General features: G+C 63.5%; 56 protein-coding genes and 1 tRNA gene (1 of these 57 only partly in view). 30 read left to right on the top strand and 27 right to left on the bottom strand.

What is annotated here, in order from left to right; genetic code table 11:
• On the top strand, positions 1–336 hold a 336-nt coding region (locus J2Z17_RS09720; protein ID WP_209944294.1), incomplete at its 5' end, for an ATP-binding protein.
• A gap of 406 nt (positions 337–742) precedes the next feature.
• Here J2Z17_RS09720 and J2Z17_RS09715 read toward each other — a convergent pair.
• Positions 743–816: transfer RNA gene (locus tag J2Z17_RS09715), tRNA-Gln, on the bottom strand.
• Positions 817–1,198: 382 nt separating this feature from the next.
• Between J2Z17_RS09715 and J2Z17_RS09710 the strand changes: the two genes are divergently transcribed.
• Both J2Z17_RS09710 and J2Z17_RS09705 read left to right on the top strand, forming a co-directional pair.
• Positions 1,199–2,776 carry a Ppx/GppA phosphatase family protein gene (locus J2Z17_RS09710; RefSeq protein WP_209944292.1) on the top strand — a complete coding sequence of 526 codons (1,578 nt, stop codon included), beginning with the start codon at positions 1,199–1,201 and terminating at the stop codon, positions 2,774–2,776.
• A gap of 10 nt (positions 2,777–2,786) precedes the next feature.
• Positions 2,787–3,524, top strand: a complete 738-nt coding sequence (locus tag J2Z17_RS09705) for an RlmE family RNA methyltransferase (protein ID WP_209944290.1) — start codon at positions 2,787–2,789, stop codon at positions 3,522–3,524.
• A 9-nt stretch (positions 3,525–3,533) separates the two neighbouring features.
• Here J2Z17_RS09705 and J2Z17_RS09700 read toward each other — a convergent pair whose 3' ends face one another.
• Positions 3,534–4,349: an SDR family NAD(P)-dependent oxidoreductase gene (locus J2Z17_RS09700; RefSeq protein WP_209944288.1), complete on the bottom strand. Its 816-nt coding sequence runs from the start codon at positions 4,347–4,349 to the stop codon at positions 3,534–3,536.
• A gap of 52 nt (positions 4,350–4,401) precedes the next feature.
• On the opposite strand from J2Z17_RS09700, the gene J2Z17_RS09695 reads away from it, so the two are divergent.
• Positions 4,402–4,806, top strand: a complete 405-nt coding sequence (locus J2Z17_RS09695; protein ID WP_209944286.1) for a winged helix-turn-helix transcriptional regulator — start codon at positions 4,402–4,404, stop codon at positions 4,804–4,806.
• Between the two features lie 30 nt (positions 4,807–4,836).
• Here J2Z17_RS09695 and J2Z17_RS09690 read toward each other — a convergent pair whose 3' ends face one another.
• Positions 4,837–6,246 (bottom strand): MFS transporter, encoded by a 1,410-nt coding sequence (locus J2Z17_RS09690; RefSeq protein WP_209944284.1) that lies wholly within the window; start codon positions 6,244–6,246, stop codon positions 4,837–4,839.
• Between the two features lie 218 nt (positions 6,247–6,464).
• Between J2Z17_RS09690 and J2Z17_RS09685 the strand changes: the two genes are divergently transcribed.
• A complete protein-coding gene (locus J2Z17_RS09685; protein WP_209944282.1) occupies positions 6,465–7,451 on the top strand; it encodes an MBL fold metallo-hydrolase in 987 nt (328 codons plus the stop codon).
• 84 nt (positions 7,452–7,535) lie between these two features.
• Here J2Z17_RS09685 and J2Z17_RS09680 read toward each other — a convergent pair whose 3' ends face one another.
• Entirely contained in the window at positions 7,536–7,838 is a 303-nt protein-coding gene (locus J2Z17_RS09680; RefSeq protein WP_209944280.1) for an ATPase inhibitor subunit zeta, read from the bottom strand.
• Positions 7,839–8,147: 309 nt separating this feature from the next.
• On the opposite strand from J2Z17_RS09680, the gene guaB reads away from it, so the two are divergent.
• From guaB to J2Z17_RS09650, 6 genes are all read left to right on the top strand, one after another.
• Entirely contained in the window at positions 8,148–9,635 is a 1,488-nt protein-coding gene (gene guaB / locus J2Z17_RS09675) for an IMP dehydrogenase (RefSeq protein ID WP_209944278.1), read from the top strand.
• Positions 9,636–9,720: 85 nt separating this feature from the next.
• On the top strand, positions 9,721–10,137 hold the full coding sequence (locus J2Z17_RS09670) for an MAPEG family protein (RefSeq protein ID WP_209944276.1): 417 nt from the start codon (positions 9,721–9,723) through the stop codon (positions 10,135–10,137).
• 102 nt (positions 10,138–10,239) lie between these two features.
• The gene (locus J2Z17_RS09665; RefSeq protein WP_209944274.1) at positions 10,240–11,130 is read left to right on the top strand and encodes a dienelactone hydrolase family protein; all 891 of its coding nucleotides are present in this window, start codon (positions 10,240–10,242) and stop codon (positions 11,128–11,130) included.
• Between the two features lie 195 nt (positions 11,131–11,325).
• Positions 11,326–12,354 (top strand): alcohol dehydrogenase AdhP, encoded by a 1,029-nt coding sequence (gene adhP, locus J2Z17_RS09660; protein WP_209944272.1) that lies wholly within the window; start codon positions 11,326–11,328, stop codon positions 12,352–12,354.
• Between the two features lie 121 nt (positions 12,355–12,475).
• Positions 12,476–13,624 carry a DUF3734 domain-containing protein gene (locus tag J2Z17_RS09655; protein WP_209944270.1) on the top strand — a complete coding sequence of 383 codons (1,149 nt, stop codon included), beginning with the start codon at positions 12,476–12,478 and terminating at the stop codon, positions 13,622–13,624.
• A gap of 194 nt (positions 13,625–13,818) precedes the next feature.
• Complete coding sequence (locus J2Z17_RS09650) at positions 13,819–14,691, top strand: 5'-nucleotidase, lipoprotein e(P4) family (protein ID WP_245223969.1); 873 nt, start codon at positions 13,819–13,821, stop codon at positions 14,689–14,691.
• Here J2Z17_RS09650 and J2Z17_RS09645 read toward each other — a convergent pair whose 3' ends face one another.
• A complete protein-coding gene (locus J2Z17_RS09645) occupies positions 14,692–15,597 on the bottom strand; it encodes a hydrogen peroxide-inducible genes activator (RefSeq protein ID WP_209944268.1) in 906 nt (301 codons plus the stop codon). It lies immediately after the preceding gene.
• A 118-nt stretch (positions 15,598–15,715) separates the two neighbouring features.
• Between J2Z17_RS09645 and J2Z17_RS09640 the strand changes: the two genes are divergently transcribed.
• Together J2Z17_RS09640 and J2Z17_RS09635 are read left to right on the top strand one after the other, a co-directional pair.
• Positions 15,716–17,224, top strand: coding sequence for a catalase (locus J2Z17_RS09640; RefSeq protein WP_209944266.1), 1,509 nt, complete (start codon positions 15,716–15,718; stop codon positions 17,222–17,224).
• A 271-nt stretch (positions 17,225–17,495) separates the two neighbouring features.
• Positions 17,496–18,119 (top strand): TetR/AcrR family transcriptional regulator, encoded by a 624-nt coding sequence (locus J2Z17_RS09635; protein ID WP_209944264.1) that lies wholly within the window; start codon positions 17,496–17,498, stop codon positions 18,117–18,119.
• Positions 18,120–18,180: 61 nt separating this feature from the next.
• On the opposite strand, the gene J2Z17_RS09630 is transcribed toward J2Z17_RS09635, so the two are convergent.
• Positions 18,181–19,134 carry a LysR substrate-binding domain-containing protein gene (locus tag J2Z17_RS09630; RefSeq protein WP_209944261.1) on the bottom strand — a complete coding sequence of 318 codons (954 nt, stop codon included), beginning with the start codon at positions 19,132–19,134 and terminating at the stop codon, positions 18,181–18,183.
• A gap of 218 nt (positions 19,135–19,352) precedes the next feature.
• On the opposite strand from J2Z17_RS09630, the gene J2Z17_RS09625 reads away from it, so the two are divergent.
• Both J2Z17_RS09625 and J2Z17_RS09620 read left to right on the top strand, forming a co-directional pair.
• Complete coding sequence (locus J2Z17_RS09625) at positions 19,353–19,631, top strand: DUF1127 domain-containing protein (protein WP_209944259.1); 279 nt, start codon at positions 19,353–19,355, stop codon at positions 19,629–19,631.
• 294 nt (positions 19,632–19,925) lie between these two features.
• Positions 19,926–22,283 (top strand): methyl-accepting chemotaxis protein, encoded by a 2,358-nt coding sequence (locus J2Z17_RS09620; RefSeq protein ID WP_209944257.1) that lies wholly within the window; start codon positions 19,926–19,928, stop codon positions 22,281–22,283.
• A 90-nt stretch (positions 22,284–22,373) separates the two neighbouring features.
• On the opposite strand, the gene J2Z17_RS09615 is transcribed toward J2Z17_RS09620, so the two are convergent.
• The 7 genes from J2Z17_RS09615 to J2Z17_RS09585 all read right to left on the bottom strand — a co-directional run bounded on the left by J2Z17_RS09615 (position 22,374) and on the right by J2Z17_RS09585 (position 30,311).
• Entirely contained in the window at positions 22,374–23,324 is a 951-nt protein-coding gene (locus tag J2Z17_RS09615; protein ID WP_209944255.1) for a DUF937 domain-containing protein, read from the bottom strand.
• Between the two features lie 128 nt (positions 23,325–23,452).
• Entirely contained in the window at positions 23,453–24,826 is a 1,374-nt protein-coding gene (locus tag J2Z17_RS09610) for a glutamate--cysteine ligase (protein ID WP_209944252.1), read from the bottom strand.
• 153 nt (positions 24,827–24,979) lie between these two features.
• Positions 24,980–25,717 (bottom strand): 16S rRNA (uracil(1498)-N(3))-methyltransferase, encoded by a 738-nt coding sequence (locus J2Z17_RS09605; protein ID WP_209944250.1) that lies wholly within the window; start codon positions 25,715–25,717, stop codon positions 24,980–24,982.
• A 10-nt stretch (positions 25,718–25,727) separates the two neighbouring features.
• Complete coding sequence (locus J2Z17_RS09600) at positions 25,728–27,233, bottom strand: inorganic phosphate transporter (protein WP_209944248.1); 1,506 nt, start codon at positions 27,231–27,233, stop codon at positions 25,728–25,730.
• A 170-nt stretch (positions 27,234–27,403) separates the two neighbouring features.
• Complete coding sequence (locus J2Z17_RS09595; protein WP_209944363.1) at positions 27,404–27,871, bottom strand: NUDIX hydrolase; 468 nt, start codon at positions 27,869–27,871, stop codon at positions 27,404–27,406.
• Positions 27,872–28,253: 382 nt separating this feature from the next.
• The gene (locus tag J2Z17_RS09590; RefSeq protein ID WP_209944246.1) at positions 28,254–28,994 is read right to left on the bottom strand and encodes an HAD-IIB family hydrolase; all 741 of its coding nucleotides are present in this window, start codon (positions 28,992–28,994) and stop codon (positions 28,254–28,256) included.
• Between the two features lie 6 nt (positions 28,995–29,000).
• Positions 29,001–30,311 (bottom strand): glycosyltransferase family 4 protein, encoded by a 1,311-nt coding sequence (locus J2Z17_RS09585; protein WP_245223968.1) that lies wholly within the window; start codon positions 30,309–30,311, stop codon positions 29,001–29,003.
• A 420-nt stretch (positions 30,312–30,731) separates the two neighbouring features.
• On the opposite strand from J2Z17_RS09585, the gene J2Z17_RS09580 reads away from it, so the two are divergent.
• Together J2Z17_RS09580 and J2Z17_RS09575 are read left to right on the top strand one after the other, a co-directional pair.
• On the top strand, positions 30,732–31,292 hold the full coding sequence (locus J2Z17_RS09580; RefSeq protein ID WP_209944242.1) for an RNA polymerase sigma factor: 561 nt from the start codon (positions 30,732–30,734) through the stop codon (positions 31,290–31,292).
• The gene (locus tag J2Z17_RS09575; protein WP_209944240.1) at positions 31,276–31,662 is read left to right on the top strand and encodes a DUF6768 family protein; all 387 of its coding nucleotides are present in this window, start codon (positions 31,276–31,278) and stop codon (positions 31,660–31,662) included. Before J2Z17_RS09580 ends, J2Z17_RS09575 begins: the two co-directional genes overlap by 17 nt.
• Before the next feature lie 39 nt (positions 31,663–31,701).
• Here J2Z17_RS09575 and J2Z17_RS09570 read toward each other — a convergent pair whose 3' ends face one another.
• Positions 31,702–32,607, bottom strand: coding sequence for a LysR family transcriptional regulator (locus tag J2Z17_RS09570; RefSeq protein ID WP_209944238.1), 906 nt, complete (start codon positions 32,605–32,607; stop codon positions 31,702–31,704).
• A gap of 133 nt (positions 32,608–32,740) precedes the next feature.
• Between J2Z17_RS09570 and J2Z17_RS09565 the strand changes: the two genes are divergently transcribed.
• The 5 genes from J2Z17_RS09565 (at position 32,741) to J2Z17_RS09545 (ending at position 38,049) form a co-directional block, all read left to right on the top strand.
• Complete coding sequence (locus J2Z17_RS09565; RefSeq protein WP_209944233.1) at positions 32,741–34,174, top strand: FAD-linked oxidase C-terminal domain-containing protein; 1,434 nt, start codon at positions 32,741–32,743, stop codon at positions 34,172–34,174.
• Between the two features lie 355 nt (positions 34,175–34,529).
• A complete protein-coding gene (glcE, locus tag J2Z17_RS09560; RefSeq protein ID WP_209944231.1) occupies positions 34,530–35,744 on the top strand; it encodes a glycolate oxidase subunit GlcE in 1,215 nt (404 codons plus the stop codon).
• Complete coding sequence (locus J2Z17_RS09555; RefSeq protein WP_209944229.1) at positions 35,741–36,124, top strand: DUF4870 family protein; 384 nt, start codon at positions 35,741–35,743, stop codon at positions 36,122–36,124. The genes glcE and J2Z17_RS09555 overlap by 4 nt, the downstream gene beginning before the upstream one ends.
• A 17-nt stretch (positions 36,125–36,141) precedes the next feature.
• Positions 36,142–37,443, top strand: coding sequence for a glycolate oxidase subunit GlcF (glcF, locus tag J2Z17_RS09550; RefSeq protein WP_209944227.1), 1,302 nt, complete (start codon positions 36,142–36,144; stop codon positions 37,441–37,443).
• Positions 37,444–37,596: 153 nt separating this feature from the next.
• Entirely contained in the window at positions 37,597–38,049 is a 453-nt protein-coding gene (locus J2Z17_RS09545; protein WP_209944225.1) for a hypothetical protein, read from the top strand.
• 9 nt (positions 38,050–38,058) lie between these two features.
• On the opposite strand, the gene J2Z17_RS09540 is transcribed toward J2Z17_RS09545, so the two are convergent.
• The 3 genes from J2Z17_RS09540 to J2Z17_RS09530 all read right to left on the bottom strand — a co-directional run bounded on the left by J2Z17_RS09540 (position 38,059) and on the right by J2Z17_RS09530 (position 40,452).
• Positions 38,059–38,733, bottom strand: a complete 675-nt coding sequence (locus J2Z17_RS09540) for an outer membrane protein (RefSeq protein ID WP_209944223.1) — start codon at positions 38,731–38,733, stop codon at positions 38,059–38,061.
• Between the two features lie 150 nt (positions 38,734–38,883).
• The gene (locus J2Z17_RS09535) at positions 38,884–39,576 is read right to left on the bottom strand and encodes a L,D-transpeptidase (protein WP_209944221.1); all 693 of its coding nucleotides are present in this window, start codon (positions 39,574–39,576) and stop codon (positions 38,884–38,886) included.
• Between the two features lie 129 nt (positions 39,577–39,705).
• On the bottom strand, positions 39,706–40,452 hold the full coding sequence (locus J2Z17_RS09530; RefSeq protein WP_209944220.1) for a L,D-transpeptidase: 747 nt from the start codon (positions 40,450–40,452) through the stop codon (positions 39,706–39,708).
• Positions 40,453–40,670: 218 nt separating this feature from the next.
• Between J2Z17_RS09530 and J2Z17_RS09525 the strand changes: the two genes are divergently transcribed.
• The gene (locus tag J2Z17_RS09525; RefSeq protein ID WP_209944361.1) at positions 40,671–41,300 is read left to right on the top strand and encodes a DNA-3-methyladenine glycosylase I; all 630 of its coding nucleotides are present in this window, start codon (positions 40,671–40,673) and stop codon (positions 41,298–41,300) included.
• Between the two features lie 16 nt (positions 41,301–41,316).
• On the opposite strand, the gene J2Z17_RS09520 is transcribed toward J2Z17_RS09525, so the two are convergent.
• The 3 genes from J2Z17_RS09520 to J2Z17_RS09510 form a co-directional block, all read right to left on the bottom strand.
• Positions 41,317–41,985 (bottom strand): DNA-3-methyladenine glycosylase I, encoded by a 669-nt coding sequence (locus J2Z17_RS09520; protein ID WP_209944218.1) that lies wholly within the window; start codon positions 41,983–41,985, stop codon positions 41,317–41,319.
• Positions 41,986–41,998: 13 nt separating this feature from the next.
• Positions 41,999–42,700, bottom strand: coding sequence for an HAD family hydrolase (locus J2Z17_RS09515; RefSeq protein WP_209944216.1), 702 nt, complete (start codon positions 42,698–42,700; stop codon positions 41,999–42,001).
• 71 nt (positions 42,701–42,771) lie between these two features.
• On the bottom strand, positions 42,772–43,818 hold the full coding sequence (locus J2Z17_RS09510; RefSeq protein ID WP_209944214.1) for a YeiH family protein: 1,047 nt from the start codon (positions 43,816–43,818) through the stop codon (positions 42,772–42,774).
• A 141-nt stretch (positions 43,819–43,959) separates the two neighbouring features.
• On the opposite strand from J2Z17_RS09510, the gene J2Z17_RS09505 reads away from it, so the two are divergent.
• On the top strand, positions 43,960–44,841 hold the full coding sequence (locus J2Z17_RS09505; protein ID WP_209944359.1) for a LysR family transcriptional regulator: 882 nt from the start codon (positions 43,960–43,962) through the stop codon (positions 44,839–44,841).
• 39 nt (positions 44,842–44,880) lie between these two features.
• Here the strand turns inward: J2Z17_RS09505 and copM are convergent, their stop codons facing one another.
• The 5 genes from copM to J2Z17_RS09480 all read right to left on the bottom strand — a co-directional run bounded on the left by copM (position 44,881) and on the right by J2Z17_RS09480 (position 47,021).
• Positions 44,881–45,264 carry a CopM family metallochaperone gene (copM, locus tag J2Z17_RS09500; RefSeq protein ID WP_209944212.1) on the bottom strand — a complete coding sequence of 128 codons (384 nt, stop codon included), beginning with the start codon at positions 45,262–45,264 and terminating at the stop codon, positions 44,881–44,883.
• Positions 45,265–45,327: 63 nt separating this feature from the next.
• Positions 45,328–45,717, bottom strand: a complete 390-nt coding sequence (locus J2Z17_RS09495; RefSeq protein ID WP_209944210.1) for a hypothetical protein — start codon at positions 45,715–45,717, stop codon at positions 45,328–45,330.
• 64 nt (positions 45,718–45,781) lie between these two features.
• Positions 45,782–46,537, bottom strand: a complete 756-nt coding sequence (locus J2Z17_RS09490) for a hypothetical protein (RefSeq protein WP_209944208.1) — start codon at positions 46,535–46,537, stop codon at positions 45,782–45,784.
• A gap of 3 nt (positions 46,538–46,540) precedes the next feature.
• Entirely contained in the window at positions 46,541–46,810 is a 270-nt protein-coding gene (locus J2Z17_RS09485) for a type II toxin-antitoxin system RelE family toxin (protein WP_209944206.1), read from the bottom strand.
• Complete coding sequence (locus J2Z17_RS09480; protein ID WP_209944204.1) at positions 46,794–47,021, bottom strand: DUF6290 family protein; 228 nt, start codon at positions 47,019–47,021, stop codon at positions 46,794–46,796. Before J2Z17_RS09480 ends, J2Z17_RS09485 begins: the two co-directional genes overlap by 17 nt.
• A 138-nt stretch (positions 47,022–47,159) precedes the next feature.
• Between J2Z17_RS09480 and hisS the strand changes: the two genes are divergently transcribed.
• From hisS to J2Z17_RS09455, 5 genes are all read left to right on the top strand, one after another.
• A complete protein-coding gene (gene hisS, locus J2Z17_RS09475; RefSeq protein ID WP_209944202.1) occupies positions 47,160–48,677 on the top strand; it encodes a histidine--tRNA ligase in 1,518 nt (505 codons plus the stop codon).
• A gap of 162 nt (positions 48,678–48,839) precedes the next feature.
• Positions 48,840–49,247, top strand: coding sequence for a VOC family protein (locus tag J2Z17_RS09470; protein WP_209944199.1), 408 nt, complete (start codon positions 48,840–48,842; stop codon positions 49,245–49,247).
• A gap of 210 nt (positions 49,248–49,457) precedes the next feature.
• Positions 49,458–50,582, top strand: a complete 1,125-nt coding sequence (locus tag J2Z17_RS09465) for an ATP phosphoribosyltransferase regulatory subunit (RefSeq protein WP_209944197.1) — start codon at positions 49,458–49,460, stop codon at positions 50,580–50,582.
• Positions 50,579–51,274 (top strand): ATP phosphoribosyltransferase, encoded by a 696-nt coding sequence (hisG, locus tag J2Z17_RS09460; protein WP_209944195.1) that lies wholly within the window; start codon positions 50,579–50,581, stop codon positions 51,272–51,274. Before J2Z17_RS09465 ends, hisG begins: the two co-directional genes overlap by 4 nt.
• Entirely contained in the window at positions 51,274–51,876 is a 603-nt protein-coding gene (locus tag J2Z17_RS09455) for a class I SAM-dependent DNA methyltransferase (protein WP_209944193.1), read from the top strand. The genes hisG and J2Z17_RS09455 overlap by 1 nt, the downstream gene beginning before the upstream one ends.
• A gap of 151 nt (positions 51,877–52,027) precedes the next feature.
• On the opposite strand, the gene J2Z17_RS09450 is transcribed toward J2Z17_RS09455, so the two are convergent.
• A complete protein-coding gene (locus J2Z17_RS09450; protein WP_209944191.1) occupies positions 52,028–52,489 on the bottom strand; it encodes a DoxX family protein in 462 nt (153 codons plus the stop codon).
• Between the two features lie 163 nt (positions 52,490–52,652).
• Between J2Z17_RS09450 and J2Z17_RS09445 the strand changes: the two genes are divergently transcribed.
• A complete protein-coding gene (locus J2Z17_RS09445; RefSeq protein ID WP_209944189.1) occupies positions 52,653–53,360 on the top strand; it encodes a glutathione binding-like protein in 708 nt (235 codons plus the stop codon).
• A gap of 9 nt (positions 53,361–53,369) precedes the next feature.
• Here the strand turns inward: J2Z17_RS09445 and J2Z17_RS09440 are convergent, their stop codons facing one another.
• Positions 53,370–53,568 carry the final stretch of a hypothetical protein gene (locus J2Z17_RS09440; RefSeq protein WP_245223967.1) on the bottom strand. 245 nt of this gene lie beyond the right edge of the window, so 199 of the gene's 444 nt are visible here — the last part of the coding sequence; the start codon falls outside the window, past its right edge; its stop codon occupies positions 53,370–53,372.

Raw genomic sequence — 53,568 nt, 5'->3', positions numbered from 1 at the left:
AAGGCAGGACAGATCGCTGAAACCCTGGTTCGCCTCGATCTCCTGATCCTCGATGAATTGGGATACCTTCCGTTCAGTGCCTCAGGGGGAGCGCTGCTCTTCCACCTGCTAAGCAAGCTTTACGAGCGCACCAGCGTGATCATCACCACCAACCTCAGCTTCAGCGAATGGGCCACCGTCTTCGGCGACGCCAAGATGACGACAGCTCTCCTCGATCGCCTGACCCACCGTTGCCACATCTTGGAAACCGGAAACGACAGCTTCCGATTCAAGGCCAGCTCGGCCGCCGCAGCACAAAAGAGAGGAGAAAAGACCAATCCCTTGACCAAAGCCTGATCAAAAAACCATACTCAGAGGTGGCTCACTTCTCGGTGGAAAAACCGGCTCAGTTCCGCGTGGAAATCAACACTGTGGCGTTATTTCGGCGGCTGGCTGAGAAGTTGCAATCGAACAGCGCCTATCCTCGGTAGGCAGGTAAGCCTGAGATGGATCGTAGGAGGCAGCTAAATCGCCGTTCTTCGCAGAATATGAGGCCGCAATGCATTAGCTCTCTGACGTAGAGTTTGATGAAGTCGATCCTAATGTCGATCTGACCAGCCGATGACATTAAAGGATGTTTGACTAAGGTAAATGAGGTGATCCTGAGCATGGGAGCGTAGTCGCCCATTGAGGTACATTGCGCGGTACACTTTGGGGTACGCAGCAACTCATAACGCTCTGATATATATGGTAAAATAAGAATTGGCTGGGGAACCTGGATTCGAACCAAGATTAACGGAGTCAGAGTCCGTCGTTCTACCGTTGAACTATTCCCCAACAGGATACGGACCGGTGTGGCCCGTCGGTGAGGCGGCTTATAACCAAAACAGGAAAGAATGCAAATAGGTTTCGGCAAAAAAAATCGAGCCTCTGTCCGTGGTGCTCGATCGGCGCTTGGGCCGGCGGTTGTGGGGGGTGCCATTGCTTGGCTCGTCGGTCTGTGCGGCGGGGTATCTGCCTGACAGATGCCATGGAGGCCGGCGTCGGCGGATGATGCGGGCGCAAGGGCCTCGCGCAGGCTGTCTGCGGCGTGGCAGGTCACGCCGCGAGAAAGCGGTTGGCGAAGCGATGTGTCGCTGGTATGCTGATACCAACCGTAATGAAGATTGCGCCAGCTGCACCCCGGTTCGGGAGATGCGCGGTGCTCAAGGAAGCGACATTGACTGACCCCGAGAGCGGCGCGAAGCCGCACATCGACGGGGCGTCGGCCAAGCCGCGCGAGGAAGCCAAGGCTTCCCGGCGCAGCAGGGGAAAACGAAGGGGGAAATCCGCTTCGTCGAACCCGGCGCCTGCAGGCGCCAGCGAAGGGGCAAAAACTCCCGAGCCGGCCGAGCGTCCCGATCAAGGCGAGGGGAAATCCCTCCGCAAGCGCAAGCGTCGCAGGCGTGGGGGCGGCAAGCCGGGCGTGCCCGGTCAGGCGCCCGCCGCAGGCCAGGCAAAATCCGGTCAGGTGCGACCCGGCCAGATCCGGCCGGTGCAGGCGCGCGAGCGCCCGGGCGCGCGGCCTGCCGACCCGGCCGGCGATGATACCCAGCGCAATGATGGCGGACCGACAAGTCTGGCCAAATCCACCAAGAAACGTCGCCGTCGGCGCAATCGCCGCACCGGTGGTCCGGGTGCGGCCCAGCCGAACGCGGTCGTGCCGGTTGTCGTGCCGGACATCGGGCCGATTTCTGTACGCGCGGCCGAGGGGCGTCCGTCGGGTCCGGCGCCGGCTGTCCAGCCGGCCAGCACGCCCGATCTCTATGCGGCGCTCGATCTCGGCACCAACAATTGCCGTCTGCTCATCGCCCAGCCGACCAAGCCCGGCAATTTCCGGGTGGTCGATGCCTTTTCGCGCATCGTGCGGCTTGGCGAGGGGCTCGGGGCCAGCGGCCGCCTGTCGGACGATGCCATGGACCGCGCGGTCGAGGCATTGAAGATCTGCGCGGCCAAGCTTGCCGGGCGCAAGATCCGCCGCATGCGCTTGATTGCCACCGAAGCCTGCCGCGCGGCGGCAAACGGCGAGGAATTCCTCGACCGCGTCACCCGCGAAACCGGCCTGGAACTCGAAATCATCAACCGCGAAACCGAGGCGCGGCTTGCCGTGTCCGGCTGCTCGTCGCTGGTCGGCCGCGAGGCCCGCTCGGTCGTGCTGTTCGATATCGGCGGCGGCTCCTCCGAGATCGCGGTAATCCGCATCGGCGGCAACCGCGCCAGCCGGCTCGCCCATCATATCACCCACTGGACCTCGCTGCCGGTCGGTGTCGTCACCCTGTCGGAGCGCCATGGCGGCCGCGACGTGACGCCGGACATTTTCGAGGCGATGATCGGCGAAGTCACCGGCATGCTTGGCCATTTCGACTGCCCTGACTTCGTCGATGCCGGCCTGCATCTGATCGGCACGTCCGGAACGGTGACCACGCTGGCCGGTGTGCATCTGGATCTGCCGCGCTATGATCGGCGCCGGGTGGACGGCCTGTGGCTCTCCGACGACGAGGTTTCCGCCATGCAGGCCAAGCTTCTGTCCTGGGATTATACCGAGCGCGCGGCCAATCCTTGCATCGGGCCCGACCGCGCCGATCTGGTGCTGGCGGGCTGCGCCATTCTGGAGGCAATCCGCCGCCGCTGGCCGGCAAGCCGCATGCGGGTGGCCGACAGGGGGCTGCGTGAAGGCCTGTTGACCGACATGATGGCCGATGACGGGGTCTGGCGGCGCGGCCGCAGCCGCCGTCCGCTGCGCGACCGAGAGCTTTGAGGAACATGCCATGACCAAGACACCAGTCGGCCGCAAGCTCGGCCAGAGGGTGAAGAAGGGCAAGCTGAAGGCCTCGTCCCGCCGCTGGCTCGAGCGCCATATCAACGACCCCTATGTGCAGCGTGCCAAGCTCGAGGGCTACCGCGCGCGCGCCGCCTTCAAGCTGCTGGAAATCGACGAGAAGCACCAGATCCTGAAAGGCGCCCGTCGCATCATCGACCTGGGTGCGGCGCCCGGCAGCTGGTCGCAGATCGCCGCCAAGGTCACAAGCTCGACCGAGGACGACATCCGCGTCGCCGCGATCGATTTTCTCGAAATGGCGCAGATACCCGGGGTGAAGTTTCTCGAGCTCGACTTCCTCGATCCGACGGCCCCGGACAAGCTGATGGCCGCCGTCGGCGGCACGCCTGATGTGGTGCTCTCCGACATGGCAGCGCCGACAACCGGCCACAAGAAGACCGACCATATCCGCACCATGCATCTCTGCGAAGTGGCGGCCTATTTCGCCGTCGAGGTTCTGGCCGAAGGCGGACATTTTCTCGCCAAGACCTTCCAGGGCGGCACGGAGCACGACCTGCTCGCCATGCTGAAGCAGAATTTCCGCCAGGTCATCCACATCAAGCCGGCCTCCTCTCGTCAGGAATCGGTCGAGATGTTCCTGCTTGCCAAGGGCTTCAAGGGCCGCAAGGCGGGAAATGACGACGAAGCCGATCACGCCGAGGACGACGCGCCCGAGGTCTCGGGCTGAGCGGGACTATCAAAGGCTCGGCGACAGGCCGCCGTCGATCCGCAGGTTGATGCCGGTGATGTAGCCGGCAAGCGGGCTTGCCAGAAAGGCGACGGCATCGGCGATGTCCTCCAGCCGCCCGACGCGGCCAACCGGCACCTGGGCAAAGAGCGGCAGCACCGCGCGCTCGATCTCCTCCCAGGGCGCATCGACCTTGGCGAAACCCCGCTCGGCGGCCGTCTCGCGAAATCGCGTGTCGAGCGCCGCACTGTGAATGGTGCCGGGCGAAACCGCGTTGACGGTGATGCCATTGCCCGCGATCGCCTTTGCCATCGATGCCGTCAACGCGTTGATACCGGCCTTGGCGGCAGCGTAACCGGGGCCGGAGGGCGGCGCCATGACGGCGGCAAGGCTGGAAATGTTGATCACCCGTCCCCATCCGGCCTGTCGCATGCCCGGCAGAAGCGGCGCGGTTATCCTCAAGGCCGCGAGCACGTTGCGGTCATAGGTGGACGACCAGGTGGCGGCCTGCGTGTCGTTCCAGGTTTCCCGGTCGCCGCCGGAACCCCCGGCATTGTTGACGACGATGTCGATGCTGCCGGCAATTCTTCTTGCCGAGGCGAGAAGCTCCGCCACGTCGTCGTCGCGCGTCAGATCGCCGAAGACGGCATGGGCGGCACCGCCGGCGGCCGTGATCGAACGGCTGACCGCTTCGGTCTTAGCAGGGTCACGGCCATGCACGAGCACCGTTGCCTTCTCGCGGGCGAGCGCGCGGGCGATCGCCTCGCCGATACCCTTGCTGCTGCCGGTCACGAGCGCCGTCCGGCCTTCCAGTTGCAATTCCATGGTCGAGATCCCATCCTTGTTTCCTGCGTGGCTGACACATAGGAAGACGGCAATGGACGGCACAAGTACGCACTTTAATGTGCCTACGCAGGCGCAAGGCCGCGAGCAGTGTCTCGGGCCGGATGGTTCGGTCGCTCATGTGACGCGGGTGCTGAAGATGATCCAGGGCCGCTGGAAGCTGCCGATTCTCTTCCGTCTCTATGCGGACCCGGCGCTGCGCAGCTCGGCCCTGTTGCGCGACCTGCCGGGGGTCTCGCAGAAGATGCTGACGCAGCATCTGCGGGAACTGGAGGCGGACGGGCTCGTCCATCGGATCGACTATGAGGAAAAGCCGCTCAGGGTCGAATACCGGCTGTCGGAAGACGGGTTGCGTCTGCTGCCGGTGCTGATGGCGATGCGGCGCTTCTCCACCGGCCATGCCACCGGCCTTGCCGATCCGCGGGCTGACGCGCCGTGAACGGATGCCGGCGGCCGTCATGCCGATCGTCTATTTCGCCGGCACTTCTGCCTGCGAATCGATCGGTCGGCGGTGGCCGGAGACGTCCGAACCGGCATCGCGTGGCAATCTGAGATAGGGAATGACCGCGAGCAGCGACAGGGTGGCGACGACGGCAAAGGCGATGTGGAAATTGCCGACCGTCAGGCTTTCGCCCGACACATATTCGCAGGCTTCCAGGATGAAGGCGGCGCAGGCAACCCCGATCGCGAGGCTCATCTGCTGCAGCACCGAGGCAATCGACGTCGCCTGGCTGGCCTCGGCATTGGATATGTCGGCATAGCCCAGCGCGTTCGTGCCGGTGAAGAAGAAGGACCGGAAGAAACCGGAAAAACCAAGGAAGGCGACAATGAGCGCGATCGGCGTCTCGGGGGTGAAGAAGGCGTTGGCATAGGTGGTCAGGGCGCCGAGCGTGCCGGCGCCGACCAGCAGCGAGCGGAAGCCAAGGGCGGCAAACATGCGCTTGGCGATGAACTTCGTCATCAACGCGCCGCCGGCGCCGACGAAGGTGGTGAGCCCGGACTGGAACGGCGTCATGCCGAAGCCGAGCTGCAGCATCAGCGGCATCAGGAAGGGGATCGCCCCGGTGGCAATCCGGAAGGCGGTGCCGCCGGTCTGAGCCGCGCGGAAAAGCCTGTTCTGGAAGAGTTCGAGCCGGAGGATCGGGGAGGGGTGGCGCCGGGCATGAAACGGATAGGCGATGCCCGAGAGAATGCCAACCGCCGTTGTGGTGATCCCGACGGCCGGCGGCAGGGCCGGCAGCGAAATGACGGAGAGCCCGAAGACGATGCCGGCGGCGAACAGAGCAACAAGCAGGAAGCCGGTCCAGTCGATCGGTGGCGGTTCCATCTTCTCGATGTCCGGCAGGTAGATGGTCGACAGCACCATGCCGAGAATGCCGATGGGGACATTGATCAGGAAGATCCAGTGCCAGGTGAAATAGGTGGTGATGAAGCCGCCGACCGGCGGGCCCGTCAGCGGGCCGACAAGACCTGGAATGGTCAACAGCGCCATCGCCGAGACGAGGTCGGAGCGCGAGGTGGTGCGCAGCAGCACGAGGCGCGCGACCGGTGTCATCATCGCGCCGCCCATGCCCTGCAGGAAGCGCGAGCCGACGAAGGACAGCAGCGAGCCCGAAAAGGCGCAGGCGATCGAGCCGATCAGGAAGACGAAGATGGCGAAGCGGAAGATCCGCTTGGCGCCGAACTTGTCGGCCATCCAGCCGCTGATCGGAATGAAGATTGCTAGCGCTACCATATACGAGGTCAGCGCCAGCTTCAGCGTGATCGGTCCCACATCCAGATCCCGGGCAATGGCCGGAAGGGCGGTCGATATGACCGTCGAATCCATGTTTTCCATGAACAGGGCGACGGCGAGGATGAGGGGAACGATGCGGTTCATGAGGTGATAAGACGTCCGGAAGATGCTCCCCCTTCTAGCCCTCTCTTCGACGACTGCCAATCATTGAATTCGCATGCCGGGACGCGGTCTTCATCGGAAGGCAGCTGCGGCCATCACGTCTTGGTGATTGCGCTTCCCGCCTTAGACCTGCCGGTTATATGTGCCAGTGGACCGGCAGCCCCTGAAAATCACTGCCGGGGGACAAAAGGAGGGTCAAAATGGTAATGCTCGACAGACGCAAACTGCTCGCAGCCGGGGGTGCTGCAACGCTTGCCGCACCGATGTTGATGACGCGGGCGGCCACGGCGCAGGACGCATCGCAGTCGGCCAGTATCGATCACGCCATGCCGCCGCCGACCTCGGTCTACAAGATCGGCGATTTCGACATGGTGGTCGTGCGAGACGGGGCGAGCGCGTCCGATGATCCCGGCGGCACCTTCGGTACCGACCAGCCGAAGGAAGAGGTCGCCGCGCTGCTGGAGAAGAATTTCCTGCCGACCGACAAGTTCGTCAACACCTTCTCGCCGGTGCTGATCAATACCGGTTCCGACGTCATCCTGTTCGATACGGGTCTTGGCGAAGGGGCGCGGGCCAATGGGGGAGGGCGGCTGATCGAGGGCATGACGGCCGCCGGCTATACCCGCGAGCAGGTCACCGCCGTCGTCATCACCCATATGCATGGCGACCATATCGGCGGCCTGATGGAGAAGGGCGAGCCGGCCTTTCCGAATGCCCGCTACATCACGGGCCAGACGGAATATGATTTCTGGACGGACGACGCCCGTGTCGGCACGCCGGCGGAAGCCAATCACAAGGCGGTGATGGAGAAGGTAAAGCCCTTGTCCGACCAGATGACCTTCATCGTCGACGGCGCCGAAGTGGTCTCCGGCATCTCGGCCATGGCCGCTTTCGGCCATACGCCCGGCCACATGATCTACAAGGTCGAATCGGGCGGCAAGACGCTGATCCTGACGGCCGATACCGCCAATCATTTCGTACTGTCGCTGCAGCGTCCCGATTGGGAAGTCCGTTTCGACATGGACAAGAAGGTGGCGGCCGAGACCCGCAAGCGCGTGTTCGACATGATCGCCACCGACAGGCTGGCCTTTCTCGGCTACCACATGCCCTATCCGGCGCTTGGTTATGCGGAAAAGCTCGACACCGGCTACCGTTTCGTGCCGGTCACCTACCAGTTCGAGGTCTGAGGAACTCAGGCCCGGACATGACAGCGGGCGGCTCGATAGGCCGCCCGTCTTGTCTTTATCGAGATTGCGATGTCGCCGCAGCGATCAGTGGCTGACTTCCAGCGCGGCCTGGTCGAGCATTTCTTCGAGACAGGCGCGGATCTCGTTGATCGTCAGGGCGACGCCGGCCTGGGCCAGTTCGCTGCGCAGCTGCTTGGCGATTTCCTTCTCGTCATTGCCGTTGGCAGCATTCAGCACGTGGGAGTAGACGTCCGCATTGCTCTTGCCCATGGCCTTCGCGGCCCATTCGGCAACCATGTGGTTGCGACGGTCCTGAACCTTGGCAAGCATGTCCTGCTGCGCGGCCAATTGGGTCTCACGGAGAGACGGGATAGCATGTGCACTCATGGTATTTTCCTTCCTGTTCGACACGCCCGCCGGAGCGCTTTCATTTTTTAGTATTTTCTAATTTGATCTGCATATACGAACAAATCGTATAGGCTCGGCGGAAAATTGTCGGACCTAAGGCAATTTGCGGGCGCGAGGAACCCCTTTGAGTGCGCAGCGGCTAGGCGCTGGCCGCATAGCTGTTGGCTATTCCCTTCCTGTCATGAACGTGTTACGAGCCCTCGCCAACTTCCACGCATCATGCAGGGACAACCGGTCGTTCATTCTGTCCGGCAGCGATCCCCGCATTTCCACACGAAGGAATTGGCAATGGCACGCATCGTAACGACGGCAACTGGCGCGGAAGCGCTGACCTTTGATGATGTCCTCCTCCAGCCGGGGCATTCGGAGGTCATGCCGGGACAGACCAATATCGCGACGCGGATTGCCAAGGACATCGACCTTTCGCTCCCGATCATTTCGTCGGCCATGGACACCGTCACCGAGAGCCGGCTGGCCATCGCCATGGCCCAGTCGGGCGGCATGGGGGTTATCCACCGCAATCTGACGCCGATCGAACAGGCCGAGGAAGTGCGCCAGGTCAAGAAGTTCGAAAGCGGCATGGTCGTCAATCCGGTGACCATCGGACCCGAAGAGACCCTGGCCGAAGCCCTGGCGCTGATGAAGGCGCATGGCATTTCCGGCATTCCGGTCGTCGAAAACGGCGGTCGCCCCGGTCGTCTCGTCGGTATCCTGACCAATCGCGACGTGCGCTTTGCCTCCGATCACAGCCAGAAAATTCACGAGCTGATGACCAAGGACAACCTGATCACGGTCAACGAGAGCGTCGATCAGCAGGAAGCCAAGCGGCTGCTGCACTCCCACCGCATCGAAAAGCTGCTGGTGGTCGATGCCGACGGTCGCTGCATCGGCCTGATCACGGTCAAGGACATCGAAAAGAGCCAGCTGAACCCGAATGCCGCCAAGGATGCCCATGGGCGCCTGCGCGTGGCGGCCGCCATCTCCACCGGTTCGGATGGCGTCGAACGCGCCGAGCGGTTGATCGATGCCGGCGTCGACGTCATCGTCGTCGACACGGCGCATGGTCATTCGCAGAAGGTGCTGGATGCGGTGGCCGCCACCAAGCGGATGTCGAACGCCGTACGCATCATCGCCGGCAATGTGGCGACCGCGGAAGGCACACGCGCCCTGATCGATGCGGGCGCCGACTGCATCAAGGTCGGTATCGGCCCCGGGTCGATCTGCACGACCCGCGTGGTCGCCGGCGTCGGCGTGCCGCAGCTGGCCGCCGTCATGGCCGCGGCGGAAGAGGGATCCAAGCACGGTATTCCGGTGATCGCCGATGGCGGCATCAAGTTTTCCGGTGACATGGCAAAGGCGATCGCTGCCGGTGCCTCGGCCGTCATGGTCGGCTCGCTGCTGGCCGGCACCGACGAAAGCCCGGGCGAGGTCTATCTTTACCAGGGTCGCTCGTTCAAGGCCTATCGCGGCATGGGATCTGTCGGCGCCATGGCCCGCGGCTCGGCGGACCGCTATTTCCAGGCGGAAGTGCGCGACACGCTGAAGCTGGTGCCCGAAGGCATCGAAGGCCAGGTTCCCTACAAGGGCCCGGTGTCGGCGGTCCTGCACCAGCTGGCCGGCGGCCTGAAGGCGGCCATGGGCTATGTCGGCGGCAAGGACATCCAAGACTTCCAGGAAAAGGCGACCTTCGTGCGCATTTCCGGCGCGGGCCTGCGCGAAAGCCATCCGCACGGCGTGACCATCACCCGCGAAAGCCCGAACTACCCCGGCGCCTGACCGGACCGCATGCCTGTCCGGCGGCATCCCTAAGGCTGCCGCCGGTTTCGACCTTTAGACAATGCCCAAGGAGGCGGAGCGACGCATGACCGGGTTTCAGATCTTCTGGCCGATCCTGGCCCATGTTTTGCTCGTCTATGGCCTTTACGGGCTGTTGCGCATCCGCCGCGGCCGGCTGTTTCGCGAGCGGCGGATCAATGCCGACAATGTCCGCTGGAGCATGGGCGAGCCGCCGGAGAGCCAGGGCGTGCTCAACGCCATAGGCAACCAGTTCGAACTGCCTGTGCTCTTCTATGTCTGCTGCATCCTGCTCTACATCGCCGAGGCCGACAATCTGGCCGCGGTGCTGCTGGCCTGGCTCTTCGTCGCCACCCGCTATGCGCATGCGGCCGTGCATGTGACGACCAACCGCATCCGCTTCCGTTTCTACATGTTCATCTCGGGCTATCTGGTGCTCGGCGCCATGTGGATATGGCTCGCCGTCTGGATGGCGACGAGCTGAGGGCGCAGGTCCGCCCGTCAAGGTCACGCGCTTGTGTCTTTGGCCCGTCGCCTTTGCTCCGTATTGTTTCCCCGGATACGTTTCAATTCGGGAGGGAAAGCCATGACGGAGCCAAAGACTGCCGAGCCGAAGATCAGTCAGGCGATGATCGACGCCTATGACGAATATACCCATCTGACCCTTGATCGCCGCCGTTTCATGGAGCGGCTGACCATGCTTGCCGGTTCCGGCGCTGCCGCGGCCGCGATCGCCCCCATGCTGGCGGCGAGTTCGGCCAGGGCGGCTGTTGTCGAAGAAGGCGATGCCCGGCTCGACATTCAGGACATCACCTATCCCGGTGCGGGATCCGAGATGAAGGGCTATCTCGCCTTGCCGAAGGAGGCGACCGGGCCGCTGCCCGGCGTCGTCGTCATCCATGAGAACCGCGGTCTCAACCCGCATATCAAGGATATCGCCCGGCGCATGGCGCTGGAGGGATTCGCCGCCCTGGCGCCGGATTTCCTGTCGCCGCAGGGCGGAACACCGACCGACGAGGATGCGGCGCGCAACATGTTCTCCTCGCTCGACATGGGCGCGACCGTCGACAATGCGGTGGCCACCGAGACCTTCCTTGCCGGCCATGACAAGGTCAATGGCAAGGTCGGCGCAATCGGCTTTTGCTGGGGTGGCGGCATGGTCAACCGGCTGGCCGTCGCCTCGCCGGATCTGGGTGCTGCGGTCGCCTATTATGGCGCCCAGCCACCGGCCGAGGATGTGCCGAAGATCAAGGCACCGTTGATGCTCCACTATGGCGGGCTCGACGAGCGCATCAATGCCGGCATCGATGCCTACCGCACAGCGCTCGAGGCGAATGGCAAAAGCTTCGAGATCTATGTCTATGACGGCGTCAACCATGCCTTCAACAACGACACCTCGGCGGCCCGCTACGACAAGGCGGCGGCCGATCTTGCCTGGTCGCGGACCGTGGCATTCCTGAAAAAGAACCTCGCCTGACGGCAGGCTCCGGGCGGCGCCTTGCCGCCCGCCATGCCGGTCCGGATTTCTCCCCGATCTCTCCTTCGCTTGACCGGGGTCAAACCTTCGCTGCGGCAAAGGCCTATTCTTCCCTTCGAAAAGGCACCGGGAGCATCCCGCTCGAAGGGCCGGAATGGATCGCCGTAACCTACGGCGCCGACAAGGAGAAGAGCCATGGCCGACACCATGAAAGCCGCCGTCGTTCGCGCATTCGGCGAACCCCTGACGATCGAGGAACTGCCGATCCCGCAGCCGGGGCCCGGGCAGATCCTGGTGAAATACGAGGCGACCGGCGTCTGCCACACCGATCTGCATGCCGCCAATGGAGACTGGCCGGTCAAGCCGAGCCCGCCCTTCGTGCCCGGCCATGAAGGTGTCGGCTATGTGGCCAAACTCGGGGCAGGGGTCAGCCGGATCAAGGAAGGCGACCGGGTCGGCGTGCCCTGGCTGCATACCGCCTGCGGCTGCTGCACGCCGTGCCGCACCGGCTGGGAGACGCTTTGCGGTAGCCAGCAGAACACCGGCTATTCGGTCAATGGCACCTTTGCCCAATATGGTCTGGCCGATCCCGACTTCGTCGGACGCCTGCCGGACAATCTGGAATTCGGTCCGGCCGCGCCGGTGCTTTGTGCCGGGGTGACCGTCTACAAGGGCCTGAAGGAAACCGAGGTGAAGCCCGGCGAATGGGTGGTGATCTCCGGGATCGGCGGGCTCGGTCACATGGCCGTGCAATATGCCAAGGCGATGGGCATGCACGTGGTCGCCGCCGATATCTTCGAGGACAAGCTGGCCCTGGCCCGCGAACTCGGTGCCGATGTCACCGTGAACGGCACCGCCGCGGATGCGGTGGAGCAGGTGCAGACGGCAACCGGCGGCACGCATGGTGCGCTGGTAACCGCGGTATCGCCAAAGGCCATGGAGCAGGCCTATGGCTTCCTGCGGGCCAAGGGCACGATGTCGCTGGTCGGTCTGCCGCCGGGCTTCATCTCGCTGCCGGTGTTCGACACCGTGCTGAAGCGCATCACCGTGCGCGGCTCGATCGTCGGCACCCGGCAGGATCTCGAGGAATCGCTGGTGTTTGCCGGAGAGGGCAAGGTGAAGTCCCACTTCTCCTGGGACAAGCTCGAAAACATCAACGCGATCTTCGACCGGATGAAGCAAGGCAAGATCGACGGCCGCATCGTTCTGGACCTTGCTGCCTGACCTTGAGCCCAAAGGGCGGCGGTGGAGAGAGATCGCCGCCTTTTTTGCCGCCATCCTTTGATATGTCGCATTGCACGCATTACCTTCGCGGTTGCGAAGTAATCAGCGGAGCGACTGCGCCATGTCCGAACGCCTAACGACCAATGTCATCGTTTTCCAAGGTGGCGGTGCGCTCGGCGCTTACCAGGCGGGTGCCTACGAGGCCTTGCACAAGACTGGAATCGAACCCGACTGGCTCGCCGGCATCTCGATCGGAGCGATCAATTCGGCAATCATCGCCGGCACGCCGAGGGAAAGGCGCGTGGAACATCTGCGCCGCTTCTGGGACCGCGCATCCTCCGGCTTCGATGCCGGCTGGGCGCCCGAGGATCCGGCGTTTCGCCGGCTGTTCAACGAGGTCTCGGCGATGACCTCGGCGATGACAGGGGTTCCGGGCTTCTTTTCGCCGAGGCTCTACACGCCCTATCAGTTGCTCCTCAATCCGGAGAGCCTGATCAGCTTTTACGATACCCAACCGTTGATCGACACGCTGGAAACGCTCGTCGATTTCGACTTCCTGCAGCAGTCGGACATTCGCCTCAGCCTCGGCGCCGTCAATGTGACGAGCGGCAACTTCGCCTATTTCGACAACCGCAAGGAATGTCTCAATGCCCGCCATGTAGCGGCGTCCGGCGCGCTGCCGCCGGGATTTGCCCCGATCGAGATCGACGGTGCCCACTATTGGGACGGGGGCCTGGTGTCCAATACGCCGCTGCAATACGTGCTCAACAAGAGCGGATCGGATCAGGATCTCTGCATCTTCCAGGTCGATCTGTTTTCGGCCAGGGGCCAGATTCCACGCGACCAGTTCGAGGTCGAGGCGCGCACCAAGGAGATCCGCTTCTCCAGTCGCACACGCATGAACACCGACGAATTCGCCCGCAAGCAGATCCTGCGGCGCGCGGCCAAGCGGCTGCTGGAGAAGTTGCCGCCGGAGATGCGCGACGACGAGGATGCCAGGATTCTCGCCTCGGCGGGCGTGGAATATGATGTCACCATCGTCCACCTGATCCATCGCAAGGCGGCGAACCTGTTCCACGGCATGGATGCGGAATTCTCCCGTGCCACCATCGAGGATCACTGGCGCGCCGGCTATGACGACGTGATGACGACCCTCGAACACAAGGCCTGGAAAACCCGCAAACGGCCGAAAAAGGGCATCCAGATCTTCGACCTTGCCGGCAAGCATGCCAGGGTGACCGAGGATGCCGCGTTTTCCGAGAGGATGTAAGCAAAGCATCTGCCCAGGCCAGGTCCTTTGCCACACCGACCGGCCTTCGGCCGCGCGAAATTGTGCGGTCGCGAAATAAAAGCTTCTCCAACAGGCCATTCCCTCTAGATTGTCTGGATGCGCGGCCCCGTGACCGCCGTTGCCGATCGTGTCCCGCGCATGCCGATCAACGACAACATCCGTGGAGAACAAGCATGAGCCTGGCCCCTTTGAAGATGAAGCGTCTGGCCCTGTCGGCCGGCGTGGCGCTTGCCTTTGCCGTATCCGCTCCGGCCTTCGCCGACGAGAGCGTGCCGCAGAACGACCTGTTGAATGCGACCCTGTGGATGCAGAAATCGGTCGAGTACAAGGGCAATGTCCTCGGCACCTTCGCGCTTGCCAGGATACGCCTCGACGAGGCTCTGGCCGACAAGAGCTGGACGGCGCTGCCCGAGATGCAGGATGCGGCCAAGGTCTCCGACATGCCGACCGCGATCATCCTCGACTGCGACGAGACCATTCTCGACAACAATCTCTACGAAGCGCATCTGGTCAAGGACGGCACCGATTTCAGCCCCAAGGAATGGACGGCCTATGTGAACTCCGAACAGACCACGGCGATGCCGGGTGCTGTCGAATTCACCCAATATGCGGCATCCAAGGGCGTGAAGGTTTTCTACATCACCAACCGTACCAAGGAAGAAGAGTCGGCGACAGCCACCAACATGGAAAAGCTCGGCTTCCCGATGGGCGGCAATGTCGATACGCTGCTGACCAAGGGTGAAAAGGAAGAATGGGGCTCGCCCAAGGGCAGTCGCGACCAGCTGGTGGCCAAGGATTACCGCGTGCTGCTGATGCTCGGCGACAATTTCTCCGACTTCACCGACGACTACAAGGGCACGCTGGAAGAACGGCAGGCGGTGTTCGAAAAGGCCCAGAGCCACTGGGGCAAGGACTGGCTGGTGCTGCCCAATCCGGAATATGGCTCGTTCGAAAGCGCGCCCTTCCTCTCGGATTACAAGCTGTCGGCGGACGAGCGCCGCAAGAAGAAGATCGACGCGCTCGACGGCTGGACGCCGAAGAACTGATCAGTCCGCTCTCTGCAGCGAAACGGCACTGGCGGCGAGCGCGTCGGCCAGTGCATTCATCTCGGCCAGGCGTCGCGACGAGCGGCGCCAGGCAAGCCCGATCTGCCGCGAAGGCTGCGGATCGGCAAACGGCACGATCCTGAGCGCATTGCGCGCCGTCTCGGTCTCGATTGCCATTTCCGGGATCAGGGTCATGCCCATATCATGCGAGACCATCTGCAACAGCGTCGACATCGAGGTCGCCCCCACATTGACGAGGCTGCGCCGGCCCGCCGTCTTGCAGACCGCGAGCGCCTGATCGCGCAGGCAATGGCCTTCCTCCAGCAGCAGCAGCCGGTCCGTGTCGACCGACGTCTCGGTCATCGGCGACATCAGCACGAGATTGTCGTTGTCGGCGATCGCCATGAAGAAGCGGTCGGTGAAAAGCGGTCTTTCGGTCAGGGCGTCGTGGTCGAGCGGCAGGGCGACGATCGCGGCGTCGAGATGTCCCTCCTGCAGGTCGGCGATCAGCCGGTCGGTGACGGCCTCCTTCAGTTCCAGCTCGATCAGCGGAAAGGCGGATCTGAGGTGCGGCACGGCCTTGGGCACCAGATAGGGCGCGACGGTGGGGATAATGCCGAGCCGCAGCAGGCCCTCCAGCTGACCGCTCGGCTGCCGGGCCGCTTCCTCCAGCTTGTCGACGTCTGTGAGGATGCGCCGGACATGCGCCAGGATTTCCCGGCCCTTGTCGGTCAAGAGCGTGTTGCCGCGGGACCGCTCGACCAGCGTCACGCCCAGATGGCTCTCCATTTCCTGGATCTGCGCCGAAAGCGCCGGTTGGCTGACATGGGCCAGCTTGGCGGCGCGGCCGAAATGCAGGGTGGTCGCCAGCGCATCGAAATAGCGCATTTGACGGATGGTAATCATGATAGGATTTTCCGATCGTAGTTTTTCATAAATACGATTGGAGATTATCGTTGGCAAGTGCGAGATTTTCCGCTGCAGGACCCTACATGGTCCCACGAAACACCAAACGGAGGAAATCATGACCGATCGCCCCACATTGACGACGACCGCCGGGTCGCCGATCCCCGATAATCAGAATTCGGTGTCGGCCGGCGAACGCGGCCCGCTGCTGCTGCAGGATTACCAGCTGATCGAAAAGCTCGCCCACCAGAACCGCGAGCGTATTCCGGAACGCACCGTGCACGCCAAGGGCTGGGGTGCGCATGGCACGCTGAAGATCACCGGCGACATTTCCAGATACACCAAGGCCAAGGCGCTGCAGCCGGGCGCCGAAGTCCCCATGCTGGCCCGCTTCTCGACAGTGGCCGGCGAGCAGGGTGCCGCCGACCATGAGCGCGACGTGCGCGGTTTCGCGCTGAAATTCTACACCGAGGAAGGCAACTGGGACCTCGTCGGCAACAACACGCCGGTGTTCTTCGTCCGCGACGCCTACAAGTTCCCGGACTTCATTCACACGCAGAAACGTCATCCGCGCACCAATATGCGCTCGCCGACCGCCATGTGGGACTTCTGGTCGCTGTCGCCGGAAAGCCTGCACCAGGTCACCATCCTGATGTCGGACCGCGGCCTGCCGGTCGATCCGATGCACATGAACGGCTACGGCTCGCACACCTATTCGCTGTGGAACGATGCCGGTGAGCGCTTCTGGGTCAAGTTCCACTTCAAGACCGAGCAGGGCCACAAGCATTATTCCAATGCCGAGGCCGAGCAGATTGTCGGCAAAACCCGCGAGGGCTACCAGGAGGCACTCTACAACACCATCGAAGAGGGCCGCTTCCCGCGCTGGAAGATGCAGATCCAGGTGATGCCGGAACTCGAGGCCGAGACCTGCTCGTTCAACCCGTTCGACCTGACCAAGGTCTGGCCGCATGCCGACTATCCGCCGATCGATGTCGGTCATTTCGAGCTGAACCGCAATCCGGACAATTATTTCTCCGAGATCGAGAACGCCGCCTTTTCGCCCTCCAATATCGTACCGGGCATTTCCTGGTCGCCGGACAAGATGCTGCAGGCGCGCATCTTCTCCTATGCGGATGCTCACCGTCACCGGCTCGGCACCCACTACGAGCAGATCCCGGTCAATCGCCCAAAATGTCCCGTCCATCACTACAACCGCGATGGCGAGATGAACGTCTATGGCGGCTCGATCTCCGGCGACGTCAACGCCTATTACGAGCCGAACTCGTTCAACGGCGCGGTCGAGCAGCCGTCGGCCAAGGAGCCGCCGCTGAAGGTGTCCGGCAATGCCGATCGTTATGATCATCGCACCGGCCATGACGACTACAGCCAGGTCCGGGCCCTGTTTGCCGAGGTGATGGATGATGGCGAGCGCCAGCGCCTCTGCGCCAATATCGCCGGCGCCATGGCGGGTGTTCCCGACTACATCAAGGAGCGCCAGTGCCGCCACTTCGACCTCGTCCATCCGGACTATGGTGCAGGCGTGCGCAAGGCATTGGCCGATGCCGGCGAGGGCTATGACCCGAACGGCATCCCGGTCGATGAAAACACGCCGCAGGCCGCCGAGTAATCGGGACGCGGCTGTGCACACCGTGAACTGATCGTAGGGCGCCCGGCAACGGGCGCCCTTTCGCGTACCGGCGGCAGACGGCCGGGATTGCGGCCGCGAGAGGGACAAATGCAACGCTCGTCGCGACATCGACGCGGCCTTGCGCGCGCCTGCTTGTTTCGTCTCGGGCGCAGGGATAATGTCTGGCCGCTTCGCCGGGTACGGCCTGTCGTCTGTCGGAGAGGACGGGCGTCATTCGCGGCTTTTTTCTGTTGTTGTCGAGGATATCGAAATGGGAGACCCACGGAACGACAGACTGCTTCAGCGCAAGCAGCCGCAGCAGGAGCGCAGCATGCAGCGGCTCGACGCCATCCTCGCGGCGGCCACCGATATCGTCTGGAAGGAGGGGGTCGAGGGGCTGAAGATGACGGAGCTCGCGCATGCCGCGGGCGTGCCGATCGGGTCTCTCTACCAGTTCTTTCCCTCGCGCGCGGCGGTGTTGAAGGCGCTGCATGATCGCCATACCGAACGTGTCGAGACCGGAGCCGAGCGCGTGTTCGGCGCCGTGCAGACGCTCGAAGAGGCCGAGGCGCTGCTGGTTGCTGCCGTCTGCCAGTTCTACGATGTCTTTCGCAACGATCCTGTCTATCTGCCGGTCTGGCAGGCCGCCAAATCCGACCGTGACCTGCAGCGGCTGAACATCAATCACGCCGAACGGCTGGCCGACATTCTCGTGCGCCATTTCAAGCGCCTCATGCCCGCCGGCACGGATATTGACCTGAAGGCCCGCAGCCAGATCTATGTCGAGCTCTCGGGCGCGCTGGCGCGCCGCGCGATGCAGGAAACCGACGAGGTGGCAGTCCGGCTGCTCGAGGAGTGGAAGGTCATGGTCCGCAAGGGCATGTTCACGCCCTAAGACGGGGCCTTCCCGGGCGGGATGCCGGCAGCCGGCGGAGCCGCCGGCGCGCCGGACAACCCTACCAGCTCGGCAGGATCTGCGCCGACCGCGCCCGTCCGATCTGGCGGGGCATCAGCTTCAGGTCGCCGTCGCTGTCCAGATCGTTCGACACCGGCGTGATATTGTCGAGACAGGCCGCGATGTGATCGGTGATCGCATTGGTGAGCGTCGCGGAAAACCCGGGGCGCTTCATGATGCCGATCTGCACCGGTGGCAGCGAGGGGAAGCCGTCGGCATTCGTCAGCACCCGCATGCCGGTGCGCAAGGCCGATTCCGGCAGCACGGAGACCGCCATGCCGGCCAGCACCGCCGAGGCGACGACGGTCGACGACCAGCTGGTAAACAGGATCTGGTGTTCGCGCCCGGCCGCATCAAGCGCCGAACAGGCGAGCTGGCGCCAGTTGCAGTCGCGGCGACCGACGGCCAGCGGCACCGGGGCATTGTCCGGCAGCGGGTGGTTGGCCGAAAACACCCAGCAGAGTGGCTCGGTGCGCACCACATCCGAGGTCCGCGCGCGCGGATTATGGGTGACGAGCGCGATGTCCAGTTCGCCGCGGGCCATCTTCTCCGCCAGGTCGACAGAGGGTTCGCAAACGATATAGAGCTCGACATTCGGATGGCTTTTGGCGAAACGGCCGATGATCTCCGGCATGTAACGGTCGGCATAATCGTCCGGCGTGCCGATCCGGAGCGTGCCTTCCAGGCGGCTGTCGTCGAAGGCGGCCAGCGCCTCGTCGTTCAGCCGGATGATCCGGCGGGCATAGTTCAGCAGCTTCTCGCCCTCGGCCGTCAGCCGGTTGCCGCGTCCGTCCTTCATGAACAGCTGCTTGCCGATCCGCTCCTCCAGCCGGCGCATCTGCATCGAAACGGCCGATTGCGTCTTGAACACCCGGCCGGCAGCCTTGGTGAAGCTGCCGCTGTCGATGATGGCGATGAAGGTATGCAACTGGTCGATATCGAGGGGTGCGGACATTGCCTGGTTCCACATCATTAGCTTTGATGATTACCATTAAAAACATTCGTTGGACTGATCAATAGGCTTTCGCCATCTTGCTGCTCGTCAAGTGATCCTCTCCGAGGTTCGATCCCCGATCGATTCCCCAAGGTCCGCCGCCTGCAAAGCCTCGGAGAGGAGGCTTTGCTCCCGATCGTCAAAATGATCCCGTCGTCGACATGAAAGGACGAATTGCCATGTCTACCGTTGCGTTCAGCCCAGCTACCGCCGCCCAGCCGGTTGCCCTGAGCACCAATGTGGTCGTGGCCGTCCTGACGCGTGTGGCAGGCCGCTGGCAGATGATCGTCAACCGCCGTGCCGCCCAGCGCCTCTGCGATCTCGACGACCATGCGCTGGCCGATATCGGCCTGACGCGCTCCGATCTCGACAGCGTATTCGCCAGGGCCGGACTGATCGGTGATCCGACAGTCGATCTTGCACGGCTTGCCCGTCACCGCAGTGTCGCCAGCCTCTGATCTTTGCATGTCCCATCCCCGCAGGGTGAAGCCATAGCCCTGCACTTTGCCCGACGCCGTCTTCAAGGATCGCGTCGGGCTTTTTGCATGCCTGAACCTGCCCTAAAATACTAACCGATTATAAACCACGGCGTGCAAAGCTCCGGCCTGAATGCAGGTCCGAGGGGGGACTGCAAAAAAATACTTTGGTCAACATGACACTGACCTTTTTCCATCGGAGCACCATCCATGCGGATCTCAAGGAAGCTGCCCGCGGCAGCGGCTTTGTTCGCGCTTGTTTCGCTGAGCGCCTCTTTGATCATCAATCTTTATCTGGAAAGCGAGACGCTCAAGAACCAGGTCTACCAGAAACTGGAGGCGACGGCTGACGGGCGCCGCAACGAGGCCCGCGAATATCTGCAGGGCGTCCGGCTCGACGTGGAGGCGCTGGCCTCCAACTTCACCACGCAGCAGGGCTTTTTCGGCTTCAACGGCGCCTGGCGCAAGCTTGGCGAGGATCCGACGGGCGAATTGCAGACGCGCTATATCGACGACAATCCCAATCCGGCCGGCGAGAAGTTCAAGCTGGAAAATCCGGGCAAGGACAATTACGACCGTGCCCATCGCCAGTATCACAAGATCCTGCTCTCGCATCTGCAGGCGCAGGATTACTATGACCTTTTCCTGATCAGCCCGACCGGCGAGATCGTCTACAGCGCGATGAAGGAACGCGACTTCGCCACCAATCTGACGACCGGTCCCTACAAGGACAGCGGTCTCGGACAGGCCTTCCGCAAGGCGATGGAAGGCAAGGACGCCGGGTCCGCTGAGGCGGCGATGTCGAACTTCGAGCCTTACGAGCCGGCCGGCGGCAAGGCGGTCTCCTTCATCGCCTATCCGATGCTGCAGAACGGCCGCTCGATCGGCGTTCTGGCTTACGGACTGTCGAACAGCCGTTTCAATGCCATCTATGCCAACCGCAAGGGGCTTGGCCAGACCGGCGAAACCATTCTGCTTGGTCCGACCGGGCTGATGGTCAACGACAGCACGCTGACAGCGGAAGACGATTCGATGACCTCGAAGCTCGCCGACACCGTGGTGAAAAAGGCGCTCGATGGTCAGGAAACCACCGGCATTCTCGATGGCTACCGCGGCATGATGAGCTATGCGGCCGCTGTGCCGCTGGAATTTGCCGGCAACCGATGGGCGGTGGTGGCCCTGATCGGCGAAAGCGAGATCGGGGGCGAGATCTTCTCCGCTGCCCTCTGGTCGATCGGCTTCGGCCTGCTGCTGATCGTCGTCGGCGCCATCGTCGCGGTGATCTTCGCCCGCAGCATCACCAAGCCGATTTCCGACGTGGTCGGCGCCATGCAGGCACTGGCCGGCGGCGACACCAGCATCGAGCCGAAGGGACAGGAGCGTCAGGACGAGATCGGCGACATGGTCCGCTCGGTGGCGATCTTCCGCCAGGCCGAACTCGACAAGCAGTCGCTGGAAAAGGAGGCCGAGACCCGGCGCCATTCCAGCGAGAGCGAGCGCCAGCTGCGCGAGACCGAGCGGGCGGCCGAACAGGCTGAACTTGCCGAGGCGATCGACGTGCTGGGCAAGGCCCTGCACCGGCTGGCCGAGGGCGACCTGACGGCAACGATCACACGCCCCTTCGCCTCGGGGCTGGACCGGTTGCGGCTCGATTTCAATGCCTCGCTGGAACGCCTGTCGCAGACCATTTCCTCCGTGCGCGGCAATGTCGTCGAGATCAACGGCAAGAGCCGCAAGGTGGGTACGCTCACCGACGACCTGTCGCGCCGCACCGAGGAGCAGGCCGCCGCACTGGAGGAGACATCGACCGCGATCCGCCAGATCATGGACGCCATCCGCCATTCCTCCGAACGGGCCGAGACGGCTTCCAGGCTCGCGGCAGATGCCCGTACCAATTCCGACCAGTCCGGCGAGATCGTCGGCGATGCGGTCAGCGCGATGGAGCGGATCAAGAACGCCTCGAGCGAAATCTCCAAGATCATCAATGTGATCGACGAGATCGCCTTCCAGACGAACCTGCTGGCGCTTAATGCCGGTGTCGAGGCGGCGCGGGCCGGCGAGGCCGGCAAGGGCTTTGCGGTTGTCGCGCAGGAGGTGCGCGAACTCGCCCAGCGCTCCGCCAACGCCGCCAAGGATATCAAGCAGCTGATCACCAAATCCGGCGCGGAAGTGGCAAGCGGTGTCGACCTCGTGCAGCAGACCGGGCAGGCGCTGTCGACGATCGCCGGTCAGGTGGTCGAGATCAACGATCATATCCATTCGATTGCCGGTGCCGCGCGCCAGCAATCGTCGGGGCTGAAGGAGATCAACGCCGCAGTTGGCCGGATCGAGGAGGCAACCGCCAAGAATGCGCAGGCGGCCCAGCAGACCAATGCCGAAATGCGCCAGCTGTCAGGCGATGCCGACGGCCTGTCGCAGCTGGTCGGTCACTTCGCGGTAGAGGCGAGCGAGGGTCATGGCCACGCATCGGGCGACCGGCCGGCATCGGCCGCGCGCCTCGCGGTTGCGACCGAAGGGCAGAAGCCCGCAGCCTCACCGGCCCGCTCCCTGATGAACCGGCTGACGGCCGGGCTGGGCGGTGCAAAGGCTGCGGCTTCCAATGCCGAGACGAACAAGGACTGGGAAGAGTTCTGAGCCAGACAAGCGCTGTCATCGATATGAAAAGACCGCCGGATCAAAACGCGCCGGCGGTCTTTTACGTGGACTGGATAAGGACGGAGGGGGTTAATTGCCCTTCGGTGTGACCGACGGATCGGCCGGGGCATCGTCCCCGTCCGTCGCGCTGTCTGCCGGCGTGCGGTCGTTCATGTAGCCATCCATGATCTGCTCGACGGCCTTCTGGTAGTTCTTCTGCACTTCCAGTCCGCTGTCGAACATCGAATTCATCATGTCGGTGAACGGCGCGCTCATTGCCGCGGCATCCTCCGCAGGCTTTGTCTTCGACTTCGGCTGCGCTTTCTTGTCCTTGGCATCGGCTTCGGCTGTCGGGGCCGTGCCCCCCATCATATCCTGGAGGCTCTTCACGAAGGGGTTGTCGAAGAAGGGATTGCCGGCAAACGGGTTCGCAGCGGGCTCGGCTTCCTTCTTGGTGCCCATGCCCATCATCTGCTGGAAGGCCTGGGTGAAGGGATTGTCGAACGGATTCATCGCCTGCGGTTCCGGCTTCTTCGGGGCAAAGCCGGTGTTCTCGAGCCACTGCTGCGTCATCTGGGCCATCGGGCCGTTGGCAAACGGGTTGTTCGCCATGTTCATCTGGCCGGTCGCCTGCTTGAACAGGCCGCCCATCAGGGTTCCGGCCATCACCGGCATCATCTGCTTGTAGATTTCCTGACCGATGCCGGTCACCTGGGCCGCCTGGGCGGCGATGGCGCGGGAGACCTCCTTCGAGCCGAACAGCTGTTCCAGCACGGAATTGCCGTCGGCCATGCCCTGCGGCGTGAAGGCCTTGTTCATGTCCTCGAAATATTTGGCATAATTTCCCGACGACAGCGTCTGCCACAGGCTCGTATAGTCATACGGATTGCTGGCCGACCGTTTCAGGCCCGAGGAAAATGCCGGCGTCAGGGCGGCCATCGCCTGGGCCGCCTGTTCCTGCGCAAGGTTGAACTGGGACGCCATCGCCTCCATGGCCTTACCGTTCTGGGCGCGAAGCATCATATCGAACAGTGGCAGCATGGGTGGTCCTCTCCTTTACGCTGAAACATGGGTTTCGGCGCACTATAACCGGAAAGGACGCGGTGCAAACAGGCTTTTCTATCAAACCGGAAGCCGGCGAGGTCTAAACCTTCTGGAATCTCCGACGGTTAGTATTGGTATTCTTCGAATACCGGTTCGACCGAGCCGTTCCACCTGCCGTTGAACAAGCCGATAAGGTCGTCGGCAAGCGTGCCGCGCTTGGCGAGGATCTCGTCGAGAGAGGCGAGGAAGACGCCTTCGTCCTGACCTTCGGCATTGAGCCGGCCGCGGCGCTTCAGGCCGTCGCGCGACAGGCCGACAAGGTCCCGGGCGATGGCGTGGACGCTGCGATTGCCAAGCGCCGCGTCGAGGCCGCCGGCGGGCACGGTGTTGCGCAGGCCGATCACGTCGTCATAGCCCCAGTCCTTGGTATACTGGTCTGCCGCGTCGAGTGCTTCGCCGTCGTAGAGCAGGCCGACCCAGAACGAAGACAGGGCGCAGATGCGCCGCCAAGGGCCGCCGTCGGCACCGCGCATTTCGAGAAAGCGCTTCAGCCTGACGTCGGGGAAGAGTGTCGACAGGTGATTGGTCCAGTCGCCCATGGTCGGTTCCCAGGCGGCGATCTCGCCCTTCAGCGCTCCGGCCATGAACTGGCGGAAGGTGATTGCGGTACAGTCGCGGTAGCGGCCGTCGCGGACGATGAAATACATCGGCACGTCCAGCGCCCATTCGACATAGTCGGCAAAGCCGAAATCGTCGGTGAGCGTAAACGGCGGCACGCCGGAACGGTTGTTGTCCACGTCGCCCCAGATGTCGCCGCGCCAGGACTTGAGCCCGTTCAGCGTGCCCTCGGTAAACGGCGAGGAGGCAAAGAGCGCCGTCGCGATCGGCTGCAGCTTCATGCCCACGCGCATCTTCTTGCGCATGTCGGCTTCCGAGGAGAAGTCGAGATTCACCTGGATGGTGCAGGTGCGGTACATCATGTCCAGGCCCTTGGTGCCGACCTTCGGCATGTAGCGGGTCATGATGTCATAGCGGGATTTCGGCATGCGCGGCGTTTCGGTCAGGGTCCATTTCGGGCTGCCGCCGATGCCGAGAAAACGGATGCCCATCGGTTCTGCGATTTCGCGCAGCATCGCCAGATGCTGGTTCGACTCGCGACAGGTCTCGTGCAGGGTCTCGACCGGCGCACCGGAGAGTTCGAACTGGCCGCCGGGCTCGATCGAGATCGCGCCTTCGCCACTGCCGCCGGCAAGGCCGATGATGTTGTCGCCGTCCATGATCGGCTCCCAGCCGAGCCGCGACTGCATGCCGGTCAGAAGGGCCGAGATCGAGGCATCGCCGTGATAGGGGACGGGCGCGTGGCTATCCTTGAAGAAGGCGAACTTCTCGTGCTCGGTGCCGATGCGGAAATCGCTTTCCGGTTTGCAGCCCTCGGCCAGGTAGGCGACAAGTTCTTCAACCGCGTGGATCGGTGTGTCGTCGGTGGTATCACGGGCCATGAAAACTAAACCTTGGATCGAGTGCCTGCCGGCGCATTGCTATGGAGCTGTCGGGCTCGTTGATTGGCCCGGATTGACATGGGGCACAAGTGAATTTCTTTCAACAGCCTGTCAACGCGCCAAAAGTCGCGATCGCCTCCGGGCGGCTGTCGCTCAGCGCCAGTCGCCGATGGTGGCCTGGACGACGGCCAGCGCTGCCACCGCCGCCGTGTCGGCGCGCAGGATCCGCGGACCAAGCGGGATGGCTGTAACGTAGGGCAGGGCGCGCAGCATGTTGCGCTCGTCGTCGGAAAATCCGCCCTCCGGCCCGACCAGTACCGCCAGCCGGCTTTCGCCGATGGCCAACAGCTTCGGCACGGGATTCTGGGTGTCGCTGTCCTCGTCGCAATAGATGATGTGCCGCTCCGGCGACCAGCTTTCCAGAAGATCCTTCAGCTTCACCGGCGGTTTCACGTCGGGAATGTCGAGGATGCCGCATTGCTCGGCGGCTTCCAGCGCATTGGCCTGCAACCGGTCGAGATTGGTGATCTTGCCCTGCACGTGCTGCGTCATCACCGGCTGCAGCACGCCTGCGCCCATCTCGACCGCCTTCTGCAGCAGGTAGTCCATCCGGCCGACCTTCAGCGGCGCAAACAGGAATTGCAGATCGAGGGGTGCCGGCTGCGGCCGGGTCTGTTCGGAAACGTCCAGACGGATCTTCTTGCGCGACGGGAAGGTGACCGACGCTTTCCATTCCCCGTCACGACCGTTGAACAGCAGCACCTCGGTGCCCTCTTCGTAACGCAGCACATTGGCGAGATAATTGAACTGTTCGGGCGTGGCATCGACGGGGACGCCGGCGCTCAAGCCTGCCGCGACATGCAGCCGCTGCATCCGGTAGTTCGCGCGCATCGAGGTCTCCTTACGTGAAGACGGCGAACATAACCCAATAAAGCCCGGCCGCAATGGCCGCGGCCGCGGGCACGGTGATGATCCAGGCCGCGACAATGGTCATGAAATGCGAGCGGCGCACGAGATAGCGCCGACGCATCTCGTCCGGATTGACAGGCTTCTTGTCCTCGATCTCCCAGCTGTCGGCCTTCATGCGCATATATTCCATGCGGCGCTTGGAATTGCGGGTGTACCATTCGCGGAAGAAGCCGACGCCGAAGACGGCACCGACGGCAATGTGGGTGGAGCTCACCGGCAGGCCGAGACCCGAGGCGACAATCACGGTCAACGCGGCCGACAGCGCCACGCAGAAGGCGCGCATCGGGTTGAGCTTGGTGATCTGCTCGCCGACGAGCTTGATCAGCCGGGGGCCGAACAGCAGCAGGCCGAGCGAAATGCCGGCAGCCCCAATCACCATGACCCAGAGCGGAATGGCGACATCGCTGGCGATCTCGTGCGCCTGGGCGGCATGCACAATGGCCGACAGCGGACCGATTGCATTGGCGACATCGTTGGCGCCATGGGCGAAGGAGAGCAGGGCGGCCGAGAAGATCAGCGGCAGCTTGAACAGCTTGCGCAGTGACTGGTTGCGGTTTTCCAGTCCCGATGCCTGGCGGCGCACCAGCGGCACCGAGACGGCCCAGCCGAGAAAGGCAACGACGATGCCGACGCCGATCGCCTCGACAAGCGTCAGGGCGATCAGGTGCTTGAGGCCCTTGACCGCCAGATAGGCGGCAAAGGTGCCGGACATGATGGCAATCAGGATCGGCACCCAGCGCTGTGCGGCAGCCAGCTTGTCGGCGCGGTAGATGATGAATTCCTTGATGAAGGCGAGGAAGAGCGCGGCGATGATGCCGCCGAGCAGGGGCGAGATCACCCAGCTGGCGGCGATGCCGATCATGGCGCTCCAGTTGATCGCCGTAATGCCGGCGGCGGCCGCACCGGCGCCCATGACCCCGCCGACGACGGCATGCGTCGTCGAGACGGGCGCGCCGATCCAGGTCGCCAGGTTGACCCAGAGCGCGGAGGACAGCAGGGCTGCCATCATCGCATAGGTAAAGACGTCCGCATTGGCGACCCGCGCCGGATCGATGATCCCCTTGGATATGGTCGAGACCACGTCGCCGCCGGCGATCAGGGCACCGGCCGTCTCGAACACGGCAGCGATCACCAGCGCCGTTGCCATCGACATGGCGCGCGAGCCGACGGCCGGGCCGACATTGTTGGTGACGTCGTTGGCGCCGATGTTCATCGCCATGTAGCCGCCGATCGCGGCGGCTGCGATCACCAGAACCGCGCCAGGCTGGTTGGAGACGTAAAGACCGGCAAACAGCGCCGACAGCACGAGGAAGATCAAGGCAAAGGAGAGCGGCAGATAGCCGCGCGACACGAACTGGGTCGCTTCCTCGACATAGGTGAACTTGTCGAGGTCCTTGTCCAGGGTCGGCTTGTAGAGCTGTGGTTTGGCCTTGCCCATGGCAGACGATTTCTCCGGCGAGCGACGGGACGCTCCCCGTGTAGCGCGTAGTCGTGACACTGATGACACGGCGGACCGGCGCGATGGCAGGCCGCTGATGGTTTAACCCGGGGTCCTAGAGGGAAATCCGGCCGGTTTCAATATGACAGTTATGTGACAGCCGCTTCTCCTCAGGAGACTGCGGATTTGACGCTTTCCTGGCGGGCGATCTCGGTCTCCTGACGCAGCCGCAGGAAGAGGATCTTCAATTCGGGTTCCTGCACCCGCGCGGCGGCTTCCTGGCAGCTGACCCATTCCAGGCGGCGGCTGGCGCGTTCGGGAAAGTTCTTTTCCATTTCCCGGACTTCCAGCAGATGCGTCTGCACCCGGCAGGTGACATGCAGGCCGGTGCGCAGCTTCTTCTGGTAGCTGTAAAAGCCGTAGGGCTCCCGCTCCACATTGCCCTTGACGCCGGCCTCTTCCCAGGCTTCGCGCTCGGCCACGGCATGGGATTTCTTGCCACGCATCGGCCAGCCCTTGGGGATCACCCAGCGGCCGGTATCGCGGCTGGTGAGCAGCAACACCTCGATCCCCGCCTGCTTCTTGCGGCGCCGATAGCATAGCGCTGCATATTGCTGGCGCGGAGGGCGCTTGAGCATCAATTGCATGTCGTGAGCGATGCGGCTGACCAAGGTCAATTTTGAACGAATCTCCCTGAAAACGGTTAGAGTGCCGCCGTCCTGCGGCAATTTCAATCACTCTGAATATCACTATACGCGTATGAGACGCTTCGAGCCGCCGCAGGATGCGCAAAAAAGACGACCATTTGCGCAAGGATGCAAAACCGGGCAGCAGCCAATGCTGGGTGGCTTATGCTGAATGCCAGCGAATCTTAATATATCAGGCTTTGCCGAAGCTTGCGCGCCTGATGGCCGGTTTATTTGCCTTTGAAAGGCGGCCGGCTCATGGGGCAGGCTTCAGGTGGCGGCTGTCACCGAAGCCGGCATATTCACGACGCCACCGGATGCAGGAAGGCGAGCCTCAAAGGGCGGTGCGAAAATGCAGAAGGCCTTCCGTGATCCCGTCCGCGGTGTCCTGGCTGGCATGGAAGAAGCGGGAACCCTGCGGAAAGCGTCGGCGCAACTCCTCCAGGCCATTGGCGGGTATGATGCCCCTGACGTCCGGTACCTGGAACATGCCCGCGTCATTGCCGGTGTCTCCGGCGACGATCACGTCTCCAAGGCCGATGCCGAGCTTGTCGGCAAGCCAGATCAGCGCCTGTCCCTTGTCGGCATTGGCCGGCAGGACGTCGAGATCGCGACCGCTGGAATAGACCACCTTGACCGCCAGCGCCTCGGCTTTCAACCGCTGCTCCACTGCGCTCACATCCTCTTCGGTGGCATCGTGGAGATACCAGCTGGACTTCAGCGCATGCTGATAGCGATCCGGCTGACGGGCAAGACCGGGCATGCCCGCCAGCAGGGCATTGATCCGCTCGACGTCATAGCCATCCGTCAGGGTTTGCGTATAAGCGTCTGCCAGATGCGGCTGGCGGTCGGAGATCAGCATGGTGCCGACGCCGCCGATGACGAAATCGGCGGGCGGGAGGCCTTCCCCGGCGGTGAAGTCGAGGATGTCATCCACCAGGCGTCCGCTATTGTAGACCAGAAGCGGGCGCTGGACCGGATCGAGGCTGTCCCAGAATTCGGCAAAGCGCTGACTCGCGTGCCGATCGCCGGCAAGCGTGCCATCGATATCGGATGAGAAGAGGCGAGCCGACATGTCCGATCAGTCGCCGTCGTTCCAGGGCTCGGCCCAATCGCTCTCGTCGAGCGCCTGGTTGACCGGCCGACCCTCGACCAGCGCCACCAGCTGCTGGGCGATCCCGGTCCAGGTGAACAGCGAGCGGGCCTTGTGGGCGCCCATGCGCGACAGGCGGCCGTAGAGCCGTGCATGCTTGAACGGCTTCATCATCGTGATGCCGAGATCCTCCTTGTCGAAGGGATCGGCAAACAGGGCGTGCCGGCCGTAGCTGACCGCACGGAACAGGCCGCCATGCACGGTGATGACGGTCGGCGTGCCGGAGGCCATGGCCTCGATCGCGGTCATGCCGAAGGGCTCGTAGCGGCTGGACAGCACGAACATGTCGGCGGCGCGGTAATAATCCGGCAGTTCCTCGTCGGAGACGAAGCCGGAGAATTTGACCCGATCCTCGATGCCGTATTCGGCGACCTTGTCCTTGAGCTCCTTGAGGATCTTTGCCTCGTTCTCGTCCATGTTCTCGCCGCCGAGCGCCAGATGCAGGTAGGCGTCGGGCACGCGGCTCGCCATCACCGAGAAGCCGTCGATCAACAGGTCGTAGCCCTTGTTGGTCGCAAGCCGGCCGAGCGCCACCACCACCTTGCCCTCGAAGCCGAAATGCTGGCGCGCCATTTCGCGTGATGCACTCGACACCGGATAGAAGCGGTTGTCGTCATAGCCGGGCGGAATCATGTGCACCTGATTGCGGGCAAGCCCGTAGTCATTCATCAGCATGTCGAGCTGGATCGGCGTCGTCGCCACCACCAGCTGGCAGCTGCGATAGACGATCAGCTCGTGCTTGATGCGTTCGGAGAAGTTGAACTCCTCCTCGAACCTGTCGGCCTTTTCCGGGTAGTCGGTTTCCATCTGCCGCTTCTTCCACAGACCCAGCGAATGCGGGGTGTGGATGTGCGGCACGTTGAGCGCCTCCGACAGCCTCTGGCCGGCAACGCCGGCATCCCAGTAGTGGCTGTTGATGAACTGATAGTTCAGGTCCTCGCGCTTGATGAAGCGGAGCGCCTTTTCGCACCATTCGCCAAGATGGCGGTGCAGATATTCCTTCGGGATGAAGTCCTTGCCGCCGCAGGGGATGCGCACGACGCGGACCCGCTCGTCGACTTCGTCAAATGCCGGCTGGTCCTCGAAGCGTCGCGTATAGACGTCGACATAGTGACCGAGTTGTCCGAGTTTTTTGGCAAGCTCCAGCACATAGACGACCTGGCCGCCGGTGTCCGCTGCGCCCAAAGGAGGGTGGGCTGCGACATAACCATGGGTTGAAACCAGGGCAATGCGCGGCATATCGTGATAATCTTTATCGGTGTGCATAACTATCCTAGGTTAGGAAATGCATTCTCTGAAGGCAACCCGCTAACGCCAAATTGGCGCATTTGTTCCGCTTCTGCAAAATAATATTGCGCATTGCATTCCAATTCGAGGAGTCATAAGGCGCCGGTGGGTCCGCTTACTTTTGCGAGCATGAAAAAGTGCAGTGTTTTCCTGACCCTATGGCGAGCACGGTGAACCTCGCGGTGCAACATTCCGGCCTGCACGGCTGGCCACGCGGCGTTGTCGCCTTTGTACCGGAGCGGCACGGCGCGTCGGAGCGCTGCCCAATTCGGCGTCTCCGTGCCTCGAAACATCATTTGAAAAAAATCTGAACCGGTTCGATTGAAAAAGCCACCTTAGGTCGAAACCCAAGGCGGTGGAGCGAAAACTGCGGTGACCAACAGGGAGCGCGTATTTCAGGCCTATCTTGTGTCGGCCGCCCGGCTTGGCGACCGCAAGGCGATGGAGCGCCTGGCCGAGATGTGCGGACCGCGGCTGCTGGCCCATGCCGGCCGCCTACTCGATGACCGGCAATCCGCCGAAGATGTCGTCCAGTCTGCCTGGATCGACATCCTGCACGGATTGCCGCGCCTTGCCGATGATCGGGCCTTTATGCCCTGGGCCCTGCGGATCGTCAGTCGCCGCGTCGTGCACGTGATCCGGAGGCGCCAGCGGCAGAGGCGGCTTGCCAGTCAGCTGCGACCGGAGGCTCCTGAAAGCGCGACGTCGCAGGGGCCGCCAGCTGCCGATGCCGCGACGATCCGCGCGCTGATCGACAGGCTGGATGCACCGCACCGCGCCACGCTGGCGCTATTCTATCTCGAAGACCTGAGCGTGGCCGAGGTGGCCGTGGCGCTCGACATACCCGCCGGCACGGTGAAGTCCCGGCTGACGACCGCGCGGCACAAGCTGCGGGCATTCCTGAAAGGAGAAACCGATGAGCAAGATCGATGACATGATCCGTGAGGCGCTGGAGGGCCGCGACCGGGACCTGCTCGGCCAGACGGGGGAACTGGGCTATCTCGAGCTCGGCCTCAGCCAGTTTCGCGGCCGGCTCGGCTGGGTGACCTGGGTGGTGATGATCGCACAGATCATCTTCTTCCTGATCGGTGTCTGGTGCCTTTTCCATTTCTACGGCAATCCGGATCTGCTGTCCGCGCTCAAATGGGGGATCAGTGCGGCGATCTCGTTGCTGTTCGCGCTGCAGCTGAAGCTGAGCCTGGCGCCGCAGATGCAGGCCGACCGGGTGATCCGCGAGTTGCGCCGGGTGGAATTGTTGCTGGTCGCCCGGGGTGCCAAGTCGGACGATGCGACGAAGGATTGACGCTGCGGGCCCGGACCTTACGCCCAGGTGCCGCCGATCTCAGGTTTTGCCCGCGTCCCAATAGGGAACCGGGCCATACAGTCCCGCGAGATAGTCGATGAACAGTCGCACCTTTGCCGGCAGGAATTGCCGGCTCGGATAGACCGCCCAGAGCGCGACATTGCGCGAGCTCTCATAGGCCGGCAGCACCTGGACCAGCCGGCCCGTCTGCAGCTCCGGACCGATATCCCAGGTCGAGCGCAGGGCGATGCCGAGGCCCGAGATCACGGCTTCGCGGATTACCTCGCTCGAATTGGTGATCAGCATGCCCTCCGGCCTGAGGCTGATCGGGCCGTCCGGTCCCTCCAGCCGCCAGGTCTCGAAATTATGCGCCGGCAGGCAGCGATGCATGGCGAGATCCTCGACCGTCTCAGGCATGCCATGGGCGGCAAGATAATCGGGCGAGGCGCAGAGAATGCGCCTGACGGAGGCCAGACGCCGCGCAACCAGGCTGGAATCGGTGAGCTCCGCGATGCGGATCGCGAGATCAAAGCCATCGCCGACGATGTCGGTGAAGTCGTCTGAGAGTTCCAGGTGAACCGCCAGTTCCGGATGCGCCTGCATGAACGGCTTCAGGTGCGGGGCGATATGGATACGGCCGAACGAGGTTGCGGCGGAAACCTTCAGCGTGCCGCGCACGTCCGTTGACCGGCCGGTGGCGAAGGCATCGGCCTCTTCCAGTCCCGCCAGAACGGAGAGCACCCGGTCGTAGTATCCCTGGCCCGCCTCGGTCAGCGAGATCTGCCGTGTCGTGCGTTGCAGGAGCCGCGTGCCGAGCCTGTCTTCCAGCCGCTTGATCCGCTTCGACACCACGGCCGGGGATAGGCCGAGCGATCGCGCCGCCGTCGACATGCTGCCGGTCGCTATCACCCGGGCAAAGACTTCGAGATCGCCAAGATTGGTCATGATCCATTTATTCCGTTTCGGACATAAGTGACTAGCATTTGCGCCGATCCACTGGAAGTGGTAATTTTTAAAGACCAATTGCCGAAGGCAAGCGGGTGATGTATGCCGGAGGTCACAAAAGGGGAGGCTTTTGATGAGCGATGCGATCGCATTTCTGCCGCCGGATCAGGCGATCCTGGGACGGCGCGCGCAGATCATTGCCGACCTCGAGGACCTGTTGCCGCCGGAGCGGCTGGTGCACGCGCCGCACCGGCTGGTGCCTTTCGAGACGGACGGCTTCATTGCCTATCGCCGCCGACCGCTGGCGGTGGCGCTCCCGGAGACCACGGCCCAGGTCTCTGCCGTTCTGAAATACTGCCACCGCTATGGCATTCCGGTCGTCCCGCGCGGCGCCGGGACCTCGCTGTCGGGTGGTGCGATCCCGCAGGAGGATGCCGTCGTCATCGGCCTGTCGGCAATGACCGGTATCCTCGATATCGACTATGCCAACCGTGCCGCGACCGTGCAGGCCGGCGTCACCAATCTGTCGATCTCCGACGCTGTCTCGGCCGATGGCTTCTTTTATGCCCCCGACCCGAGCTCGCAGCTCGCCTGCACGATCGGCGGCAATATCGGGATGAATTCGGGCGGCGCCCATTGCCTGAAATACGGCGTTACCACCAACAATCTGCTGGGCGTCAAGCTGGTGCTCATCGACGGCACGGTGGTCGAACTCGGCGGCAAGCATCTGGATGCCGAAGGCCTGGATCTGCTCGGCCTTGTCTGTGGCTCGGAGGGGCAACTCGGCATCGTCACCGAAGCGACCGTGCGGCTGATTGCCAAGCCGGAGGGCGCGCGCCCGGTGCTGTTCGGCTTCGACAGTTCGGAAGACGCCGGCGCCTGCGTCGCCGACGTGATCGGCGCCGGCATCATCCCCGTCGCGATCGAATTCATGGACAAGCCGGCGATCGAGATCTGCGAGGCATTCGCCCATGCCGGCTATCCGCTCGATGTCGAGGCGCTGCTGATTGTCGAGGTCGAGGGTTCCGAGGCGGAGATGGAGGCGATGTTGTCGAGCATCGTCGAGATCGCCGGACGCCACGGGGTGAAGACCGTGCGCGAGTGCCAGTCGGCGAGCGAGGCGGCGCTGATCTGGAAAGGCCGCAAATCCGCCTTCGGCGCCACCGGCCGGATCGCCGACTATATCTGCATGGACGGCACGGTGCCGCTCAGCCAGCTATCCTACGTCCTGCAGCGCACCGCCGAGATCGTTGCGGGCTACGGGCTTCGCTGCGCCAATGTCTTTCACGCCGGCGACGGCAACATGCATCCGCTGATCCTCTACAACATCAACGACCCCGAGGATGCGGCAAAAGCCGAAGCCTGTGGCATGGACATCCTGCGGCTCTGCGTCGATGCCGGCGGCTGCCTGACCGGCGAACACGGCGTCGGCATCGAGAAACGCGACCTGATGCGCCACCAGTATTCCAAGGCCGACCTCGCCCAGCAGATGGCGGTCCGGGCCGCCTTCGACCCCGGCTGGCTGCTCAACCCGAACAAGGTGTTTCCGCTGGAGGGCAGGGGATGAGAGATGTGGAGCGACGTTTGCCGTCCGTGCTGGCAAGGGACGGATACGTTTACGCGATGGGTGGCTGGTATGTGTCGCGTTGTCGGTGTTCGCGGCGATACCCCCCTCTGTCCTGCCGGACATCTCCCCCTCATGGGGGGAGATCGGCTGGGCGCGAGGTCAGCGGCCTAGTAGAGACTCGCAATCGGCGCGAACACACACTTCCGAGCGCCTTGAAACGGCTTCACCTAAACCGATCGGTCCGCGATCAAGCACGGGGCCGCCTCGAGTCGATCTCCCCTGTTGAGGGGGAGATGCCCGGCAGGGTAGAGGGGGTTAGCCGCGGAACACTGATGCGAGCGATCGCGCCGAGGACATGGCCATGCTGACCCCCGCAAGCGAAATCGAGGCCGCGGGGCTGATCCGGGACCACGCATCCTCCGGCCGCACGCTCGAGATCGTCGGCGGCGGCACGCGCGGGGGGATCGGCAATCCGGTTCGCGCCGACGCGCAGCTGTCCTCGGGCGGGCTCACCGGCATTGTCGCCTACAACCCCGCGGAAATGGTGATGACGGTGAAGGCCGGAACGCCGCTGGCCGAGATCGAGCAGGCGCTCGACGCCGCCGGCCAGATGATGGCGTTCGAGCCGATTGACCATCGGGGCATCATGGCAACGACAGGCGAGCCGACCATCGGCGGCGTCTTCGCCGTCAACGCCTGCGGTCCCCGACGGCTGCTGGTCGGAGCTGCCCGCGATCATCTGCTGGGGCTGCGCCTGATCAATGGTCAGGGGGAGATCGTGCAGGCCGGCGGGCGCGTGATGAAGAATGTCACCGGTCTCGATCTCGTCAAGCTGATGGCCGGCTCGCACGGCACGCTGGGTTTGCTGAGCGAGGTGACCTTCAAGGTGTTGCCGCGTCCGCGCGACCAGTTGACACTGGTGTTGTCGGGGCTCGACGACGCGCAGGCATCGCGCGCGATGGCGGCTGCCATGGCGCTGCCGGTCGAGGTGTCCGCCGCCGCGCATCTGCCGGTTACCGTGCATCACAAGATCCTTGCCGGCCGTCTGCCGGACGGTCCGGCAACGGTGCTGCGGCTGGAGGGCATGCAGGCCTCGGTCGTCATCCGCCTTGAAAAGCTGGCGGCAGCCATGGCGCGGGCCGGTGCGGTCACCCGGCTGGACGCCGATGAGAGCGCCGTGCTCTGGCGCGAAATCCGCGACGTTGCACCCTATGGCGACGGCACGGACCGCCCCCTCTGGCGCGTCTCCGTTGCCCCCGGCATGGGGGAGGCGCTTGTGGCCGATCTCCGGCTCGAAGCCGGCATAGACGCCTTTTACGACTGGCAGGGCGGGCTCGTCTGGATGCGGATGGAGGCCGATCCGGACGCCGATCTCGTGCGCCGCCACGTCCGGAGCGTCGGCGGTGGCCATGCGACCTTGATGCGCGCGCCGATGGAGGCGCGGCAGAGGGCGAGCGCCTTCGAGCCGCTCGCACCCGCCGTGGCGCTCCTGAACCAGCGCGTGCGCGAAAAATTCGATCCGGCCGGAGTATTCAATCCGGGCCGGATGGCAAGAGGAGAGGCGGCATGAGCGAAAATCGGCAAGCCCCGATTCCGCGCGATCCCGACAGCTGGCTTGCGCCCGGCGAGCGCAACCTGCAGCTTATCTACGCGCTTTACATCCTCAGTTTCGTGTTCGGTATCACCAGTCTCATCGCGATCGTGATGGCCTATGTCAATCGTGGCAAGGCCGGTGGCTGGATGGAGAGCCACTACACCTTCGCCATCCGCACATTCTGGATCGGCCTGCTCTATGCGGTGATCGCCAGTATCCTCACTCTCGTTCTGATCGGCGTCATCCTCGGATTGCTGACGGCCATATGGCTGATCGCGCGCTGCGTCGTCGGGCTGCAGAAGGTCGGTGCCGGCGAGCCGATCGGCAATCCGAAAACCTGGTTTATCGACCGCTAGCGGGCAGGAGCACGTCCTTGCAGACCAATTTCACCACCGAGCAACTGGCCGACCCGCATCTTGCCGAAGCCGAAGGCATTCTCCGCAAATGCGTGCATTGCGGCTTCTGCACCGCCACCTGTCCGACCTATGTGACGCTCGGCAACGAACTCGACAGTCCGCGCGGGCGCATCTACCTGATCAAGGACATGCTGGAGAACGGCAGGCCGGCGGACGAAGAGATCGTCACCCATATCGACCGCTGTCTCTCCTGCCTTGCCTGCACGACCACCTGTCCGTCCGGGGTCGACTACATGCATCTGGTCGATCATGCCCGGGTGCATATCGAAAATACCTATCGGCGCCCGCTGTTGAACCGGCTGACGCGCAATGTGCTGGCCATGGTGCTGCCCTATCCGAAGCGGTTTCGCGCGGCGCTGAAACTGGCCAAACTGGCAAGGCCGCTTTCCGGTCTGCTGAAGGGCGTGCCCGGGTTGCGGCCGTTCGGCGCCATGCTCGATCTGGCGCCTGACAGCATTCCGGCTGCTCCGGTGGATCGGTCGTCCCGCCATGCCGCCGTGGGCCAACGGCGCGGTCGTGTGGCGCTGCTTTCCGGCTGCGCCCAGTCGGTGCTCGATCCGGAGATCAACGCGGCGACCGTCCGGCTCCTGACCCGCCTCGGCATCGAGGTCGTCACGCCGCAAGGGGAAGGCTGTTGCGGCGCGTTGGTCCATCACATGGGCCGCGAGCAGCAGGCGCTCGCCAGCGCCCGGCGCAATGTCGATGTCTGGATCAGCGAAATCGAGCGCGGTGGCCTCGACGCGGTGGTCGTCACGACATCCGGCTGCGGCACGACGATCAAGGATTACGGTCATATGCTGCGCCTCGACCCCGATTACGCGGAAAAGGCAGGCAGGGTGTCTGCTCTGGCAAAGGACGTCACCGAATATCTGACAAGCCTCGATCTGCCGCGCCAGGAGCGCAAGGGACTGACAGTTGCCTATCATTCCGCCTGCTCGCTGCAGCACGGCCAGAAGGTGACGAGCCTGCCAAAGCTGTTGCTCGCCAATGCCGGCTTTGCGGTCAAGGACCCGCCGGAGGGCCATCTCTGCTGTGGCTCCGCCGGCACCTACAACATCATGCAGCCGGATATTTCGGCACAATTGAAGGCGCGCAAGGTGAAGAATATCGAGGCGACCAAGCCGGATCTGATCGCGGCCGGCAATATCGGCTGCATCACCCAGATCGCCAGCGGAACGGCCCTGCCGATCGTCCATACCGTGCAACTGATGGACTGGGCCTATGGCGGGCAAAAGCCGGCGGCGCTTGCCGGACGGTGAGCCGCTTTTCTGCAAGTGCCGACGCGCAGAGATGTATATGCGCACAGCCTCCATTATGGTTATCTAATTGTCCGACGCGGTCTTATTGTTTACCTTTCCCTCGTAGCGTCGGGGGCGGAACTCGTCCCCGTGCGGGACAATGGAGACTATACGATGCGCATGTTGATGGCCCTGACAACCGTTGCCTTGCTGACCGCCGTCTCGGCGCAGGCGCAGGCAGACCATGTCTATTGCGCGCTGGATGGAGATGTTTTCAGGCTGTCGCTCGAAAGCGGCGTCAAGCATACCGCGCCCTACGAACTCGATGGCTTCCGGGGTGTCGTGTCCCTGAAAGACGTACCGGTCGAAGGCATGCACAAGAATTTCCGGCTGACCCAGGAGATGCTCGAGACATCCATGCTGGACAGAGACATGCTCGAATTGCTGCTGGTCTCGCAAAGCAAGACCGACCATCCCTTCGTCACGCTGACCCTCAAGGTGTCGGCGACCGCGGCCGACAAGGCCGGCCATTACCAGATGACCGTCACCAGCGCGCCGACGCGCTCGTCGATGGATCGCAAGACGGTGCTGTCGGACGATGGCCCGATCAACTGCAGGCTGCCGTGAGCCGGTCTGTTACCAGCTGAAGGTCACGCCGACATTGATCGCGTTGGTCATGATATTGGTCTTCAGCGACGCGCCATTGTCGATATCGACGTCCACCCAGGAATAATTGCCCTTGTATTCGGCAAAGGCCGCCAGGTGATCGGTAAACTGGTAGGCGACACCGGCCTGCGCCTGCACCGTCGGACCGCCGAACTGGTATTCGAAGGTCGTGCCCGATCCGCGCGCGACCTCGACATGCGGAACGTTGATGCCCGCGCCGGCGCCGACATAGGGGACGAACTTCGTGCCGTCGATCGGCATCCGGTAGAGTGCGTTGAGGGTTAGCAGGTTGAGCCCGTCGGTGAATTCGAAATGGCTGAAACCGCTTTTGGACAGCGTCTCGTCGTCGGCATAGACCTTGTCATGGGTGTAGTCGAGCGACAGGCCGAGATTGGGATGGCCGAGATCTTCCATCCACCACGTCGCGCGCACGCCGTAATAAGGCGGCGCTGCAAAGGACTTGCCCTCCCATCCGGCGGTGAAGTCGGGTCCGTCCGACAGATCGACATGGCTGTGCGGCGCCGACTGCACGCCGCCATAGGCGGATATCGCCATTTCGGCGCGGGCGGCGGGCGGGGTGATCATGAGGAAGCTGACGGTGCTGAGGAGAAGCGCGGCAAGCGTGGAGGAAGAATTCGATGTCATCGGGTGATCCGCAAAACGGGCGCAGGCGAATCCGCCCCGCCATCCTGTGAGTTCACGCAACCTAGCCGGCGATTGTATCAGGAATTTAAATAGAAGCCCGGCCGAAGGGCCGGGCCTGAGTTCGTCGCAGAGGACCTGTCGGAATGGCGATCAGCCGCCGAAGATCGTTGCCAGAAGATCGATGCCACGGTCGTCATAGGACACGTCGCCCTGGCGGTTGCCCGGACCGATGACGATCACCTTGGTGCCGACGCCTGCGCGCTCGTAGAGATCCTCGACATCCTTGTTCATCATGCGGATGCAGCCGGACGACATGTTGAGGCCGATCGTCCAGGGCTGGTTGGTGCCGTGGATGCGGAAGATGGTGTCGCGGCCGCCACGGTAGAGATACATGGCGCGCGCGCCGAGCGGGTTGTCGATACCGCCCTTCTGCACGACCGGCAGATTGTGCCCCTTGCGGGCCTCGCGGGCACGCATTTCCGCCGGCGGACGCCATTCCGGCCATTCCGCCTTGCGGCCGATCTTGACCACGCCGGACCAGCCATAGCCGTCGCGACCGACGCCGACCCCGTAGCGCACGGCGCGGTTCTTGCCTTGCACATAGTAGAGGAACTTGTGGTCGGTATCGATGATGATCGTGCCCGGCTTCTCATCGGTGACCAGGCGCACGATGCGGCGCTTGAACTTGTCGGGCACGCTCTTGCGGACCGCGACCTGCACCACCTGGCTCTGCTTTTCGACCGGCGCGGCACCGGCGACATTGGTGAATGCCTGGGCCGAGATCGGCGACAGGACGGAAGCGCTGACGGCCAGAATCACTGCCGCGCGAAGGATTTTCATCATGTTGACCCTCTCCAGATTAGACGCGTGCGACGTTACTGAAGTGAGGCCGGGGCACAACCCCATATGAGCAATCAGTAAAGTGGAATTGAAGCCACAATGCGCTTTTCGAGCGATTGTGGCTTCATCTCCTCACATGACGATGACGGAGGTACCGACATCGACCCGCGAGTAGAGATCGGTGACGTCCTCGTTGCGCATGCGGATGCAGCCCGAGGAGACGCCGTAGCCGATCGTCCAGGGCGCATTGGTGCCGTGGATGCGGTACATGGTCGATCCGAGATACATGGCGCGGGCGCCGAGAGGATTTTCCGGGCCGCCGTCCATGTGGGCGGGCAGGTAGTGACCCTTGGCTGCCTCGCGCGCCAGCATTTCCTGCGGCGGCGTCCAGCCGGGCCATTCGCGCTTGGCGGTGATCTTGTGGGTGCCGGCCCAGGCAAAGCCCGGCTTGCCGACGCCGACGCCATACCGGCGCGCCTTGCCGCCGTCGAGCACCAGGTAGAGGAAGCGGTTGTTCGTGTCGATCACGATCGTGCCGGGCTTTTGCGTCGTATCATAGGCGACGATCTGCGGCAGGAAGCGCGGATCGATCCGGTTGCGCACCGGACGCGGCGCGTTGACGGCGACCTGGCGGGCCGCGCGCGGGGCAAACAGCGGGGCTGCACGGCGCGGGGCCGGTGCTGTCGCTGCGGCGGCGCGGGGGGCGGCATAGGCGCGCGCGGCGGCGGGCGGACGGCCGCCGAGCTGCAGCACCCAGGGTGCCGTCAGATCGGGGCTGACGACGACGGGCGGACGTTGCTGATAACGGTCATTGGCGGCGGCCGGACCTGCCACGGCGACGAGAGCGGCGGCGGCCAGTGCCATCAGGGAAATCTTCATGGGGCAAACTCGCTACAAAAAACCCAAGGGAAGGCGGAAAGACGAAAATGCACGTCTCTTGTCTCTGCATGCTGACATCCTTCAAACGCGAAACTGGTAAAGACGGCATCGATAAAAAGCGACCGAAGCCGTAAACCTTCCGTCAGGGTTTACATCCGGTTTGGAGAAAGAGTGAACAAATGGTAAACGAGCCCGGACGGAACGGAGAATCGCAGGGCATGGAAATCGAGGGTTTGCTGACCGGGGAAGACGGGCTTGCGCGCTGCGCCTGGCATGGCGGCCTGGACGACTACCGCCGCTACCACGACGAGGAATGGGGCTATCCCGTCACCGACGATATCAGGCTGTTCGAGAAGATCTGCCTGGAAGGGTTTCAGTCCGGTCTCTCCTGGCTGACGATCCTGCGCAAGCGGGAAAATTTCCGGGCTGCCTTCGACGGCTTCGATGTTCACAAGGTGGCGGCCTATGGCGATGACGAGATCGCCCGATGCCTTGCCGATGCCGGCATTGTTCGCCATCGCGGCAAGATCGTCTCGACGATCAACAACGCCAAGCGGGCGATTGAACTGCAAAAGGAATTCGGCTCGCTGGCCCGTTATTTCTGGAGCCATGAGCCGGGGCCGGACGAGCGGCCGGAGGTCGTCGACCGGGCGGCGATCGCCGCCAATCCGACGACACCGACCTCCATCTGGCTGTCGAAGGATCTGAAGAAACGCGGCTGGAGCTTTGTCGGCCCGACCACGATCTATGCCTTCATGCAGGCGATGGGACTGGTCAACGACCATTTCGAGGGCTGCCATTGCCGCCCGAAGGCCGAGCGCCTGCGCGCCGAACTCGTCCGTCCCTGACGGGGCGCCTGCGCCGTCAGTCGATGCTGACGGCGAGCACCCGGCTGATCTCGGTCAGCGAGCGACCCGACTGCGCAGCCCACCTGTTGAAGGCGGCCTGCACCGCCGCGCGTTCCTTGGCCGATGTCGGCGGCTTGTCGACGACACCCTCGGCGATCAGCCGGCCCACCACGTCGTTCGACAGGATGAAGCCGTCGATACCGGCAAAGCGCAGAAAATACTGTCCCGTATTGCCGCCAAGTCGCGTGCCGCGCTTTTTCAGGAGATCGAGCAGCCCCATATAGTCCTCACCTGGCCAGTTGGCGAGGAAGGCGGCGGCGCTGCCATGCGCGTCGGACAGGTCGGCGATGAAGCGGGCATTCTCCTGCACCGCGCGGATCTTCGGTCCGTGGCGCACGATGCGGGTGTCGGAGACAAGGCGCTCGAAATCCTCGTCATGCAGCATCACGCAGAAGCCGATCTCGAAACCTTCGAAGGCGGCCTCGAAGCCCGGCCACATCGCCTCGACCACCTTCCAGGTAAAGCCGGAATTGAAGATGCACCGGGTCATCAGTGCCAGCAGCCGGTCGTCCGGCATGGCCGCGACCTCGGCTTTCGGTTTCGGGTAGCGCAGCAAGGCCTCGACGGCCGCATCGCCTCCCTTGCGTTCCGCGGCAATCGCCCAGATCTCGTCGAAGTTTCGCATTGATTGCCTTCCCTTAGCCGAGACTGTCCAGCAGGGGCAGGAATTCGCCGAGATGGGCGATCTCCTTGAACCGCGGTGCCTCGGTCGGCTTTTCCACATGCTCCAGCGCCCAGGTCAGTGCGTGCGGCACGAAGACGCCCCAGGCGCCGGTGGCGATGGCCGGCACGATGTCCGATTTCAGCGAATTGCCGACCATCATCGCATGCTCCGGCCCGTCGCCCTTGCCGAAGATGCGCCGATAGGTGGTGGCGGTCTTGTCGGAGACGATCTCGACGCTGTCGAAGAAATCGCCAAGCCCCGATTGCGCCAGCTTGCGCTCCTGGTCGAACAGATCGCCCTTGGTGATCAGCACCAGATAATACTGCCCCGCCAGCGCTTCCAGCACCTCATGGACATGCGGCATGGTCTCGACCGGATGGCTCAGCAGGTTGCGGCCGATCGACAGGATCTCGCCGATCACCTTGCCGGGCACCTTGCCCTCGGTCACGTCGAGCGCCGTCTCGATCATCGACAGGGTAAAACCCTTGATGCCGAAACCATAATGGCCGAGATTGCGCCGCTCTGCCTCGAGCAGACGCTCGGAGATATGCTCACCCTCGGCATAATCGGTCAGCAGTGCCTGGAACTGCCCTTCCGTCAGCCGGTAGAACTGCTCGTTCTGCCAGAGGGTGTCGTCGGCATCGAAACCGATCATGCGAATGGGGTGTAAGGTCATGGCTGCCGCCCTCCCGCTGTCTTTCAGCGGGGGAAACTAGGACCTAAAGCGGGTTTTGAAAAGGCGAAGTCTCAGCCGACCTGCAGCCAGTGGATCAACAGCAGGCTGATGCCGCAGAGCAGCAGCAGCGAGACGCTGGCCGCCGCGATGACCCGGCCGCCGGCCTTGGCGACATGGCGTACATCGACCGACAGACCGAGGGCCGCCATGGCGATGATGGTCAGCACGCTGGACGTTTCCGAGATCGGCTTCAGCGCCAGTGCGGGGATCAGGTCGAACGAGCGAAGCCCCATCATCACGGCAAAGCCGAGGATGAACCAGGGCAGGATATGGCGCAGCGACATATGCCCGCCACTGCGTCCATGGATCACGCCGAGTACCAGCAGCACGGGGCCGAGCATGAGCACGCGGATCAGCTTGACCACAGTGCCGGTCTGCACGCTGATCAGCCCGATCGGCGCGGTGGCGGCCAGCACCTGCGGCACGGCATAGACGGTCATGCCGGCAAAGGTGCCATACTGGACAGCGTCCATGCCAAGCGGCTCCATGACCAGCGGCATGACCAGCACGGCGATGACGCCGAGCACGGCGGTGAAGGCGATCGAGGCCGCGACGTCGTCCGATGGCGCGTCGATGACCGGGGCAGCGGCGGCGATTGCCGAATTGCCGCAGATCGAGTTGCCGCAGGCGACCAGGGTGGCAAGCTTGGCCGGAAGTCCCAGCATGCGGCCGACGAAATAGCTGGCGATGAGCGAGACGGCCACACCCCCTGCAATGCCTCCGACAAGGCCGAAACCGGCTTCTTCCAGCGTCGCGGTGCTGATCGATGCGCCGAGCAGCACGACCGCGAGTTCCAGCAGGAACTTTGCGCTGAAATCGATGCCCGCGTGAAACCGTGGCGATAGCGTCAGGCCGGAACGGATCATGGCGCCGAGGATGATCGCCAGCACCAGGCTTTCCAGCCAGCGGCCTCCGAGCAGATTTTCTTCCAGCGTTTCCAGCCCGATGGCAAGGCCCGTTACCGCTAGACAGAGCAGGAGACCGGGTGCGATGCGCATGGCGCAGGCCGAGAGGGGACGGGACGGCGTCGGGGAGGCGATGGGGGACACGATGGACATTTCGATCTGGCCTTGAGGTTGCCTTCCCAAAATACGGTTCCCTGAGCCTTATCTTCCATCGAATAATATGTTACGTTTCATTCTCTAAAATCGAATGATATTGCTTCCCTTGATCTTCGCCTTGAGTCTCTTCCTCTCATGATGACCATCGAACAGCTCGTCATCTTCGTCGCCGTGGCCGAACGTGAGCACCTGACGCGCGCCGCCGAGGCGATCCGGCTGACGCCTTCGGCCGTCAGTTCGTCGATCAAGAAGCTCGAGGCCTTTTACGGCGTCGCGCTGTTCAACCGGGTGGGGCGACGGATCGAACTGACGGGCGAGGGACAGGCTTTCCTGGCCGAGGCGCGGGCAACGGTAGCGCGCATCCAGGCGGCCGAGCTGATGCTGTCCGAAATGGGCGGGCTGGAGCGCGGCAGCCTGTCGATCCATGCCAGCCAGACGGTGGCGAGCTACTGGTTGCCGCCGCTGTTGATGCGGTTTCACGCGCGCTATCCGGGGATCGACCTGTCGCTGACGATCGGCAACACCGCCTCCGTCGCCCATGCGGTGCGCGAGGGCATTGCCGAGATCGGCTTCGTCGAAGGCAGGGTCGATGACGGCGCGCTCAGCGTCACGCCGGTTGCCGATGATGCGTTGCAGATCGTCACGGCGCCGGATCACGCCTGGGCGGACGGGCGGCTGCTGAAGCCTAAGGATCTGCTGTTGTCCACCTGGGTGCTGCGCGAGACCGGGTCCGGCACCCGCCAGGCCTTCGAGCAGGCGCTGCTGGCGGAGGGGATCGACCTGCAGCATCTCAAGGTGGTGCTGACATTTCCTTCCAACGAGGCGGTGCTGTCGGCGACGCGCGCCGGTCCCTGTGCGGCCGTGGTCTCGGGGATTGCCGCGGAATCGCAGCTGCATGAGGGGCTGCTGGTCAAGGCCAATTACCGTTTGCCGACGCGGCGCTTCACACTGCTGCGCCACAAGGAGCGCCGTGCGAGCCGGGCAACCGAAGCCCTGATCGCCATCAGCCGCGAGAGGTGACCGCCGCGTCGACGCGGCGGCCACCGGTTTTTCCGCGCCTTATTGCGCCTGCCTTGCGAGCCAGGCCTTCATCATCGCGATCTCGGCTTGCTGGGCGGTGACGATCTCTTCGGCAAGTTTGCGGATCTCCGGATCCTTGCCATATGCGAGCTCGATCTTCGCCATGTCGATAGCACCTTGATGGTGCGGGATCATCGAGGCGACGAAATCGACATCGGTCCTGCCGCTCAGCGGCACGGCCATATCCTTGTGCATCTTCATGTTCGCCGCTTCGAAAGCCTTTGACGATGGTTGATCGTTCGGCATTGGCATGGTCATCGTCCCGTGATCCTGGTGCGGACTGGCATCCTGCGCATTGGCGAGGGTGACGGTGGAGAAACCGGCAAGCGCAAGGGCTGCCGCGAGAATTGCGGTCTTTGTCATGGAACTGTCCTTTGTCTGAATGGAATGGGTCGCGTCTCCGGTCGAAGGACCGGTCTGCAAGCCTCAGGCGCGGGGCGGGCGATCCGGCGGCGTGGGCGGCGTGGATTGCAGCAAGCGGATGATCTCGATTGCATTCGGCGAACGGCCGAAACGCCAGCCTTGCGGAAAGGCAATCGCCGCCGCAAGCGTCTGGCAGGCGGCGCAATGCCCGCTGGCGAGATGCCCCGGCCGTTTCCCCTTGCTGCCTTCACCGTGCTCGACGGCAGCTGGCAACATCGCCGCCTCATGGGCGCAATCCACCATGGCAAGCCTTTGCAATCCCTCGTCTGCCATCGGCATGACATGCGCCGCAATGCCCTGGTGTCCTGTCACCGGCATAGCCGCTGAGGCCATCGGCACAGCGCCATAGGCAAGGGCTGCAAGCAGAAAGAGGAGGCGAAGAACCCGGATCATGATGCTGAGTTTTGCGCGCAGATCACGGCGAAAGAAAGCGCTTTCCAGCCAGGCTAAGCTCCGGTCAGATCACGATGACGCGATGAACGACCTGGTAGTCGGGGCTCTCCTCGCCGAAGGGCACGACCGGCCAGTCCCATTCGGCCCGCTCTGGCGGCAGGATTGCGCCGCGCATCAGGTCGACCTCTTCATGCATCTTGCCGCCGCGATCGACCACGCGGTAGCCGATATCGGTGACGAGGCAGGTGGAGGCGGGAACTGCGGCAAGGGCATCGAGATGCGCCGCGACAAGAGCCGGGATGACAGTATCCGGCTGGCCGCCTGCCGGATCGGCTTCCAGCCGCCGTTTCGTACCTGTGGCGATCTGCGACAGCAGGTTGGCCGAAACGACGAGGTCGAGATAGGGCACCTGGCGCAGGAAGCCGAGCGGCTCCGGAGTGTCGCCGGTTGTCAGCGCCGCGTAACCGGAAAGGTCGCGCTCGATCAGCCGCACATGCCGCAGGCGTTTCAGCATCAGCCAGGCCCGCACGCTTGCCAGATGCACGAGATCGACCAGGACAACGGTGTCGAACAGGCGGGCAAGTTCGACGATGGGCACATCCCGCAACAGGCCGGAGCCGAGGACCACGGCCGTACGCTTCTGCCGGCAGCGCGCCGCCGCCTGCAGGATGGCCGTCTTGGTCTTCTCTTCGTGATCGGCCCAGTCCCGCGCGCAGCGCCCGGCCCGTGCGCAGAGATTGACGGAGGCGCGGATCGCACGCCGGCTGTCGGGACCGGTCAGCGGCCAGGTGGCGGCGTAGTTGAGTGCTTCGAGGATCATGGCTCAGCGATAGACCTGGGAACGGTGGCCGATCTCGATGACGAGAACGACGACACGCGCGTCCTGGATATCGCAGATGATCCGGTAGTCGCCAACCCGGTAGCGCCACAGATGCCCGCGCTCGACCCCTTCCAGCGCACGACCGATTTGCCGCGGGTTGGTGAGGGATGCCAGCCGCTGCTCAAGGAATGTCCGGATCCGTTTGCGTGTTTGCGGGTCCAGTTTGGCCACATGCTTTCGAGCTGCGCGGTTATACTCAATCGTCCAGGCCACGCCAGAACTCTTCGCCGCTGACGATCCGGCTTTCCCCGCGTTCGATCGCGTCGAGCGCCTCCTCGGCACGTTTGACGAAATAGGCGTCCTCCAGCCGTTCTTCGAGGATGTCGAGCATATAGGCATCGGGTGCCTTGCCCGCTTCCTCGGCATATTTGAGGATGAGACGGTGCATGTCGTCAGGCATTTCGATGGTGACGCGCTTGTTCATGGTCTTGTCCCTGGAAAGAACCGCGGTGAATATACCATTGCCGCCCGCCGCCCGGAAGCCTTCACCCTTGCCGCGAAAAGCCCGATCCTCTAAGACACCGGCAATCCCTGAAAATCAGAAGAAATCCCGGTTCCCGACATGAGCGACAAGACCAAGAAGAAGCCGCAGAAACTCAAGGCCCGCCTGCCGCGCGGTTTCGTCGATCGCGAGGCCCACGACATCCGCGCCGTCAACGAGATGACCGCGAAGATCCGCGAGGTCTACGAGCGCTACGGTTTCGACCCGGTCGAGACCCCGCTGTTTGAATATACCGATGCGCTCGGCAAGTTCCTGCCCGACAGCGACCGGCCGAACGAGGGCGTCTTCTCCCTGCAGGATGACGACGACCAGTGGATGAGCCTGCGCTATGACCTGACGGCGCCGCTCGCCCGTCATGTGGCGGAGAATTTCAACGAGATCCAGCTGCCCTACCGCACCTATCGCGCCGGCTATGTCTTCCGCAACGAGAAGCCGGGCCCGGGCCGTTTCCGCCAGTTCATGCAGTTCGACGCCGACACCGTCGGCGCGCCGGGTGTCCAGGCGGATGCCGAGATGTGCATGATGATGGCCGACACCATGGAAGCCCTCGGCATTGCGCGCGGCGACTATGTGATCCGGGTCAACAACCGCAAGGTTCTCGACGGTGTGATGGAGGCGATCGGTCTCGGCGGCGAAGACAATGCCGGCCAGCGCCTGAACGTCCTGCGCGCCATCGACAAGCTCGACAAGTTCGGTCCGGACGGCGTGAAGCTGCTGCTCGGCGAGGGCCGCAAGGATGAGAGCGGTGACTTTACCAAGGGTGCCGGGCTGAACGGGGAACAGATCGAAAAGGTGCTGTTCTTTGTCGGAATCGAGGACTACGCCAAGAGCGCCGAGGCACTGGCGTCTCTTGTGGCCGGTACAGCCAAGGGCGGCGAAGGCGTCGAGGAGCTGAACATGATCGGCAGCCTCGCCGTCAGCGCCGGCTACGATGCCACTCGCATCAAGATCGACCCGTCGGTCGTGCGCGGTCTGGAATATTACACCGGCCCCGTGTTCGAAGCCGAACTCCTCTTCGACGTCACCAACGAGAAGGGCGAGAAGGTCGTCTTCGGTTCGGTCGGCGGCGGCGGGCGTTATGATGGTCTCGTGTCGCGCTTCATGGGGCAGCCGGTGCCGGCAACCGGGTTTTCCATCGGCGTCTCGCGCCTGATGACGGCGTTGAAGAACCTCGGCAAGCTCGGCGCCGACGAGGTGGTCGCGCCGGTGCTGATCACCGTCATGGACGGCGATGTCGACAGCATGGGCAGATACCAGCGCTTCACCCAGGCGCTGCGTGCCGAGGGTATCCGGGCCGAGATGTACCAGGGCAACTGGAAGAAGTTCGGGAACCAGCTGAAATATGCCGACCGGCGTGACTGCCCGATCGCCATCATCCAGGGTGGCGACGAGCGCGAAAAGGGCGTGGTTCAGTTGAAGGACCTGATCGAGGGCAAGCGCTTGTCCGGCGAGATCGAGGACAATGCCGCCTGGCGCGAGGCGCGGGTGGCGCAGGTAGAAGTTGCCGAAGCCGACCTCGTTGCCAAGGTGCGGGAGATTCTCGAGGCTCATGCGGAAGATCGCCGCCGGGCACCGTAATCGTCGTCTCCGGGCGGGCGCCCCTGCTCGCAGATCCAATCGGCATGTTGCGCATACTGCCGGTTGCCGTCGGCCATCGCGATTTCGCCCGATACGGGAACCTTTGGCCCGCCCCGGCGTCCTGTTTCTAACCGATACTGGTGAAAACAGGAGGGCCGGGGGATGTCTCTGCTAGCGATCGATCATGTCCAGCTTGCCATGCCGGTGGGCGGCGAAGACAAGGCCCGCGCCTTCTACGAGGGGCTTCTCGGCATACCCGAGGTGGAAAAGCCCGATAATCTGAAGGCGCGCGGAGGGTGTTGGTTCGCCGTCGGCAATGTCAAGATCCATCTGGGTGTCGAGGAGGAGTTCAGGCCGTCGCGCAAGGCTCATCCGGCCTTTCTCGTCGAGGAACTGAAAAGCATGATGGAGCAGATCCGCAATGCCGGCCACGAAGTCGCGGCCGCCGACATCGTCGGGGACTATGAACGTTTCCACGCCTTCGATCCGTTCGGCAACCGGATCGAATTCATGCAGCTCTCGATCATGAGCAGAACCGAGGAGGACAGGCAGATGCTTGCCGCCACCTGACGGGCCTATGCAGCAGGCGGATGGATCGGGAATTCCTCCGGGCTCAGGAGCGAATGCCGTGCGGCAATCCCGGGTATGGGCGACGGTGCGAACCGCGCCCGCATTCCGATAAAAATGCCGCCGGAACGACACCAGTCGTTGACATGGCCGCCAAAGGGTGGTGTTCGCTTCGTCCCGAAGCCTATCGAGAAAAAGACGTCGGGATAGTTCATGCCCATGATCGACATGCCGGACTTCACCGGTGACATTCTGGCAGAGTTTGCCAACCGCCGCACGACCCGTGTCGATACGCCGGTGATCCAGCCGGCCGAGCCGTTTCTGGACATGGCGGGCGAGGATCTGCGCCGGCGGATCTTTCTCACCGAAAACGAGCGCGGCGAAAGCCTTTGCCTGCGCCCCGAATTCACCATCCCCGTCTGCCTGCGTCACATCCAGACCGCCACCGGCACGCCCAAGCGCTATGCCTATCTTGGCGAGGTCTTCCGGCAACGCCGCGAAGGCGAGAACGAATTCTACCAGGCGGGCATCGAGGATCTCGGTGATACGGCAACGGCCGGTGCCGATGCGCGGGTGATCGGCGATGCCATTGCCGTGCTCGATCGCGTGCTGCCCGGCCGCAGACTGGCCGTCACGCTTGGCGACCAGGCCGTGTTCGAAGCGGTGGTCAATGCGCTCGGCCTGCCGGCCGGATGGCGCAAGCGGTTGATCCAGAGTTTCGGCAATGCCGACCGCCTCGCACAACTGCTGCAGGATCTGGCCACCGCCCATCCGGTCGACGGGCTGGACTTCAAGGTCGCCTCGCTGGTGGCTTCGGGGGATGACGCCGCGCTGATCGCCCATATCGACGAGACCATGCATGCGACCGGCTACTCCACCAATGCCAGCCGCGCGCCGGCGGAAATCGCCGCGCGGCTGAAGGAGAAGCTGATCCTGGCGGCGACGCGGCTTGACGAACGCACGCTGTCGCTGCTGCAGGAATTCCTGTCGCTCGAACTGCCGCTGGACGAGGCGTCCTCGGCGTTGGTCGGTTTTGCCGACGCGGCCGGCCTCAAGCTCGGCGGCGCCGTCTCGCGCTTCGACGAACGGGTGGCGGCCCTTGCCAATCTCGGCATCGACCTTTCCACCATCACCTACAGGGCCGCCTTCGGCCGTCCGCTCGACTATTATACCGGCCTGGTCTTCGAGATCCTCGACGCGGATGACGATCAGGCGGTGCTGGTCGGCGGTGGCCGCTTTGACCGGTTGCTGACCCTGCTCGGTGCCGAAAGCCATATTCCGGCCGTCGGCTTTTCCATCTGGCTCGACCGGATCGAGGCTGCGAGGACATCCGCATGACGATCACCATCGCACTGCCCTCCAAGGGACGCATGAAGGAAGCCGCCTCCGGGATTTTCGAAAAGGCCGGGCTGAAGATCGAGGCCGTCGGCAATGACCGCTCCTATCGCGGCCGCGTCGAAGGCGCCGACGATATCGAGATCGCCTTCCTGTCGGCCTCGGAAATCTCCCGCGAGATCGGCAATGGCACCGTCGATTTCGGCGTCACCGGTGAGGATCTGGTCCGCGAAGGGCTGGCCGACGCCGATGCCCGGGTCGAATTCTGCGCCCGGCTCGGCTTCGGCCATGCCGATGTCGTCGTCGCCGTCCCGGATATCTGGCTCGACGTCGACAGCATGGCAGACCTCGGCGATGTCGCTGCCGATTTTCGCAGCCGTCACGGCCGGCGCCTGACGATTGCCACCAAATACTGGCGCCTGACCCAGCAGCATTTCTCCCGCCAGCACGGCATCCAGCTCTACCGCATCGTCGAGAGCCTGGGCGCGACGGAGGGCGCGCCTGCCGCCGGCCAGGCCGACATCATCGTCGACATCACCTCCACCGGCTCGACGCTGAAGGCCAATCACCTGAAGATCCTCAAGGACGGCGTGATCCTGAAATCGGAAGCCTGCCTTGTCCGGGCCCGCAAGGCCGAGCATGACGGCAGTCAGACGGTGTCGCGCATCGTCGATGCGATACGGACGGCGCTCTGATGGAGCCGTCGGCGGCCATCCCCGGGCTCTACGAGCGCCATGCGGATGCCTTCGACCGGACACGTGGCAAGACGCTGTTCGAAAAGCCCTGGCTTGACCGCTTCTGTGCAGGCCTGTCGCCGGATGCCGCGCTGCTCGACCTCGGCTGCGGCACGGGTGAGCCGATCGCCGCCGATCTTGTCCGCCGCGGATATCGGGTAACCGGCATCGATACGTCCTCCAGGATGATCGCACTGTGCAAAGCGCGCCTGCCGACCGCAGAATGGCACGTGGGCGATATGCGCCACATCGCACTCGGCAGGACATTCGAGGGCATCATTGCCTGGCACAGCTTCTTTCACCTGACGGCCGATGACCAAAGGCGGATGTTTGCGATCTTTTCGAAACATCTGCGGGCGGATGGCGCGCTGATGTTCACCTCCGGCTCAAAGGCAGGCGTCGCAATCGGCGTATTCGAAGGCGAGGCCCTGTTTCACGAAAGCCTGGCGTCTCGGGCCTATCGGGAGCTGCTGGACGAGAACGGCTTCACCGTCGTTGAGCATGTCCGCGATGACCGGACATGCGGCGGAGCAACCGTATGGCTTGCCACGCGGCGGCTATGAAACCAGGCCAGCCAAGGCCGGACCCGGTTTTCGCGCGCCGCGTGGCGAGCCATTGCGTCCGGTCACGGCGCCCGCATAGAGGCATTGAAAAAAGCCGCCGGATCGCTCCGACGGCTTTTTTCGTATGGCGATCGCCCCGAGCAGGGATGCCTCAGGCGGCGACCGGCAGGGCCGCGCCGCGGCGGACGTCGAGCGAATAGGCGCCCGGGCCGAAGGTGGCGAGCAGGATATAGGCGCCGGCCAGCGTGATGTTCTTCATCAGCATGATGCCATTCAGTGCATTGATCCAGCCGGTGGCCGCATCCGGCCAGCCTTCAACGGCAACCGTGCCGGAATGAAAGACGAGACCGGTGAAGACACAGAAGAGGGCCAACAGCCAGCCGGCGATCTTCGTCTGAAAGCCGACGAGAACCGCAAGGCCGGAAAGAAGTTCGAACAGGCCTGCCAGATAGGCAAGGGCCGTGGCGGCCGGCATTCCGGCGCCGCTGATCATGCCGGCGGTGGCGGCGGGATCGGCAAGCTTGCCGAAGCCGGAATAGATGAACATGAAGGAGAGCAGGATGCGGGCGACGAGGACGACGGCATTCTGGGTCGAGGTGTTGGACGAGGTCATGGAATTTCTCCAGGGTGCGCTTGTTGCGCGAAGGGCATGCGTTAAGTGATGGCGCGAAGATGGCCTCTCGCGACTGTCTTGGATAGATAAACGACGTTGCACATATTGTTCATCAATATAGAACGATGGCCCGGCCGTCATCGACCTTGAAAGGAACCTGCTCATGACCGACCTCTCCCGATTTCCCGTGGCACGCCGCTGGCCGGCCACCAATCCCGACGCGATCCAGCTTTATTCGCTGCCGACGCCAAACGGCGTGAAGGCGGCGATTGCGCTGGAGGAACTGGGGCTCGCCTATGAGGCGCACCTGATCTCGTTTTCGACCAACGACCAGAAGTCCGAGGAATTCCTGTCCCTGAACCCGAACGGCAAGATCCCGGCAATGATCGATCCGAACGGCCCGGACGGGCAGCCGATCGGCATTTTCGAGACGGGGGCGATCCTGACCTACCTGGCCGACAAGACCGGCCGGCTGATGCCGAAGGAGGGCGCGGGCCGTTACGCCGTGCTGCAATGGCTGTTTTTCCAGGTCGGCGGCGTCGGGCCGATGTTCGGCCAGTTCGGGCATTTCTACAAGTTTGCAGCCGACAAGGTGGCCGACAATCCCTATCCGATGGAACGCTATCGCGACGAGACCCGCAGATTGCTCGGCGTGATCGAGGGAGAACTGGGCAAGCGGCAATGGCTGGCGGGCGACGACTATACCATCGCCGACATCGCTACCTTCCCCTGGGTGCGGGCCTTGCGCGAAGGCTATGACGCCGCCGATGTCATCGGTCTGGATGCCTATCCGAAGACGATGGCCTGGGTCGAGCGTGCGGCGGCACGACCGGCAAGCCAGAAGGGTCTGAATATCCCGCCGCGTCCCTGAGGGACACGGTCAGCTCTGGCTGGCCAGCAGCGGATGTTCGGTGTGAAAACGCGGAAAGATGAAGATGCCGGTCATCGACGCACCGGCGGAGCTGTCCATTTCGCGCGACTGGCCGATGCAGAAGATCGGCTGGCGCCGGTCGCCGGACTGGCGGATGGTCGTGGTGTAGCAGAATTGCGAGGATGCGGCGGCCGCCTGTTCGAACAGT

This window comes from Heterorhizobium halophytocola (assembly GCF_017873095.1).
Taxonomy (GTDB): domain Bacteria; phylum Pseudomonadota; class Alphaproteobacteria; order Rhizobiales; family Rhizobiaceae; genus Allorhizobium; species Allorhizobium halophytocola.
Note: the sequence above shows the minus strand (reverse complement) of the source record. Positions and strands in the feature narration are given on the sequence as shown.

Coding starts and splice junctions, on each gene's coding strand:
- J2Z17_RS09705 (WP_209944290.1), top strand. CDS start 2,787: ATGACCAAGACACCAGTCGGCCGCAAGCTCGGCCAGAGGGTGAAGAAG.
- J2Z17_RS09700 (WP_209944288.1), bottom strand. CDS start 4,349: ATGGAATTGCAACTGGAAGGCCGGACGGCGCTCGTGACCGGCAGCAGC.
- J2Z17_RS09695 (WP_209944286.1), top strand. CDS start 4,402: ATGGACGGCACAAGTACGCACTTTAATGTGCCTACGCAGGCGCAAGGC.
- J2Z17_RS09690 (WP_209944284.1), bottom strand. CDS start 6,246: ATGAACCGCATCGTTCCCCTCATCCTCGCCGTCGCCCTGTTCATGGAA.
- J2Z17_RS09685 (WP_209944282.1), top strand. CDS start 6,465: ATGGTAATGCTCGACAGACGCAAACTGCTCGCAGCCGGGGGTGCTGCA.
- J2Z17_RS09680 (WP_209944280.1), bottom strand. CDS start 7,838: ATGAGTGCACATGCTATCCCGTCTCTCCGTGAGACCCAATTGGCCGCG.
- guaB (WP_209944278.1), top strand. CDS start 8,148: ATGGCACGCATCGTAACGACGGCAACTGGCGCGGAAGCGCTGACCTTT.
- J2Z17_RS09670 (WP_209944276.1), top strand. CDS start 9,721: ATGACCGGGTTTCAGATCTTCTGGCCGATCCTGGCCCATGTTTTGCTC.
- J2Z17_RS09665 (WP_209944274.1), top strand. CDS start 10,240: ATGACGGAGCCAAAGACTGCCGAGCCGAAGATCAGTCAGGCGATGATC.
- adhP (WP_209944272.1), top strand. CDS start 11,326: ATGGCCGACACCATGAAAGCCGCCGTCGTTCGCGCATTCGGCGAACCC.
- J2Z17_RS09655 (WP_209944270.1), top strand. CDS start 12,476: ATGTCCGAACGCCTAACGACCAATGTCATCGTTTTCCAAGGTGGCGGT.
- J2Z17_RS09650 (WP_245223969.1), top strand. CDS start 13,819: ATGAGCCTGGCCCCTTTGAAGATGAAGCGTCTGGCCCTGTCGGCCGGC.
- J2Z17_RS09645 (WP_209944268.1), bottom strand. CDS start 15,597: ATGATTACCATCCGTCAAATGCGCTATTTCGATGCGCTGGCGACCACC.
- J2Z17_RS09640 (WP_209944266.1), top strand. CDS start 15,716: ATGACCGATCGCCCCACATTGACGACGACCGCCGGGTCGCCGATCCCC.
- J2Z17_RS09635 (WP_209944264.1), top strand. CDS start 17,496: ATGGGAGACCCACGGAACGACAGACTGCTTCAGCGCAAGCAGCCGCAG.
- J2Z17_RS09630 (WP_209944261.1), bottom strand. CDS start 19,134: ATGTCCGCACCCCTCGATATCGACCAGTTGCATACCTTCATCGCCATC.
- J2Z17_RS09625 (WP_209944259.1), top strand. CDS start 19,353: ATGTCTACCGTTGCGTTCAGCCCAGCTACCGCCGCCCAGCCGGTTGCC.
- J2Z17_RS09615 (WP_209944255.1), bottom strand. CDS start 23,324: ATGCTGCCACTGTTCGATATGATGCTTCGCGCCCAGAACGGTAAGGCC.
- J2Z17_RS09610 (WP_209944252.1), bottom strand. CDS start 24,826: ATGGCCCGTGATACCACCGACGACACACCGATCCACGCGGTTGAAGAA.
- J2Z17_RS09605 (WP_209944250.1), bottom strand. CDS start 25,717: ATGCGCGCGAACTACCGGATGCAGCGGCTGCATGTCGCGGCAGGCTTG.
- J2Z17_RS09600 (WP_209944248.1), bottom strand. CDS start 27,233: ATGGGCAAGGCCAAACCACAGCTCTACAAGCCGACCCTGGACAAGGAC.
- J2Z17_RS09595 (WP_209944363.1), bottom strand. CDS start 27,871: ATGCTCAAGCGCCCTCCGCGCCAGCAATATGCAGCGCTATGCTATCGG.
- J2Z17_RS09590 (WP_209944246.1), bottom strand. CDS start 28,994: ATGTCGGCTCGCCTCTTCTCATCCGATATCGATGGCACGCTTGCCGGC.
- J2Z17_RS09585 (WP_245223968.1), bottom strand. CDS start 30,311: ATGCCGCGCATTGCCCTGGTTTCAACCCATGGTTATGTCGCAGCCCAC.
- J2Z17_RS09575 (WP_209944240.1), top strand. CDS start 31,276: ATGAGCAAGATCGATGACATGATCCGTGAGGCGCTGGAGGGCCGCGAC.
- J2Z17_RS09570 (WP_209944238.1), bottom strand. CDS start 32,607: ATGACCAATCTTGGCGATCTCGAAGTCTTTGCCCGGGTGATAGCGACC.
- J2Z17_RS09565 (WP_209944233.1), top strand. CDS start 32,741: ATGAGCGATGCGATCGCATTTCTGCCGCCGGATCAGGCGATCCTGGGA.
- glcE (WP_209944231.1), top strand. CDS start 34,530: ATGGCCATGCTGACCCCCGCAAGCGAAATCGAGGCCGCGGGGCTGATC.
- J2Z17_RS09555 (WP_209944229.1), top strand. CDS start 35,741: ATGAGCGAAAATCGGCAAGCCCCGATTCCGCGCGATCCCGACAGCTGG.
- J2Z17_RS09545 (WP_209944225.1), top strand. CDS start 37,597: ATGCGCATGTTGATGGCCCTGACAACCGTTGCCTTGCTGACCGCCGTC.
- J2Z17_RS09540 (WP_209944223.1), bottom strand. CDS start 38,733: ATGACATCGAATTCTTCCTCCACGCTTGCCGCGCTTCTCCTCAGCACC.
- J2Z17_RS09535 (WP_209944221.1), bottom strand. CDS start 39,576: ATGATGAAAATCCTTCGCGCGGCAGTGATTCTGGCCGTCAGCGCTTCC.
- J2Z17_RS09530 (WP_209944220.1), bottom strand. CDS start 40,452: ATGAAGATTTCCCTGATGGCACTGGCCGCCGCCGCTCTCGTCGCCGTG.
- J2Z17_RS09525 (WP_209944361.1), top strand. CDS start 40,671: ATGGAAATCGAGGGTTTGCTGACCGGGGAAGACGGGCTTGCGCGCTGC.
- J2Z17_RS09520 (WP_209944218.1), bottom strand. CDS start 41,985: ATGCGAAACTTCGACGAGATCTGGGCGATTGCCGCGGAACGCAAGGGA.
- J2Z17_RS09515 (WP_209944216.1), bottom strand. CDS start 42,700: ATGACCTTACACCCCATTCGCATGATCGGTTTCGATGCCGACGACACC.
- J2Z17_RS09510 (WP_209944214.1), bottom strand. CDS start 43,818: ATGTCCATCGTGTCCCCCATCGCCTCCCCGACGCCGTCCCGTCCCCTC.
- J2Z17_RS09505 (WP_209944359.1), top strand. CDS start 43,960: ATGACCATCGAACAGCTCGTCATCTTCGTCGCCGTGGCCGAACGTGAG.
- copM (WP_209944212.1), bottom strand. CDS start 45,264: ATGACAAAGACCGCAATTCTCGCGGCAGCCCTTGCGCTTGCCGGTTTC.
- J2Z17_RS09495 (WP_209944210.1), bottom strand. CDS start 45,717: ATGATCCGGGTTCTTCGCCTCCTCTTTCTGCTTGCAGCCCTTGCCTAT.
- J2Z17_RS09490 (WP_209944208.1), bottom strand. CDS start 46,537: ATGATCCTCGAAGCACTCAACTACGCCGCCACCTGGCCGCTGACCGGT.
- J2Z17_RS09480 (WP_209944204.1), bottom strand. CDS start 47,021: ATGAACAAGCGCGTCACCATCGAAATGCCTGACGACATGCACCGTCTC.
- hisS (WP_209944202.1), top strand. CDS start 47,160: ATGAGCGACAAGACCAAGAAGAAGCCGCAGAAACTCAAGGCCCGCCTG.
- J2Z17_RS09470 (WP_209944199.1), top strand. CDS start 48,840: ATGTCTCTGCTAGCGATCGATCATGTCCAGCTTGCCATGCCGGTGGGC.
- J2Z17_RS09465 (WP_209944197.1), top strand. CDS start 49,458: ATGCCCATGATCGACATGCCGGACTTCACCGGTGACATTCTGGCAGAG.
- hisG (WP_209944195.1), top strand. CDS start 50,579: ATGACGATCACCATCGCACTGCCCTCCAAGGGACGCATGAAGGAAGCC.
- J2Z17_RS09455 (WP_209944193.1), top strand. CDS start 51,274: ATGGAGCCGTCGGCGGCCATCCCCGGGCTCTACGAGCGCCATGCGGAT.
- J2Z17_RS09450 (WP_209944191.1), bottom strand. CDS start 52,489: ATGACCTCGTCCAACACCTCGACCCAGAATGCCGTCGTCCTCGTCGCC.
- J2Z17_RS09445 (WP_209944189.1), top strand. CDS start 52,653: ATGACCGACCTCTCCCGATTTCCCGTGGCACGCCGCTGGCCGGCCACC.